The organism is Rhodococcus sp. B7740 (assembly GCF_000954115.1).
In the GTDB taxonomy this organism is placed as follows: domain Bacteria; phylum Actinomycetota; class Actinomycetes; order Mycobacteriales; family Mycobacteriaceae; genus Rhodococcoides.
In genome coordinates, this window is the sequence record NZ_CP010797.1 from 862019 (window position 1) to 919689 (window position 57671).

48 protein-coding genes, 1 tRNA gene and 3 rRNA genes (1 of these 52 cut by a window edge) are annotated in these 57671 nt (G+C 62.8%); 41 read left to right on the forward strand and 11 right to left on the reverse strand.

The genetic code is table 11. The features are described 5' to 3' along the window. Positions 1 to 38: 38 nt before the first annotated feature. Entirely contained in the window at positions 39 to 3056 is a 3018-nt protein-coding gene (locus tag NY08_RS04045) for an AMP-binding protein (protein WP_045199684.1), read from the forward strand. A gap of 101 nt (positions 3057 to 3157) precedes the next feature. Then, positions 3158 to 3364: a Trm112 family protein gene (locus NY08_RS04050; RefSeq protein ID WP_032394286.1), complete on the forward strand. Its 207-nt coding sequence runs from the start codon at positions 3158 to 3160 to the stop codon at positions 3362 to 3364. Between the two features lie 79 nt (positions 3365 to 3443). Here NY08_RS04050 and NY08_RS04055 read toward each other — a convergent pair whose 3' ends face one another. Next, positions 3444 to 4199, reverse strand: a complete 756-nt coding sequence (locus tag NY08_RS04055; protein WP_045195014.1) for an ABC transporter permease — start codon at positions 4197 to 4199, stop codon at positions 3444 to 3446. Next, positions 4196 to 4927 (reverse strand): ABC transporter ATP-binding protein, encoded by a 732-nt coding sequence (locus NY08_RS04060; RefSeq protein ID WP_045195015.1) that lies wholly within the window; start codon positions 4925 to 4927, stop codon positions 4196 to 4198. The genes NY08_RS04055 and NY08_RS04060 overlap by 4 nt, the downstream gene beginning before the upstream one ends. A gap of 79 nt (positions 4928 to 5006) precedes the next feature. Between NY08_RS04060 and NY08_RS04065 the strand changes: the two genes are divergently transcribed. From NY08_RS04065 to NY08_RS04185, 23 genes are all read left to right on the forward strand, one after another. Beyond that, a complete protein-coding gene (locus tag NY08_RS04065) occupies positions 5007 to 5651 on the forward strand; it encodes a DNA-3-methyladenine glycosylase (protein ID WP_045195016.1) in 645 nt (214 codons plus the stop codon). A 38-nt stretch (positions 5652 to 5689) separates the two neighbouring features. Beyond that, entirely contained in the window at positions 5690 to 6964 is a 1275-nt protein-coding gene (gene tyrS, locus NY08_RS04070; RefSeq protein WP_032394282.1) for a tyrosine--tRNA ligase, read from the forward strand. A 584-nt stretch (positions 6965 to 7548) separates the two neighbouring features. Further along, positions 7549 to 9066 (forward strand): 16S ribosomal RNA (locus NY08_RS04075). Between the two features lie 370 nt (positions 9067 to 9436). After that, positions 9437 to 12591 (forward strand): 23S ribosomal RNA (locus tag NY08_RS04080). A gap of 133 nt (positions 12592 to 12724) precedes the next feature. Beyond that, positions 12725 to 12841: ribosomal RNA gene (gene rrf / locus NY08_RS04085) — 5S ribosomal RNA — on the forward strand. Together the 16S, 23S and 5S rRNA genes form the textbook arrangement of a ribosomal RNA operon. A 72-nt stretch (positions 12842 to 12913) precedes the next feature. After that, complete coding sequence (locus tag NY08_RS25440) at positions 12914 to 13795, forward strand: hypothetical protein (protein ID WP_082073684.1); 882 nt, start codon at positions 12914 to 12916, stop codon at positions 13793 to 13795. Continuing rightward, a complete protein-coding gene (locus tag NY08_RS04095; protein ID WP_045195017.1) occupies positions 13792 to 14781 on the forward strand; it encodes an HAD-IIA family hydrolase in 990 nt (329 codons plus the stop codon). Before NY08_RS25440 ends, NY08_RS04095 begins: the two co-directional genes overlap by 4 nt. Positions 14782 to 15102: 321 nt before the next feature. Beyond that, complete coding sequence (locus NY08_RS04105) at positions 15103 to 15924, forward strand: TlyA family RNA methyltransferase (RefSeq protein WP_032398197.1); 822 nt, start codon at positions 15103 to 15105, stop codon at positions 15922 to 15924. After that, on the forward strand, positions 15921 to 16886 hold the full coding sequence (locus NY08_RS04110) for an NAD kinase (protein WP_045195018.1): 966 nt from the start codon (positions 15921 to 15923) through the stop codon (positions 16884 to 16886). Before NY08_RS04105 ends, NY08_RS04110 begins: the two co-directional genes overlap by 4 nt. Before the next feature lie 2 nt (positions 16887 to 16888). Further along, positions 16889 to 18661, forward strand: coding sequence for a DNA repair protein RecN (gene recN / locus NY08_RS04115; protein WP_045199688.1), 1773 nt, complete (start codon positions 16889 to 16891; stop codon positions 18659 to 18661). Between the two features lie 84 nt (positions 18662 to 18745). Then, complete coding sequence (steA, locus tag NY08_RS04120) at positions 18746 to 19930, forward strand: putative cytokinetic ring protein SteA (RefSeq protein ID WP_045199690.1); 1185 nt, start codon at positions 18746 to 18748, stop codon at positions 19928 to 19930. Continuing rightward, a complete protein-coding gene (locus tag NY08_RS04125; RefSeq protein WP_045199692.1) occupies positions 19927 to 20874 on the forward strand; it encodes a copper transporter in 948 nt (315 codons plus the stop codon). Before steA ends, NY08_RS04125 begins: the two co-directional genes overlap by 4 nt. 150 nt (positions 20875 to 21024) lie before the next feature. Continuing rightward, a complete protein-coding gene (locus NY08_RS04130) occupies positions 21025 to 22758 on the forward strand; it encodes a CTP synthase (RefSeq protein ID WP_045195020.1) in 1734 nt (577 codons plus the stop codon). Then, positions 22755 to 23387: an NUDIX domain-containing protein gene (locus NY08_RS04135; RefSeq protein WP_045195022.1), complete on the forward strand. Its 633-nt coding sequence runs from the start codon at positions 22755 to 22757 to the stop codon at positions 23385 to 23387. The genes NY08_RS04130 and NY08_RS04135 overlap by 4 nt, the downstream gene beginning before the upstream one ends. Positions 23388 to 23392: 5 nt before the next feature. Continuing rightward, positions 23393 to 24307 (forward strand): site-specific tyrosine recombinase XerD, encoded by a 915-nt coding sequence (gene xerD / locus NY08_RS04140; protein WP_032398193.1) that lies wholly within the window; start codon positions 23393 to 23395, stop codon positions 24305 to 24307. A 146-nt stretch (positions 24308 to 24453) separates the two neighbouring features. Further along, entirely contained in the window at positions 24454 to 25380 is a 927-nt protein-coding gene (locus tag NY08_RS04145) for a ParA family protein (RefSeq protein WP_371828399.1), read from the forward strand. Further along, a complete protein-coding gene (locus tag NY08_RS04150; RefSeq protein ID WP_032398191.1) occupies positions 25377 to 26213 on the forward strand; it encodes a segregation and condensation protein A in 837 nt (278 codons plus the stop codon). The genes NY08_RS04145 and NY08_RS04150 overlap by 4 nt, the downstream gene beginning before the upstream one ends. After that, on the forward strand, positions 26210 to 26893 hold the full coding sequence (gene scpB, locus NY08_RS04155; protein ID WP_045195024.1) for an SMC-Scp complex subunit ScpB: 684 nt from the start codon (positions 26210 to 26212) through the stop codon (positions 26891 to 26893). Before NY08_RS04150 ends, scpB begins: the two co-directional genes overlap by 4 nt. A 12-nt stretch (positions 26894 to 26905) precedes the next feature. Beyond that, positions 26906 to 28099: a pseudouridine synthase gene (locus tag NY08_RS04160; RefSeq protein ID WP_082073686.1), complete on the forward strand. Its 1194-nt coding sequence runs from the start codon at positions 26906 to 26908 to the stop codon at positions 28097 to 28099. Beyond that, on the forward strand, positions 28099 to 28782 hold the full coding sequence (gene cmk / locus NY08_RS04165; protein WP_032398189.1) for a (d)CMP kinase: 684 nt from the start codon (positions 28099 to 28101) through the stop codon (positions 28780 to 28782). Before NY08_RS04160 ends, cmk begins: the two co-directional genes overlap by 1 nt. Continuing rightward, the gene (gene der, locus NY08_RS04170) at positions 28779 to 30227 is read left to right on the forward strand and encodes a ribosome biogenesis GTPase Der (protein ID WP_032398188.1); all 1449 of its coding nucleotides are present in this window, start codon (positions 28779 to 28781) and stop codon (positions 30225 to 30227) included. Before cmk ends, der begins: the two co-directional genes overlap by 4 nt. 85 nt (positions 30228 to 30312) lie before the next feature. Continuing rightward, positions 30313 to 30386: transfer RNA gene (locus tag NY08_RS04175), tRNA-Pro, on the forward strand. 605 nt (positions 30387 to 30991) lie between these two features. Further along, complete coding sequence (locus NY08_RS04185; protein WP_045195027.1) at positions 30992 to 31414, forward strand: hypothetical protein; 423 nt, start codon at positions 30992 to 30994, stop codon at positions 31412 to 31414. A gap of 50 nt (positions 31415 to 31464) precedes the next feature. Here the strand turns inward: NY08_RS04185 and hydA are convergent, their stop codons facing one another. Genes hydA through NY08_RS04205 form a run of 4 tightly spaced genes read right to left on the reverse strand, consistent with a single transcriptional unit; the run spans position 31465 to position 35350 of the window. Beyond that, complete coding sequence (gene hydA / locus NY08_RS04190) at positions 31465 to 32853, reverse strand: dihydropyrimidinase (protein WP_045199694.1); 1389 nt, start codon at positions 32851 to 32853, stop codon at positions 31465 to 31467. Next, the gene (locus tag NY08_RS04195; protein ID WP_032398172.1) at positions 32850 to 33236 is read right to left on the reverse strand and encodes an allophanate hydrolase-related protein; all 387 of its coding nucleotides are present in this window, start codon (positions 33234 to 33236) and stop codon (positions 32850 to 32852) included. Before NY08_RS04195 ends, hydA begins: the two co-directional genes overlap by 4 nt. Before the next feature lie 13 nt (positions 33237 to 33249). Beyond that, positions 33250 to 34398, reverse strand: a complete 1149-nt coding sequence (locus NY08_RS04200) for an NAD(P)/FAD-dependent oxidoreductase (RefSeq protein ID WP_045195030.1) — start codon at positions 34396 to 34398, stop codon at positions 33250 to 33252. Continuing rightward, positions 34388 to 35350, reverse strand: a complete 963-nt coding sequence (locus NY08_RS04205) for a dihydrodipicolinate synthase family protein (protein WP_045195032.1) — start codon at positions 35348 to 35350, stop codon at positions 34388 to 34390. The genes NY08_RS04200 and NY08_RS04205 overlap by 11 nt, the downstream gene beginning before the upstream one ends. Before the next feature lie 172 nt (positions 35351 to 35522). On the opposite strand from NY08_RS04205, the gene NY08_RS04210 reads away from it, so the two are divergent. The 5 genes from NY08_RS04210 (at position 35523) to NY08_RS04230 (ending at position 41291) form a co-directional block, all read left to right on the forward strand. Next, the gene (locus NY08_RS04210; protein ID WP_045199696.1) at positions 35523 to 36527 is read left to right on the forward strand and encodes a LacI family DNA-binding transcriptional regulator; all 1005 of its coding nucleotides are present in this window, start codon (positions 35523 to 35525) and stop codon (positions 36525 to 36527) included. A gap of 37 nt (positions 36528 to 36564) precedes the next feature. Continuing rightward, complete coding sequence (locus tag NY08_RS04215; protein WP_235387097.1) at positions 36565 to 37593, forward strand: ABC transporter substrate-binding protein; 1029 nt, start codon at positions 36565 to 36567, stop codon at positions 37591 to 37593. A 30-nt stretch (positions 37594 to 37623) separates the two neighbouring features. After that, positions 37624 to 38364, forward strand: a complete 741-nt coding sequence (locus tag NY08_RS04220; RefSeq protein WP_045195034.1) for an amino acid ABC transporter permease — start codon at positions 37624 to 37626, stop codon at positions 38362 to 38364. A 35-nt stretch (positions 38365 to 38399) separates the two neighbouring features. Beyond that, positions 38400 to 39149, forward strand: a complete 750-nt coding sequence (locus NY08_RS04225) for an amino acid ABC transporter ATP-binding protein (protein ID WP_045195036.1) — start codon at positions 38400 to 38402, stop codon at positions 39147 to 39149. Positions 39150 to 39281: 132 nt separating this feature from the next. Then, positions 39282 to 41291, forward strand: a complete 2010-nt coding sequence (locus NY08_RS04230) for a TerD family protein (protein ID WP_045195037.1) — start codon at positions 39282 to 39284, stop codon at positions 41289 to 41291. 40 nt (positions 41292 to 41331) lie between these two features. Here the strand turns inward: NY08_RS04230 and NY08_RS04235 are convergent, their stop codons facing one another. Beyond that, entirely contained in the window at positions 41332 to 42126 is a 795-nt protein-coding gene (locus tag NY08_RS04235) for an IclR family transcriptional regulator (protein WP_045195040.1), read from the reverse strand. A gap of 149 nt (positions 42127 to 42275) precedes the next feature. On the opposite strand from NY08_RS04235, the gene NY08_RS04240 reads away from it, so the two are divergent. The 11 genes from NY08_RS04240 to NY08_RS04290 all read left to right on the forward strand — a co-directional run bounded on the left by NY08_RS04240 (position 42276) and on the right by NY08_RS04290 (position 53143). Then, a complete protein-coding gene (locus NY08_RS04240; protein ID WP_045195042.1) occupies positions 42276 to 42824 on the forward strand; it encodes a hypothetical protein in 549 nt (182 codons plus the stop codon). After that, a complete protein-coding gene (locus NY08_RS04245; protein ID WP_045195044.1) occupies positions 42817 to 44382 on the forward strand; it encodes an FGGY-family carbohydrate kinase in 1566 nt (521 codons plus the stop codon). The genes NY08_RS04240 and NY08_RS04245 overlap by 8 nt, the downstream gene beginning before the upstream one ends. Continuing rightward, positions 44379 to 45296 carry a phosphotriesterase family protein gene (locus tag NY08_RS04250; protein WP_045195046.1) on the forward strand — a complete coding sequence of 306 codons (918 nt, stop codon included), beginning with the start codon at positions 44379 to 44381 and terminating at the stop codon, positions 45294 to 45296. Before NY08_RS04245 ends, NY08_RS04250 begins: the two co-directional genes overlap by 4 nt. Further along, complete coding sequence (locus tag NY08_RS04255) at positions 45296 to 46000, forward strand: HAD family hydrolase (protein ID WP_235387098.1); 705 nt, start codon at positions 45296 to 45298, stop codon at positions 45998 to 46000. The genes NY08_RS04250 and NY08_RS04255 overlap by 1 nt, the downstream gene beginning before the upstream one ends. A 16-nt stretch (positions 46001 to 46016) precedes the next feature. Then, positions 46017 to 47432 (forward strand): MFS transporter, encoded by a 1416-nt coding sequence (locus NY08_RS04260; RefSeq protein WP_052683712.1) that lies wholly within the window; start codon positions 46017 to 46019, stop codon positions 47430 to 47432. Next, positions 47429 to 48892: an MFS transporter gene (locus tag NY08_RS04265; RefSeq protein ID WP_045195048.1), complete on the forward strand. Its 1464-nt coding sequence runs from the start codon at positions 47429 to 47431 to the stop codon at positions 48890 to 48892. The genes NY08_RS04260 and NY08_RS04265 overlap by 4 nt, the downstream gene beginning before the upstream one ends. Continuing rightward, the gene (locus NY08_RS04270) at positions 48889 to 49686 is read left to right on the forward strand and encodes an SDR family NAD(P)-dependent oxidoreductase (protein ID WP_045195049.1); all 798 of its coding nucleotides are present in this window, start codon (positions 48889 to 48891) and stop codon (positions 49684 to 49686) included. The genes NY08_RS04265 and NY08_RS04270 overlap by 4 nt, the downstream gene beginning before the upstream one ends. Continuing rightward, positions 49687 to 50532, forward strand: coding sequence for a transketolase (locus NY08_RS04275; RefSeq protein ID WP_045195051.1), 846 nt, complete (start codon positions 49687 to 49689; stop codon positions 50530 to 50532). Further along, positions 50525 to 51514, forward strand: a complete 990-nt coding sequence (locus tag NY08_RS04280) for a transketolase family protein (RefSeq protein WP_052683713.1) — start codon at positions 50525 to 50527, stop codon at positions 51512 to 51514. The genes NY08_RS04275 and NY08_RS04280 overlap by 8 nt, the downstream gene beginning before the upstream one ends. After that, a complete protein-coding gene (locus NY08_RS04285) occupies positions 51511 to 52605 on the forward strand; it encodes an iron-containing alcohol dehydrogenase (protein ID WP_045195055.1) in 1095 nt (364 codons plus the stop codon). Before NY08_RS04280 ends, NY08_RS04285 begins: the two co-directional genes overlap by 4 nt. A 73-nt stretch (positions 52606 to 52678) precedes the next feature. Then, positions 52679 to 53143 carry an SRPBCC family protein gene (locus NY08_RS04290; RefSeq protein ID WP_037173634.1) on the forward strand — a complete coding sequence of 155 codons (465 nt, stop codon included), beginning with the start codon at positions 52679 to 52681 and terminating at the stop codon, positions 53141 to 53143. Positions 53144 to 53211: 68 nt separating this feature from the next. On the opposite strand, the gene NY08_RS04295 is transcribed toward NY08_RS04290, so the two are convergent. From NY08_RS04295 to NY08_RS04310, 4 genes are all read right to left on the reverse strand, one after another. Continuing rightward, a complete protein-coding gene (locus NY08_RS04295; protein WP_045195058.1) occupies positions 53212 to 54030 on the reverse strand; it encodes an Fpg/Nei family DNA glycosylase in 819 nt (272 codons plus the stop codon). 43 nt (positions 54031 to 54073) lie between these two features. Beyond that, positions 54074 to 54523: a carboxymuconolactone decarboxylase family protein gene (locus NY08_RS04300; protein WP_045195060.1), complete on the reverse strand. Its 450-nt coding sequence runs from the start codon at positions 54521 to 54523 to the stop codon at positions 54074 to 54076. 709 nt (positions 54524 to 55232) lie between these two features. Next, on the reverse strand, positions 55233 to 57296 hold the full coding sequence (locus tag NY08_RS04305; protein ID WP_032398500.1) for an AMP-binding protein: 2064 nt from the start codon (positions 57294 to 57296) through the stop codon (positions 55233 to 55235). Positions 57297 to 57482: 186 nt separating this feature from the next. Beyond that, positions 57483 to 57671 carry the 3' portion of an SLC13 family permease gene (locus tag NY08_RS04310; protein WP_045195063.1) on the reverse strand. 1416 nt of this gene lie beyond the right edge of the window, so only the last 189 of its 1605 coding nucleotides appear in the window; its start codon lies off the right edge, out of view; the stop codon is at positions 57483 to 57485.

Below are 57671 nucleotides of genomic sequence, written 5' to 3' on the forward strand. Positions count from 1 at the left end.
CCGGTCGTTCCGTCGGGGCCGAACGCAGGAGTGTACTTGTGGGACTGAATGCAGACGCCGTACGCGGCCCACTGCGCCGTGCCATTGCCACGGCGCAGAACGGTCTCGAGGTCATCCGTCTCGGTGGGCTCGAGACCGAGGTGGACCCGTCACCGTTTCGGGTGATGGACCGCGAGCCGATGTATCGGCTTCGTCGTTACTTCCCCGACGATGTTCCTGCGGACAGTCCTCCGGTGGTGCTGATTCCTCCGATGATGGTCTCCGCGGACGTCTACGACGTGACGACCGACCAAGGGGCGGCGGGAATCCTGCACGGCATGGGGTTGGATCCGTGGGTCGTCGACTTCGGTTCGCCCGATACCGAGGAAGGCGGATGGGGCCGCACGCTCGCCGATCACGTGGTGGCGATCAGCGAGGTCGTCGACAAGGTGCACGAGCACACCGGTCGCGATGTACACCTGGGTGGCTATTCCCAGGGCGGAATGTTCTGCTACCAGGCGGCCGCCTACCGAGGCGGCCGAAATCTGGCCAGTCTCATCACCTTCGGGGCTCCGGTCGATACACTCGCCGGTTTGCCTCTCGGGATCCCGGCCGGAGTGGCGACGCGAGGTGCGGAGTTCCTGGCCGACCATGTGTTCACCCGGCTCGCCGTGTCGGGGTGGATGGCGCGGACTGGATTCCAATTGCTCGATCCGGCGAAGACCGTGCGGTCGCGCTTGGATTTCCTACGCCAGTTGCACGACCGTGAGGCACTGTTGCCACGCGAGCCGCAGCGACGCTTTCTGGCGATGGACGGGTGGGTGGCCTGGTCCGGCCCGGCCGTTGCCGAGTTGTTGAAGCAGTTCGTCGTGCACAACCGCATGATGACCGGCGGGTTTGTCATCAAGGACAGACTGTTGACTCTGGCAGAACTGACGGTGCCGGTGTTGGCCTTCGTCGGCGAGGTGGACGACATCGGTCAACCGCTCGCCGTCCGCGGCATCCAGCGCGCTGCCCCGCGTGCGCAGGTCTTCGAAACAACCTTGCGCGCAGGCCATTTCGGCTTGGTTGTCGGCAGTACCGCGGCTGCGCAGACGTGGCCGACGACGGGAAACTGGATTCGGTGGCGGGAAGATCTCGGACCCAGGCCCGAGGCGGTCCGCGTCATGGAACGCGAGGATCACGGTGACAGCGACAGCGGAGTGTCGATCACCAATCGACTGATTCATACCGCTGCCTCCATCGCCGAAGTCGGCGTCGGTGTCGGCCGCGGGCTGGCGTCGGCCGCGACGGGGGCGGTGCGCGGTACCCGGGAGATCTCGTCCGAAGCCGTGCGCACGTTGCCGAGGCTCGCCCGCCTGGGGCAGATGCAGCCCCACAGCCGAGTCTCGTTGGGCCGCTTGATCGCCGAACAGGGACGTAAATCTCCGAACGGCGAGTGCTTCCTGTTCGACGATCGAGTGCACACCTACGATGCCGTGAACGTTCGCATCGACAACGTGGTGCGCGGTCTGATCAGCGTCGGCGTGCGGCCCGCGTCGCGCATCGGAGTGCTGATGGAGACCCGCCCCAGCGCGTTGGCTGCCATGGCGGCGCTCTCGCGGATCGGGGCGGTGCCTGTTCTGCTGCAGCCTGGCAGCGACCTGACTGCAGCCTTGCGGACCGTCGACGTCGACACGGTGATCGCGGATCCGGAGAACGTGGCAGCTGCAGTGTCGGTGACACCGAACGTCCTGGTGCTCGGCGGCGGAGACACGCGGACGCTCGACGTCCCGTCCGGATACGAGGTCACAGATCTCGAGGCCATCGATCCCGACACGGTGCGTTTGCCCCAGTGGTACGAGCCGGACCCGGGTCGTGCCCGCGAACTGGCGATGATCCTGTTCACGACGACCGATCACGGTCTCGAACCGCGATACATCACCAACCACCGCTGGGCCTTGTCCGCTTTCGGTACGGCCACCACTGCTGCTCTCGGTCCCGGCGATACTGTGTATTGCCTTGCACCGCTGCATCATTCGGCAGGAATCCTCGTCACGATCGGTGGTGCACTCGCGGGCGGATCGCGGATCGCACTGTCGCGTGGTCTCGAGCCCGAGAGGTTCAGCGAAGAGGTCTACCGCTACGGCGTCACGGTCGTGAGCTACACCTGGACGATGATGCGTCAGATCCTCGACGACGGCCGATTCCCCGTCGACTCCGGTCACCCGGTGCGGCTGTTCATCGGATCCGGCATGCCGGTGGGGCTGTGGCGACGCACTCTAGCAAGATTCAGCCCGGCTCGGGTACTCGAGTTCTACGCCTCCACCGAGAACGACGTGATTCTGGCCAACGTCGCAGGCTCGAAGATCGGATCCAAGGGCCGACCGTTGCCCGGTAGCGCACGGGTTGCATTGGCGGCCTACGACCCGATCACCGGGCGTCTCGAAGAGGACGACGAGGGCTTCGTTCGACAGTGCCGCGACGACGAGATCGGACTACTCCTCGGCCGACCGAGCGGAGACGGCGAAGCGACCAGTCACGTCATGCGGGGAGTGTTCGAACCCGCGGACGCGTGGATCCCCACCGAGAACCTGTTCCGTCGCGATTCCGACGGCGACTACTGGCTCGTCGACCGCAAGGACACCGTCGTGCGATCGGCCTGCGGGCCGGTGTACACCCAACCGATCGTCGACGCGGTGGGTGACCTGGATCAGGTCGATTCGGCTGTGGTGTACGGAGTGCGGGTGACGTCCGATCGGCCACGATCGGTGCGCGTCGAGGCATCGGCCACCGAGGTGGCCGTCTGCGCCATATCGCTGCAACCGGAAGCGGTGATCACCGCTCGTGCGTTGACGGACACTCTCGGCGTGCTGCTGCCGGCGGAGCGCCCGGCGATCGTGCACGTGGTGCCCGAAATTCCGGTGGGTCGCGCGTACCGACCGACCGCGACGGCGTTGAAGCAGGCCGGCATTCCGACGCCGAGTGCGCGTTCGTGGTACTACGACGCCGAGTCGAACAGCTATCGTCGAATGACGAAAGCTGTTGTGGCCGAGCGGTTCGTCGGACGAGAAGCCGCCGCCGAACAATCGTCGTAGCAATGACGTCATAGCAATGACTCAGTGCAGAACGGAACGTGTTCGGTAGCGTAAGCGAGTACACCACTTCCGGTTCGACCGGATCAGAACGAAGGACACCCGTGGCAATCGATTCGACACTGCTTTCCATTCTTGCGTGCCCAGTGGACAAGGGACCGCTGTTGTTGATCGAAGGGGAACTGCTCTACAACCCGCGACTTCGGCGTGCATACCCCATCGAGAACGGAATTCCGGTGTTGCTCGCGGACGACGCCCGCGATGTCGACGACGCCGAGCACGAGTCGATCCTGTCGCGCGCCACGTCCTAGTGCTTTCCGTCGGTCACCCCGCGTTCGTCGACCACTGGGTTCGTCGACCACTGGGTTCGTCGACCACTGGGTTCGTCGACTACGGCGTTCTACGACGCAATGTCGCGGCGGCTCCGATCAGCGCGGCGACGGTGAAAGCCATGACCAAGGCGAGGTCGGTCCACATACGGCCGGTGGCCGCGGGGTACCGGGCTATCTCCTGGAGCGCGTCGACCAGGTAGCTCAGCGGCAGAACATCGCTGATCGCGCTCAGCCAGTTCGGCATCTGGTCTCGTGGCACCAGTAGTCCGCACAGGAACAGCTGCGGAATCACGACGACCGGCATGAACTGAACGGCTTGGAACTCGGTGCGAGCGAACGCGCTGCACAGCAGTCCGATGGCGACGCCGAGCATCGCTCCTAGGACTGCGATCACCAGAACCCATCCGACCGAGCCCTCGATGTCGAGCCCGAGAAATCCGAACGCGACGGTGCACGCGAGCAGCGCTTGACCGACAGCGGCGAGCGAGAAGGCGGACCCGTAGCTTGCAAGCAGGTCCAATTTGGACATCGGCGTCGTCAGCAGGCGCTCGAGCGTTCCGGAGGTGCGTTCACGCTGCATCGAGATCGACGTGATCAGGAACATGACGACGAACGGCAGGATGCCGAGCATCGTGATGGTGATCCGATCGAACAACGCCTGCTGGTTCGGCTGGGTCGGCACGTCTTGGTAGAGGTAGTACAGCAACACCATCAGCAGGGACGGAACGAGCAGCACCATGGCGACCGATCGATGGTCGGCTCTGAGCTGGCGCAGGATGCGGCCGGTGCCGGCTGTATAGATCCGCGCGTTCACGATGTCTGTTCCATGGATCTGACGAGAGACAGGAATGCGCGATCGAGGGTCGTTTCGTTCGTGCGTGCGAGTAGGGCGTCAGGGCTCGATTGGGCCAGCACGGTGCCGTCGCGCATCAGAACGAGACGGCTGCAGTGCTCGGCCTCTTCCATCACGTGGCTCGAGACCAGCACCGTTGTGCCTCGTGCTGCGATATCGGCGAAACGTGACCACAGCTCGGAGCGCAGCACGGGATCCAAGCCGACGGTCGGTTCGTCGAGCACGATCAGCTCGGGTTCGGCAATGAGCGCACTGGCCAGGGATACCCGCCCCAGTTGACCACCCGAGAGTTCGCCCGCCCGTGACGATGCGTGGTCGGCCAGGCCGACCGACTCGATGGCGGACGCCACGTCCGCGCGGCGGCGACCGTACAGCGACCCGAAGTACTGCACGTTCTCGCGAACGGTGAGATCTCGATAGACACTCGGTGCCTGGGTCACGTAGCCGACCGTGCGGCGCAATGGTGCCGAGCCAGCCGGAGATCCGAGGACTGTCACGGTTCCGCTGTCCACGATCTGAGTGCCGACGATCGCGCGCATCAGAGTCGTCTTGCCGCAGCCCGACGGACCGAGAAGTCCCGTGATGGCTCCTCGAGGGATGGTCAGGGACAGACTGCGCAGCACCGTTCGTTTGCCGCGCCGAACCGTCAGCCCTGAGATGTCGACGGCGTGTTCACCGGTGAACGCCATGTCGGCCTCCAGACTCGTCGGATGTTGCAGTAGTAGCCCCGTCGCGCTCGGTGGTCAAGGGCGAAGCATCATGGGAGGGATGAATGCCGTTGAGTTGGAGATCGGGGAGCCCGACGACGCAGCGCGACGCATCCTCGGTGGAACCATCACCGTGGGCGACGTGTCCGTGCGCATCGTCGAAGTCGAGGCCTACGGTGGTCCGCTCGACGGTCCGTGGCCCGATCCGGCCGCGCATTCCTTCCGGGGGCCGACCGCTCGCAACGAGGTGATGTTCGGTCCTGCAGGTCGTCTCTACGTCTACCTGAGTTACGGAATGCATCTCTGTGTGAACGTGAGCTGCGGCCCGGACGGTACGGCCGCTGCTGTGTTGCTTCGTGCGGGTGAGGTGGTGGCGGGCCACCACGTCGTCGAGAGCAGGCGTGCCGGCCGCGGCCCACGATCGGCGCGGGTCGAGGCCGGTTGGGCCCGCGGGCCGGGCAATCTCGGTCGAGCAATGGGCGTCTCGCTGGAAGACAACGGAAAGGACGTGTTCGACGCGTCGTCGCCCGTCACCCTCGACCTTCTCGAACGCCCGCTGCACGAGAAGATAGTTGGATCCGGCCCACGGGTGGGGGTGAGTGCCGCGGCCGATCGTCCGTGGCGCTTCTGGGTGCTCGGGTCACCGTCGGTATCGAGCTACAAACGGAGTCCTCGCGCCGCCGCGCCCGGTGGCTCGGAGGCCTGACCGACGTGTGGATGCGTCCATGCAGGAGAATCGACGTCGTGAGTGAGAACATCATCGACGAAATGACCTGGCGTGGACTGATCGCGCAGTCCACAGATGTGGACGCGCTGAAGAAGGCCACATCCGAGGGCCCGATCACGCTGTACTCCGGCTTCGATCCGACCGGTCCTTCGCTACACGCAGGGCACCTCGTGCCGTTGCTGGCGCTCAAGCGTTTTCAGCGGGCAGGCCACCGTCCGATCGTTCTCGCCGGTGGTGCCACAGGACTCATCGGTGACCCGCGCGATGTGGGGGAGCGGACCATGAATTCCCGCGAGGTCGTCACCGACTGGGCGTCGCGTATCCGTGGCCAGCTTGAGCGGTTCGTCGATATGGACGAGAGCCCGACTGGCGCAGTGGTGGTGAACAACCTGGCCTGGACGGGGGAATTGTCCGCGATCGACTTTCTCCGCGACATCGGCAAGCACTTCTCGATCAACGTGATGCTTGCTCGCGAGACGGTGAAGAACAGGCTCGAGAGCGACGGAATGTCGTACACCGAGTTCAGTTACATGCTGCTGCAGGCGAACGACTACGTGCAGCTTCGCCGCCAGTACGGCTGCAGCCTCCAGATCGGTGGCTCCGATCAGTGGGGAAACATCATCGCCGGGGTGGAACTCAACCGGCGCCAAGACGCCGAGTCGGTCCACGCAATGACGGTTCCGCTGGTCACGTCCGCCGATGGGAAGAAGTTCGGTAAATCCACCGGAGGCGGCAGCCTGTGGCTCGACCCGGAGATGACGAGCCCGTACGCCTGGTACCAGTACTTCGTGAATACCGGTGACGCGGATGTGGTGAAGTACCTGCGCTGGTTCACCTTCCTGTCCAAGGACGAGTTGGCAGAACTCGAGTCGGCGACCACCGAGCGTCCGCACGCGCGCGAAGCGCAGAAGCGCTTGGCCGCAGAGATGACCACGCTTGTCCACGGTGAAGCGGCGACGCGATCGGTCGAACTCGCCAGCCAGGCGCTCTTCGGGCGGGCCGAACTGACGGAACTCGACGAGAAGACGCTCGCCGCTGCGCTACAGGAAGCGTCTGTGGCGGATATCGAAGCGGGTGCGCCGAACACCATCATCGATCTGCTCGTCGCTACCGGGTTGAGCGAAAGCAAGGGCGCTGCCCGACGCGCGGTCAAGGAGGGTGGCGCATCGGTCAACAACGTCAAGATCTCCGACGAGGAGTGGACGCCCGGCGCGGACGATCTCCTGCACGGCCGGTGGTTGGTGGTGCGACGCGGAAAGCGGAACTTCGCCGGAGCCCGAATCCTCGGCTAGATTTTCGATGGCTGCCAGTGGCTGGAGTCACAACCGTGTAATTTGGTTACGACGCCCGCCAGGTGGGTAAGTGACGCCGTGCGACCAGGCTGTTCACGCGAACCATCCGTGAACGACCTGGGGATTTGACGCGTTGTTATCCGGGGCGTAACTTTGTCCAGGTCAGAGCGACACGGACGCCAGCCCAGACCACAAGGCCTGAGCGACGCGGAGTTCGCCTTCGACAAGATGAAGTCGATCGGATCGCAAGATTTCGACCTCTTCACGGATGAGAAGCCAGTTTGACTGTGCTCGATCATCTGATCTAAGCTGGAACGGTTGCCCCGGACACCCACGAGCTTCAGCTCATCGGTGAATGGTGTGTGCGTGTTCTTTGAGAACTCAACAGTGTGTCGATGAATGTCAGTGCCGAATGTTTTTGGCGCTCATGCCTTTTGGGGTGTGGGTGTGACATCTTCTTGCTTCATTCTTCCCGTCTGAGGTGAGAGGGTTTTGTTTGTTTTGCTAGTTGAGTTTTTTTTGCTAGTGATTTGACTCTTTATGTTTATGACTGATTCGCAGTTTCGGCTGTTGATCGAGAGTCTTTTACGGAGAGTTTGATCCTGGCTCAGGACGAACGCTGGCGGCGTGCTTAACACATGCAAGTCGAGCGGTAAGGCCTTTCGGGGTACACGAGCGGCGAACGGGTGAGTAACACGTGGGTGATCTGCCCTGCACTCTGGGATAAGCTTGGGAAACTGGGTCTAATACCGGATATGACCGCATGCCGCATGGTGTGTGGTGGAAAGATTTATCGGTGCAGGATGGGCCCGCGGCCTATCAGCTTGTTGGTGGGGTAATGGCCTACCAAGGCGACGACGGGTAGCCGACCTGAGAGGGTGACCGGCCACACTGGGACTGAGACACGGCCCAGACTCCTACGGGAGGCAGCAGTGGGGAATATTGCACAATGGGCGGAAGCCTGATGCAGCGACGCCGCGTGAGGGATGAAGGCCTTCGGGTTGTAAACCTCTTTCAGCAGGGACGAAGCGTGAGTGACGGTACCTGCAGAAGAAGCACCGGCTAACTACGTGCCAGCAGCCGCGGTAATACGTAGGGTGCGAGCGTTGTCCGGAATTACTGGGCGTAAAGAGTTCGTAGGCGGTTTGTCGCGTCGTTTGTGAAAACCCGGGGCTCAACTTCGGGCTTGCAGGCGATACGGGCAGACTTGAGTGTTTCAGGGGAGACTGGAATTCCTGGTGTAGCGGTGAAATGCGCAGATATCAGGAGGAACACCGGTGGCGAAGGCGGGTCTCTGGGAAACAACTGACGCTGAGGAACGAAAGCGTGGGTAGCAAACAGGATTAGATACCCTGGTAGTCCACGCCGTAAACGGTGGGCGCTAGGTGTGGGTTCCTTCCACGGGATCTGTGCCGTAGCTAACGCATTAAGCGCCCCGCCTGGGGAGTACGGCCGCAAGGCTAAAACTCAAAGGAATTGACGGGGGCCCGCACAAGCGGCGGAGCATGTGGATTAATTCGATGCAACGCGAAGAACCTTACCTGGGTTTGACATACACCGGAAAACCGTAGAGATACGGTCCCCCTTGTGGTCGGTGTACAGGTGGTGCATGGCTGTCGTCAGCTCGTGTCGTGAGATGTTGGGTTAAGTCCCGCAACGAGCGCAACCCTTGTCTTATGTTGCCAGCGCGTTATGGCGGGGACTCGTAAGAGACTGCCGGGGTCAACTCGGAGGAAGGTGGGGACGACGTCAAGTCATCATGCCCCTTATGTCCAGGGCTTCACACATGCTACAATGGCCAGTACAGAGGGCTGCGAGACCGTGAGGTGGAGCGAATCCCTTAAAGCTGGTCTCAGTTCGGATCGGGGTCTGCAACTCGACCCCGTGAAGTCGGAGTCGCTAGTAATCGCAGATCAGCAACGCTGCGGTGAATACGTTCCCGGGCCTTGTACACACCGCCCGTCACGTCATGAAAGTCGGTAACACCCGAAGCCGGTGGCCTAACCCCTTGTGGGAGGGAGCCGTCGAAGGTGGGATCGGCGATTGGGACGAAGTCGTAACAAGGTAGCCGTACCGGAAGGTGCGGCTGGATCACCTCCTTTCTAAGGAGCATTCTCCAGAACATGTACCAGCACACAGGTGCTCGGATGATGGTCTGGCAGAGCCCGTTTCGTTCCCACACGTGGAACGGCGGGAGCTCACGGGTGGAACACTGACAATCAGACATCGCGTATCGGTGGGTCTTCAACGACTCCGCCGGCGATGTCTATATCGATGCACTGTTGGGTCCTGAGAGAACACGCGAAAGCATGTTTCTTTCTAGGCAAGACAAATATGGCTGGGAGTTCGTATCCCTATCGCGGGATGATGGTGGGCCTTTCGGGGTTCGGTGTCGTGTCGGTCTGATGGATGCAGGATGTTCTTCTGGTTGTGTGTTGTTTGAGAATTGCACAGTGGACGCGAGCATCTTTGTTGTAAGTAATGAAGAGCGTACGGTGGATGCCTTGGCACCAGGAGCCGATGAAGGACGTAGGAGGCTGCGATAAGCCTCGGGGAGCTGTCAACCGAGCTGTGATCCGAGGGTGTCCGAATGGGGAAACCCAGCACGAGTGATGTCGTGTTACCTGCACCTGAATATATAGGGTGTGTGGAGGGAACGTGGGGAAGTGAAACATCTCAGTACCCACAGGAAGAGAAAACAATAGTGATTCCGTGAGTAGTGGCGAGCGAAAGCGGATGAGGCCAAACTTTGTGCGTGTGATACCCGGCAGGGGTTGCGTATGGAGGGTTGTGGGGTTTGCATTGTCGATTCTGCCGGATCGGCCGACAGTGAGAAATTGTGGTGTTAGTCGAAGTGGTCTGGAACGGCCTGTCGTAGAGGGTGAGAGTCCCGTAGACGAAAACATTGCAACTGTCGTTGTGGATACCCAAGTAGCAGCGGGCCCGTGAAATCTGCTGTGAATCTGTCGGGACCACCCGATAAGCCTGAATACTCCCTGGTGACCGATAGCGGACTAGTACCGTGAGGGAAAGGTGAAAAGTACCCCGGGAGGGGAGTGAAATAGTACCTGAAACCGTGCGCTTACAATCCGTCAAAGCCGGTGCATGATTCGTCATGGCTGGTGATGGCGTGCCTTTTGAAGAATGAGCCTGCGAGTTAGTGGCATGTCGCGAGGTTAACCCGTGTGGGGTAGCCGTAGCGAAAGCGAGTCCGAATAGGGCGTATCCACCTTGTGTGGTGTAGTGGCGTGTTCTAGACCCGAAGCGGAGTGATCTACCCATGGCCAGGTTGAAGCGACGGTAAGACGTCGTGGAGGACCGAACCCACTTAGGTTGAAAACTGAGGGGATGAGTTGTGGGTAGGGGTGAAAGGCCAATCAAACTCCGTGATAGCTGGTTCTCCCCGAAATGCATTTAGGTGCAGCGTCACGTGTTTCTCACCGGAGGTAGAGCTACTGGATGGTCTAGGGGGCCTACAAGCTTACCGAAATCAGCCAAACTCCGAATGCCGGTGAGTGAGAGCGTGGCAGTGAGACTGCGGGCGATAAGGTTCGTAGTCGAGAGGGAAACAGCCCAGATCGCCAGCTAAGGTCCCTAAGCGTGTACTAAGTGGAAAAGGATGTGGGGTCGCGAAGACAACCAGGAGGTTGGCTTAGAAGCAGCCACCCTTGAAAGAGTGCGTAATAGCTCACTGGTCAAGTGATCCTGCGCCGACAATGTAGCGGGGCTCAAGTACACCACCGAAGCTGCGGCACTCACACAACAGCCCCATGCAGGTCTGCGGATCTGTGTGCAGGTGTGTGGGTGGGTAGGGGAGCGTCGTGCAGCCATGGAAGCATCGGAGTGATCCAGGTGTGGAGGCTGCGCGAGTGAGAATGCAGGCATGAGTAGCGAAAGACGAGTGAGAAACTCGTCCGCCGAATGACCAAGGGTTCCTGGGCCAGGTTAATCCGCCCAGGGTGAGTCGGGACCTAAGACGAGGCCGACAGGCGTAGCCGATGGACAACGGGTTGATATTCCCGTACCCGTGTAACCGCGCCCATGGTGAATCAGTGATACTAACCACCCTGAATCTCGCTTACTTCACGCCTTCGGGTGTGCGGGGGCGGGTGGATGCGTGGGACCTGATCTGGTAGTAGCCAAGCGATGGGGTGACGCAGGAAGGTAGCTGGGCCAGTCAGTGGTTGTACTGGTGTAAGCCTGTAGGGCGAACGGTAGGCAAATCCGCCGTTCACACAGCCTGAGAGGTGATGCGTAGCCGATTGAGGCGAATTCAGTGATCCTATGCTGCCGAGAAAAGCCTCTAGTGAGTTGTTACACGGCCCGTACCCCAAACCGACACAGGTGGTCAGGTAGAGAATACTAAGGCGATCGAGATAACTATGGTTAAGGAACTCGGCAAAATGCCCCCGTAACTTCGGGAGAAGGGGGGCCCCTGCCGGTGATCACTCTTGCAGTGTGAGCTGGTGTGGGCCGCAGAGACCAGTGAGAAGCGACTGTTTACTAAAAACACAGGTCCGTGCGAAGTCGTAAGACGATGTATACGGACTGACGCCTGCCCGGTGCTGGAAGGTTAAGAGGACCGGTTAGCCAGTGATGGCGAAGCTGAGAATTTAAGCCCCAGTAAACGGCGGTGGTAACTATAACCATCCTAAGGTAGCGAAATTCCTTGTCGGGTAAGTTCCGACCTGCACGAATGGCGTAACGACTTCTCAGCTGTCTCAACCATAGACTCGGCGAAATTGCATTACGAGTAAAGATGCTCGTTACGCGCGGCAGGACGAAAAGACCCCGGGACCTTCACTACAGCTTGGTATTGGTGTTCGGTTCGGTTTGTGTAGGATAGGTGGGAGACTGTGAAGCGGTGACGCCAGTTACTGTGGAGTCGTTGTTGAAATACCACTCTGATCGTATTGGATACCTCAACCTCGGACCATGATCTGGTTCAGGGACAGTGCCTGGTGGGTAGTTTAACTGGGGCGGTTGCCTCCTAAAATGTAACGGAGGCGCCCAAAGGTTCCCTCAGCCTGGTTGGCAATCAGGTGTCGAGTGCAAGTGCACAAGGGAGCTTGACTGTGAGACTGACAAGTCGAGCAGGGACGAAAGTCGGGACTAGTGATCCGGCACCGGCAAGTGGAAGCGGTGTCGCTCAACGGATAAAAGGTACCCCGGGGATAACAGGCTGATCTTCCCCAAGAGTCCATATCGACGGGATGGTTTGGCACCTCGATGTCGGCTCGTCGCATCCTGGGGCTGGAGTAGGTCCCAAGGGTTGGGCTGTTCGCCCATTAAAGCGGCACGCGAGCTGGGTTTAGAACGTCGTGAGACAGTTCGGTCTCTATCCGCCGCGCGCGTAAGAAACTTGAGGAAGGCTGTCCCTAGTACGAGAGGACCGGGACGGACGAACCTCTGGTGTGCCAGTTGTTCCACCAGGAGCACCGCTGGTTGGCTACGTTCGGAAGGGATAACCGCTGAAAGCATCTAAGCGGGAAGCCTGTTCCAAGATGAGGTTTCTCACCCCCTCGAGGGGGTAAGGCCCCCGGCAGACCACCGGGTTGATAGGCCAGAACTGGAAGCCCAGTAATGGGTGCAGGTGACTGGTACTAATAGGCCGAGGACTTACCACAAAGAAGCTACGCGTCCACTGTGCAATATCTGAAACAACACACGTTTCAGCACAACAATTGAATGAACCCAGTACGTCACCGATCCAGATCCGGTGGCACCGCTGATGTTCCGTGTGTAACTGTTTCGCAGAGTTACGGCGGCCATAGCGGAGGGGAAACGCCCGGTCCCATTCCGAACCCGGAAGCTAAGCCCTCCAGCGCCGATGGTACTGCACTCGACAGGGTGTGGGAGAGTAGGACACCGCCGAACACCCGTTGTAAGAAGGGGACCCACCTGGTGGGTCCCCTTTTTGCGTTTGTACCGAAATCCGAAAGGACGCCCGTGTCGGAAGACAACAACGATCGTCGCCCCTCCCGAGGGGACGGCGGCAACCGCCCGAGCGAGTCCCGAGACCGCAACCCCCGCGCTCAGGACCGCCGCGGAGACCCGCGTCGCTCGGACGGTCCTCCTCGCAGGCGCGGCGGTGAAGGTGGATTCTCCGGAGATCGGCGCGGAAACAGCGCATCGTCGGACCGTCGACCGCCGCGTCCGGATGAACCGGATCTACCCGACGAGGTCGAAGCCGGGCAGCTCGAGCCGGCAGTGCGCCGAGACCTGTTGAGCTTGGACAAGAACAATGCCACTGCTGTGGCCCGTCACCTCGTGATGACCAGCAGACTGCTCGACGACGATCCGCAGTTGGCGCTACTGCACGCGCGCGCTGCTCGTCAGCGTGCCGGTCGTATCGCTGTAGTCCGTGAGACCGCAGGAATCGCGGCGTACCACGCTGGTGAGTGGGCCGAAGCGTTGTCCGAGCTTCGCGCTGCCCGACGCATGGCAGGCGGGCCGGGTCTGATCGCTGTGATGGCCGACTGCGAGCGCGGACTGGGACGTCCCGAGCGCGCTATCGAACTCGGTCGCAGCGACGAGGCGCGTGAGCTGACCGGTGAGGAAGCGTCGGAGCTTCGAATCGTCGTGGCAGGTGCGCGGATGGACCTGAACCAGTACGACCAGGCCGTCGTCACGCTACAGACCTCGGACCTCGACGCGTCGCGATCCGGAACCGCTGCCGCGCGCCTGTTCTACGTCTACGCCGATGCGCTGGTTGCGGCAGGTCGCGTCGATGAAGGTGTGAAATGGTTCCTCAACGCTGCTGCGGCCGATGTCGATGGTGAGACCGACGCCGAAGAGCGGGTCGAGGAGCTGTCCGGAGGCAGTCAGTGACGTTGCTACGCGACGCCCACGACGTTCTGCTGCTCGACCTGGACGGCACCGTCTACGCCGGCAAGGATCCCATTCCCGGTGCAGTCGAAGCATTGTCGGGTGGGGCCGAGAAGCAGTACTTCGTCACCAATAATGCCAGTCGTGCTCCCGAGGACGTCGCCGAACATCTAGGTAGTCTCGGCTTCGCTACCTCAGCAGAGTTCGTCGTCACCAGTTCCGAGGCGGCCGCTCGGGTACTCGCGGGCAAGGTGGACCCGGGTTCACGGGTGCTAGTCGTCGGCACCGACGCATTGGCGAACGAGATCACCAAGGTCGGTCTGGAGCCGGTCAGGTCTGCCGACGACGATCCCGTGGCCGTGGTGCAGGGGCACTCCGTCGATACAGACTGGAAGATGCTTGCCGAGGCTGTCCTCGCCATCCGTGCGGGTGCGCTGTGGGTGGCTACGAACATCGACGCCACCTTGCCGACCGAGCGAGGACTCGTGTTGGGGAACGGCTCGATGGTCGCGGCGGTTCGCAACGCCACCGATATCGAGCCCATCGTGGCAGGCAAGCCGGCCGCCCCGATCATGCACGACGCCATCGAGCGCAGCGGAGCACGCGCGGCCCTGGTCGTCGGAGACAGGCTCGACACCGACATCGCTGGTGCGAACGAAATCGGTCTGCCGTCGCTGCTGGTGTTGACCGGCGTCAGTACCGCTGCAGAGTTGCTGCATGCGCCTCGGCATCTGCGCCCCACTCACATCGGCCTCGATCTCGGAGTCCTGAACAAGGACGAAGTGGCGTCGAGCGTCGGCAGCAAGACCGGTTGGACGGTCGCCATCGACGACGAGGTGCTCTCGGTGCAGTACGGCGGGGACGGTACGCCCGATGCGTTCGAGGGTGCGCTTGCCACACTGCACGTCGCCTGGTCCGGCTCGGCCTTCTCGGACATTCGCTTCGAGGGGGATGGACTCGGCGATCTGCGTTCGCTGCTCGGGTGCTGATACCGCATTCGACAGCAGTGTTCCGAGAGCGGCGGCGATCGGGCGTACGTCGGACCCATCCGATAGCGTGAGAGGCGATGAGCGCGTCTATTCCACTACCAGGACAGCACCGGCCGAGCGGTGCAGGCGATGAGTCGTCTGCAGATCCGGACACTGTTCGCACCGAAGTAACCTCGCTGCTGAATCAACTCACGATCGAGTCGACTTCCCACGAGGAATCCGAGGCTGTGGATTCCGACGCCCTTGCGCGCGACGCGAGTCTGCTCGACCGCGCGCACGAGGTACTCGTGCGCGCCCTGACCACCGTCGACAAGACCTGACGTGGCTCGTCGCGCACGGGTCGACGCCGAGCTGGTTCGTCGTGGACTCGCCCGATCTCGCGAGCACGCTTCGGAGCTGATAGAAGCGGGCCGGGTGAAGATCGCCGGGACCGTGGCCTCCAAGCCCGCGACCGCGGTGGAACCGGGCACACCGCTGCTGGTGGCCGAAGAAGACAACGAGGTCTCGTGGGCCTCCCGCGGCGCGCACAAATTGCTCGGCGCCCTCGACGCATTCGAGCCGCTCGGGCTGACCGTCGAGCGTGCACGTTGTCTGGACGCCGGTGCATCCACCGGTGGCTTCACCGACGTGCTTCTCAGTCGAGGTGTGCGTGAAGTGGTCGCCGTCGACGTGGGATACGGGCAGCTGGTGTGGCGTCTGCAATCCGACGACCGCGTTCATGTCATCGACCGCACCAACGTTCGGTCGATCGATGCGGAGACGATCGGTGGACCGGTGGACGTGATCGTCGCAGACCTGTCGTTCATCTCGCTCAAGCTCGTTCTTCCCGCATTCGTTGCCTGCTCGAAGTCGGGTACCGACATGGTGTTGATGGTCAAGCCACAGTTCGAGGTCGGCAAGGATCGAGTGGGTTCCGGAGGTGTGGTGCGCGATCCTGCACTGCGCGCCGAGGCCGTCGAGGACGTGGCGAAGGCGGCCGTCGCCTCGAATCTCACGGTGCAAGCTGTGGCGGCAAGCCCACTGCCGGGGCCGTCGGGCAATGTCGAGTACTTTTTGTGGCTGAGGGCAGGTGTGGGCGAGGACTCGCCACGCGCCGACATCACGGAACTCGTCCGGCTCGCGATCGAGGAAGGACCACAGTGACTCCGTCCCAGTCAGCACCGGAACGGGAGTCGACTCGAGAGATTCTTCTCGTCGCCCATCCAGGTCGACCGGACATCGCCGAAACCGCGCGTCGGGTGGGCAAGGTCTTCGATGAAGCGGGCATCTGCCTCCGTGTGCTCGTCGACGAGGTCGAGCCATCGAAGATCGAAGCCTCCGATACGGAGGAACACGACCATGTGTTCGTCGCAGACATGAAGCTCAACGTCGTCGAGTTCGGACCGGACGCAGCCGCCGGCTGCGAGATGGTCCTCGTGCTCGGAGGTGACGGGACCTTCCTGCGCGCAGCCGAGCTCGCGCAAGCGGCCTCGATACCGGTGCTCGGCATCAACCTCGGGCACGTCGGGTTCCTGGCCGAGGCCGAGGCCGACCACCTCGAAGGTGCCCTCGCCCGCGTCATCGCCGGGGATTACCGCATCGAACAACGCATGACGTTGGACATTGCGATTCGCGTGGGCGATCAGGTGGTCGATCGGGGCTGGGCACTGAACGAAGCGAGCATCGAGAACGGGTCGCGGCTCGGGGTGCTCGAGGTCGTGCTCGAAGTCGATGGGCGCCCGGTGTCCGCATTCGGGTGCGACGGCGTTCTGATCTCGACGCCGACGGGCTCGACGGCCTACGCGTTCTCGGCCGGTGGGCCTGTGGTCTGGCCGGAACTCGAAGCGATATTGGTCATTCCGAGCAACGCGCACGCTTTGTTCGCGCGGCCGCTCGTCACCAGCCCCGAGTCGATCATCGCGGTCGAGATCGATGCGGGCGGACACGCAGGATTCGTATTCTGCGATGGCAGGCGCACACTGAGCCTGCCGGCAGGTGCTCGCGTCGAGGTGGTGCGGGGAGCGTCACCGATCAAATGGGTTCGACTCGATTCGGCACCGTTCGCCGATCGCATGGTCAAGAAATTCGAACTGCCCGTTACCGGGTGGCGGGGGAGAGCGAGGTAGGAATGCTCGAAGAGATTCGGATCGACAGCCTCGGAGTCATTTCCGGTGCCAGCGCACAGTTTCACGAGGGGCTGACCGTACTCACCGGCGAGACCGGTGCGGGTAAGACCATGGTGGTCACCAGTCTGCACCTGTTGTCGGGTGCCCGCGCCGACGCAGGCCGGGTTCGGCTCGGCGCACAGCGTGCTGTCGTGGAGGGGCGATTCAGTACCGACACCGCGTCGGAGCAGGTGATCGACGACGTCGACAAGGTGCTCGAGTCCTCGGGAGGTCAACGCGACGAGGACAATTCGATCATCGCCGTGCGTACCGTCAACTCGGACGGTCGCTCGCGTGCGCACCTCGGTGGGCGCAGCGTGCCCGCATCGGTGCTGTCGAACTTCACCGACTCGCTGCTGACCGTGCACGGTCAGAACGACCAGCTGCGGCTGCTGCGTCCCGATCAGCAACTCGGCGCGCTGGACAGATTCGCCGGGGACGCGGTGGCGTCCCTGGTGTCGAAGTACCGCACCGCGCGCAAGACGTGGCTCGACGCGCGCAACGAGCTGATCGACCGCACCGAACGCAGCCGCGAGCTGGCGCAGGAAGCCGATCGGCTGCAGTTCGGCCTGCAGGAGATCGACTCTCTGGCACCGGAGCCGGGTGAAGATCGCTCCGTGGCCGAGGATGTGCGTCGGCTGGGGGACCTCGATTCGCTGCGTGAGACCGCGGAAGGTGCCTCGGCAGCACTCGTCGGGAGTACCGAGGAGGCGTCGGACACGGCGTCCGCGCTGTACCTGCTGGGCGAGGCTCGCTCTCGCCTCGAACATGCCGAGGACGCAGCACTGACCGAGCTGTTGCCGCGACTGAACGACGCGATGGCGATCGTGGGCGACATCGGGGCAGACCTCACCTCGTACTTGACGGATCTGCCGTCCGATCCGGGTGCCCTCGACACGATCCTGAACCGGCAGGCCGAGCTGAAGTCGTTGACGCGCAAGTACGCCGCCGATGTCGACGGCGTCATCGCCTGGGCGGAAGACGCCCGCGAGCGACTCTCGCACATCGACACCTCGGCCGATGCGCTCGCCGAGTTGAGCGCCAAGGTCGACGCAGCTGCGATCGACGTCGCGGCGGCTGCGTCGAAGCTCAGTGCGGCTCGAGCGAAGGCCGCCGTGAAGCTCTCGAAGGCGGTCAGCGTCGAGCTGGCGGGCCTGGCGATGGGAAAAGCCAAGCTGCAGATCGATGTTCGCGCACTTCCCGCCGGACCGTCCGACACTGCCCCGATCGTCGTCGACGGCACCGAATTGCATGCGGGCAGCAACGGCGTCGACGAGGTCGAGTTTCGTCTGTCCGCGCACGACGGTGCCCAGGCGCTTCCGATCAGCAAGAGTGCATCGGGCGGTGAGCTCTCGCGGGTGATGTTGGCACTGGAAGTGGTGCTGGCGGGCTCGGACAAGGGTGCGACGATGGTCTTCGACGAGGTCGATGCCGGAGTCGGTGGTCGCGCGGCCGTCGAGGTCGGGCGCCGACTCGGCCGGTTGGCTCGCACACACCAGGTCATCGTGGTCACCCACTTGCCGCAGGTCGCTGCGTTCGCCGATACCCACCTGGTGGTCGACAAGACCGACGCCAAGAAGGGCGCGGCGAACAGCGGCGTCAGAACGTTGTCGTCGTCGTCGGAGCGGGTCGTCGAGCTCGCGAGAATGCTCGCGGGGTTGGACGACACGGAGACCGGACGTGCGCATGCCGAGGAGCTGCTGGCCACGGCAAACGCCGATCGAGCCGCGTTGTAACTTTTGGTGCTGATGTGATCAGTGTGGTAGTTGTTTCGGCGCGCCTCCGTCGCCGGGCGTGTCGATCGGGTCATCATGGTCCTCATGAAGATGCCGGCTCTGCTGTCACGTAGTCAGGATTCGCTGCCCGGAATCACCGGTATCGCGCGAGTCGATCGCAACACGGCCAAGCTCCTCAAACGGGTCGGCCCGGGCGACATCGTCGTGCTCGACGAGCTCGACCTCGATCGCCTGACCGCAGATGCGCTCGTCGAGGCGGGGGTGCTCGCGGTCGTCAACGCGTCGCCGTCGATCTCCGGGCGTTACCCCAACCTCGGTCCCGAGGTCATCGTCGCCAACGGAATCACCTTGATCGACTCGGCCGGCACCGAGATCTTCAAGAAGATCAAGGACGGCACCAAGATCCGTCTCAACGACGGCGGTGTCTATACCGGCGATCGGCGTCTCGCCAAGGGTGACGAGCAGAGCGAAGCCGAGATCTCCGACAAGATGATCGAGGCCAAGACGGGCCTGGTCGACCATCTCGAAGCGTTCTCGGGCAACACGATCGAGTTCATCCGAACCGAGAGTCCGTTGCTCATCGACGGAGTCGGCGTGCCGGACATCGACATCGATCTCGAGGGCCGTCACGTGGTCATCGTCGCAGACGGACCCGGTCACGCCGAGGATCTGAAGAATCTCAAGCCGTTCATCAAGGAGTACTCGCCCGTCATCATCGGCGTCGGTGCGGGTGCCGACACCGCGATGAAGGCGGGTCATCGCCCCGACCTCATCGTCGGCGATCCCGAGGACGTCACTGCGCAGACGCTCAAATGCGGTGCAGAGGTTGTGCTTCCGGCGGATTCGGACGGACACGCGCAGGGTCTCGAGCGCATTCAGGATCTCGGTATCGGTGCCATGACGTTCCCGGCCACCGGTGCCGCTGCCGACCTCGCGCTGTTGTTGGCCGATCATCACGGGGCCTCGCTCATCGTGTCGGTGGGTAGCCCGGCCAGCCTGGACGAGTTCTTCGATCGTGGTCGACGCAACACCAATCCGGCCGCATTCATGACGCGTCTGAAGGTCGGCGCCAAGTTGGTCGACGCCAAAGCTGTTGCGACGCTGTACCGCAGCCGTGTGTCCGGCGGTGCGATCGCGCTGTTGATTCTGGCGGCGCTCGTTGCCGTGATCGTGGCGTTGGCCGTGTCCAACATCGGCGGTGAAGCGTTGGATTGGGCAATCGATCTGTGGAACCGGTTCGCTCTGTGGTTCCAGGGGTTGCTTTCGTGATTTCGCTTCGCCAACATGCCATTTCGCTGGCAGCGGTCTTCGTGGCCCTGGCCATCGGCATCGTGCTCGGTTCGGGTCTGCTCTCGAGCGGTCTGGTGTCGGGCCTTCGAGACGACAAGACCGGCCTCGAAACTCAGGTGGACGATCTGGAGGCGACCAACAATCGCCTGGGTGAGCAGCTCAACTCGGCCGACGGCTTCGACGCTGCGGTTTCGGGCCGAGTGTTGCGGGATACGTTGGTCGATCGCAGCGTCGTGGTGATCACCACCCCGGACGCCGACCCCGGGGACGTGGACGGAGTCACGCGGTCGATCGGAGCATCGGGCGCCACCGTCACCGGTCGGGTGTCGCTGACCGATTCGTTCGTCTCCGCTGCGAACGGCGACGATCTTCGGACGCGACTGACCAACGTCATTCCGGCCGGCGTGCAGTTGCGCACCGGCGCGGTGGACCAGGGCAGTCTCGCGGGGGACCTGCTGGGTTCGGTGTTGCTGCTGAACGCCGAGACCGCCCAGCCGCAGTCGACTCCCGAGGAGCTCTCGCTGGCACTGGAGACGCTGCGCAGCGGCGGGTTCATCGCGTACGACAACGGTGCCGTCGCACCCGCTCAGTTGGCTGTGGTCGTCACCGGTTCCGGTACCTCGGACGTGGAGGACGGCAATCGCGGGGCCATCGTCGCCCGCTTCGCGGGAGCCCTCGATTCACGTGGTGCAGGCGCGGTACTGGCCGGTCGCTCCGGTGCGGCCGAGGGCAACGGTTCCATCGCTGTCGTGCGAGCCGATTCGGCGCTGTCGTCCGCTCTCAGCACGGTCGACAACATCGACCGTGAAGCAGGACGGATCACCACCGTTCTCGCCTTGGCGGAGCAGCTGGACGGCGCGTCCGGCCGTTACGGCACCGGAGCCAATGCCAACGCCGTGACCGTCGGAGCGCCGGCGAGCTGATCGTCGTACGAACGCGCGTGTCGTTGGCGGTGAGGTAGGTACTGGTGTTACCGTGAAGTCCCGTGGGTAGCAGGCCCAATTTCCACGCTTTACCTCTCTTATCAGCCCCCTGATAGGAGCAAGCCCTGCAGACTCGTCACGGGAGCCTCATTGTCACGCCTTCAGTCGCGTTCCGACACCAAGCACATTTTCGTCAGCGGGGGCGTCGCGTCCTCGCTCGGAAAAGGCCTGACGGCATCGAGCCTCGGCCAGCTACTGACCGCACGCGGACTGCGCGTGACCATGCAGAAGCTCGATCCTTACCTCAACGTCGATCCCGGCACGATGAACCCGTTCCAGCACGGCGAGGTCTTCGTCACCGAAGACGGCTCCGAGACGGACCTCGACGTCGGACACTACGAGCGGTTCCTCGACCGTGATCTGTCCGGTTTCGCCAATGTCACTACCGGCCAGGTCTACTCGACGGTCATCGCCAAGGAACGCCGCGGTGAGTATCTGGGCGACACCGTTCAGGTCATCCCGCACATCACCGACGAGATCAAGCGTCGCATTCTCGCGATGAACGGCCCCGACCTACAGGGTCACCAGCCGGACGTCGTGATCACCGAAATCGGCGGCACCGTCGGCGATATCGAGTCGCAGCCGTTCCTCGAAGCCGCGCGTCAGGTGCGCCACGACGTCGGCCGAAACAATGTGTTCTTTCTGCACGTGTCGCTGGTTCCGTTCCTGGCTCCGTCCGGTGAACTCAAGACCAAACCAACCCAGCACTCCGTCGCGGCGCTGCGCAGCATCGGTATTCAGCCCGACGCATTGATCCTGCGTTGCGATCGCGACGTACCGCCAGGATTGAAGAACAAGATCGCGCTGATGTGCGACGTCGACGTCGACGGCTGCATCTCCACGCCCGACGCGCCGTCGATCTACGACATTCCCAAGGTGCTGCACAAGGAAGGCCTCGACGCGTACGTCGTTCGTCAGCTCGGTCTGCCGTTCCGTGATGTGGACTGGACGATCTGGGGTGGACTGCTCGAGCGTGTTCACCAGCCGCGTGAGACCGTGCGCGTCGGTCTGGTCGGCAAGTACGTGGACCTGCCCGACGCGTACCTGTCGGTCACCGAGGCGCTGCGTGCAGGCGGATTCGCTCATCGCGCGAAGGTCGAGATCAAGTGGGTCCCATCCGACGAGTGCTCGACGCCCGCCGGGGCGCAGGCCGCGTTGGGCGATGTCGATGCCGTGCTCATTCCCGGTGGCTTCGGTATCCGCGGTATCGAGGGCAAGCTCGGGGCCATCGAGTTCGCACGTACGCGCAAGATTCCGTTGCTGGGGTTGTGCCTCGGGTTGCAGTGTGTCGTCATCGAGGCGGCTCGTTCGGTCGGTCTTACGGACGCCAACTCCGCCGAGTTCGACCCGGAGACCAAGGATCCGGTGATCTCCACGATGGCCGATCAGGAAGATGCCGTCGCCGGTGACGCCGATCTGGGCGGCACGATGCGTCTCGGCGCCTACCCGGCAACCCTGCAGAAGGGTTCGGTCGTGGCGGCGTCGTACGGCACCGAAAGCGTTTCCGAGCGTCACCGTCATCGCTACGAGGTCAACAACGACTACCGGGATCGAATTGCCAAGAGCGGCTTGGTGTTCAGCGGTACTTCTCCGGACGGCCACCTGGTCGAGTTCGTCGAGCTGCCTGCCTCCGTGCACCCGTTCTTCGTGGCCACTCAGGCGCATCCGGAGCTCAAGAGCCGGCCCACCCGTCCGCATCCACTGTTCGCGTCGTTGATCAATGCCGCGCTGAAATACAAGGCCGCAGAGCGTCTGCCGGTCGACGTGCACGGAGATACGGGTCAGACGGAGGAATCGGACGTCGCCGCCGAGACCGTCGGATGAGCGAGCCTCGGCACGAGTTCACCACCCTCGATTCGTCGGTGCCGTACTCCGGCGCAATTCTCGCGCTCAGGCTCGACCAGGTGGCGATGCCGAACGGTCGTCAGGCCGAACGCGAGGTGATCGAGCATCACGGCGCGGTCGGGATCCTGGCCGTCGACGACCGGGATCGTGTGGTGATGATCGAGCAGTACCGGCATCCCGTAGGTCGTCGATTGTGGGAGTTGCCCGCCGGTCTGCTGGACGAGCCGGGGGAGCAGCCGGTGATTGCGGCTCAGCGTGAGCTCGCCGAGGAGACCGGGCTCGCCGCGCAGACGTGGTCGGTTCTGGTCGATGTGCTTGCCTCGCCCGGGTTCACCGACGAGGCCGTGCGGATCTTCCTCGCGCAGGGCCTGACCGAGGTCGATCGGCCCGAGGCACACGACGAGGAAGCCGACATCGAGCTCTCCTACGTTCCGGTGGACGAGGCCGTCCGTCGTGCGCTGTCGGGCGAGATCGTCAACGCATCCGCCGTCGCGGGCGTTCTCGCGTTCGCCGCGGCGCGCGCTACCGGTACCGAACTGCGCTCGGCCGATGCGCCGTGGGCGGATCTGCCGACCGCCTTCGAGAAGCGAAAGAGTTCGCGAAAGTAGCCACCGTGATCGGCCAGCAGATTCAGACGTACCTCGACCATCTGGTGGTCGAGCGCGGGTCGGCACCGAACACGGTGTCGTCCTACCGTCGCGATCTGGTGCGGTACGAGCGGTTCCTCAGCGGCTACGGCATCACCGATCTGGCGAAGGTCGCCGAGAACGACATCACCGAGTTCGTGCTCTATCTACGGCGCGGTGACGACGAATTCCCGGCACTCGCAGCGAGTTCGGCGGCCCGGACGTTGATCGCGGTGCGCGGTCTGCACAGGTTTGCGCTCGCGGAGGGGATGGTCGAGCGCAACGTCGCGAGCGAGGTCAAGCCGCCGCAGCCGGCCAAGCGGTTGCCGAAGTCGCTGCCCGTCGATCAGGTGGTTGCACTGCTCGAGTCGGCGTCGATCGCAGGTCCCGATGCCCCACGCGGACTGCGGGATCGGGCCCTGCTGGAACTGCTCTATTCCACCGGGGCTCGTATATCCGAGGCAGTCGGGCTCGACGTCGACGACATCGACACCGAGGCTCGCTCGGTGCTGCTGCGCGGCAAAGGCGGCAAGCACCGCATCGTGCCGGTCGGGCGACCCGCTGTCGAGGCCGTCGACGCCTACCTGGTGCGCGGCCGGCCGGGGCTGGTCTCCCGCTCGAATCCTGCCCTGTTCCTCAACGTTCGGGGCGGCAGGTTGTCTCGACAGAGTGCGTGGCAGGTGTTGCAGGATTCGGCCGTGCGGGCCGGGATCACCGCGGGGGTATCACCGCACGTCCTTCGGCATTCGTTCGCCACTCACCTGCTGGACGGCGGCGCCGACGTCCGCGTCGTGCAGGAGCTGTTGGGGCATGCGTCGGTGACGACGACGCAGATCTACACCCTCGTCACCGTCAATACTCTGCGCGAAGTGTGGGCAGGAGCGCATCCACGGGCCCGGTAGCACGAGGCCGGCTGTCGTGCGTCAGCGTGTCCGGTGACGATGCGCGAGCGTCAAGCGGTAGCGTTTGCGTGAACTACTCGAAGACGAACGGGACAGGGGAGCGCTGGAACGTGTCGACACCGCAGCCGCCAGCGGCGGAGTCAGGCTTGAATCATCCGCATCTCGACGGTGCCCTGTTCCAGACGCGTCAACCGGAATCCAGTCGGGAGACTCACGACATCATTCCCGCGCCGAACGAGCTCGGGCCCACCGGTCGCAAGACCAGGGCCGTCCCCGATCCGCAACCGCTGGCCAGTCACGGCCCGGCCAAGATCATCGCGATGTGTAACCAGAAAGGTGGCGTCGGCAAGACGACGTCGACCATCAATCTCGGTGCCTCGTTGGCCGGCTACGGCCGCCGCGTGCTGCTCGTGGATCTCGACCCGCAGGGCGCACTGTCTGCGGGATTGGGCGTCGCACATCACGAGCTCGATCTGACGGTCTACAACCTCCTCGTCGAAGCGAAGGTCTCCGCCGACGACATCATCATGCGCACTCGCGTCGAGAACCTCGATCTGATGCCCAGCAACATCGATCTCTCCGCAGCCGAGATTCAGTTGGTCACCGAGGTCGGCCGGGAGCAGACACTCGGGCGGGTGCTGCATCCGATTCTCGATCGCTACGACTACGTCCTCATCGATTGCCAGCCGTCGCTCGGTCTGTTGACGGTCAACGCGCTCACGTGTGCCGACGAAGTGCTGATCCCCATGGAGTGCGAGTACTTCAGTCTGCGCGGACTGGCGTTGTTGAACGACACCGTCGAGAAGGTGCGCGATCGGCTCAACCCGAGGCTCACGTTGGCCGGCATCGTGGTGACGATGTTCGACGCCCGCACATTGCACTCGCGTGAGGTGATGACGCGAGTGGTCGAGGTGTTCGGCGACGTCGTCTACGACACGGTGATCACTCGTACGGTTCGGTTCCCGGAAACCAGTGTGGCCGGTGAGCCGATCACCACGTGGGCTCCGAAATCCGGCGGCGCACAGGCGTACCGCGCCCTCGCGCGCGAGGTGATCTACCGGTCGGGTCCGTGACCGTCGACGCTGCCGACGAGGCCCCGATCGAGGTTCCGGCCGACGCGGATCCGTCGAAATTCCGGGTGCGGTTGCTCAACTTCGAGGGTCCGTTCGATCTGCTGCTGTCGTTGATCAGTCAGCATCGAATGGACGTCACCGAAGTGGCGTTGCACACCGTCACCGACGATTTCATCTCGTTCACCAAGTCGCTCGGTGCCGATGTCGGCCTCGACCAGACGACGGAATTCCTCGTCGTCGCCGCGACGCTGCTCGACCTCAAGGCAGCACGGTTGCTGCCCTCGGGCGATGTGGAGGACGCCGAGGATCTTGCGCTGCTCGAAGTTCGAGATCTACTGTTCGCCCGGCTACTTCAATACCGGGCCTACAAGCAGGTCGCTCTGCTGTTCGGTGAACTGGAAGCTGCTGCGCTGCGACGTTATCCGCGATCGGTGTCGGTGGAGGACAGGTACGCCGATCTGATTCCCGAGGTGCTGCTCGGCGTCGACCCGGCCACATTCGCCGACATCGCCGCTGCGGCATTTCGACCCAAACCGATTCCGCAGGTGGGGCTCGATCACATCCATCAGCACGCGGTCTCGATCCCGGAGCAGGCGGCGTGGCTGCTCGACAATCTGCAGGGCCGAGGCCTCAACGAGTGGGCATCGTTCTCGGAGTTGGTGCAGGACTGCGAGGTGCAGGTCGAAATAATCGCGCGATTCCTGGCGTTGCTGGAGCTGTTCCGCCAACAGGTGATCGCGTTCGAACAGCCCGAGCCGCTCGGCGATCTCCGAGTGAGTTGGACCGGTAAGGACGAAGGACCCATCGTGGTCACGGAAGAGGACTACGCATGAGTGTCGACCCGGAGCTCGAGCTCGAGGACGGCGAGAATTCCGAGGAGCTCGACGACGCCACCCTCGCCTCGGCTCTGGAAGCTGTGTTGCTGATCGTCGATACCCCTGCCTCGGACGAGCAACTCGCCTCGGCGGTGGGTGCGTCGGTAGCGCGCGTGCGCGCAACCCTGAACGAGATGGCTGCCGCACTGACCGAACGAACCAGCGGAATAGACCTCCGTTACGCCGGTGACGGATGGCGTTTCTACACCCGAACCGCCTATGCGCCGTACGTCGAGCGGCTGCTTCTGGACGGGGCTCGGTCCAAGCTCACACGCGCGGCATTGGAAACCCTGGCCGTGATCGCATATCGTCAACCGTTGACCCGCGCACGAGTCAGCGCCGTACGTGGAGTCAACGTCGATGGAGTGATGCGTACGTTGCTCGCCCGTGGACTGATCTCCGAAGCAGGAACGGACCCGGAGACGAACGGCACGATGTACTGCACCACCGAGTTGTTCCTCGAACGGCTCGGGCTCGCATCGCTCGGTGATCTACCCGAACTGGCACCGCTGTTGCCGGGTGTGGACCTGATCGACGAGATCAGTGACAGCATGGACACCGACCCGAGAACGACCCGCTCCACCAAGAACCGCGGATCGAAACCCGATCCGGCAGCCGAGCTCGACTCGGACGACTGATAGGTAAGACAAGTGAACAAGCCCGCTCGCCGTGATGGCACACCGGACCGTAACAAGAGACAAGACCCACGCAGGAAGCCGACCGCAGGTAGGTCGGACACTCCGCGTGACGCGCGCCGCGGAGATCGCACCCGCGACGCGGCGCCCCGTGACGGCGCTCCCCGTACCGGAGCCCCTCGCGCTGGCGCCCCTCGTACCGGGGGACCCCGTGCTGGTGCACCCCGCACCGGAGCTCCTCGTGCAGGTGCCCGGCCGGCCCCGCGCAAGGGCGTCGAGCAGGAATCCTTCGATTACAAGCCTGTCGAGACCGGCATCAACGACCGCAGCAACGACGCCGTTCCTCGCAAGAAGCCCTCGCGTCCCAAGCCGCCGAAGCCGCAGAAGAAGCAGGTTCCGTCGACCACGATCAGCAACGCCAAACCGGCGAAGCATCAGCACACCGATTCCTCACCGCGCAAGCACGTACCCGCCGGTGAAGGCGTTCGGTTGCAGAAGGTGCTCGCGCAGGCAGGCGTCGCATCGCGTCGTGCCGCCGAGGAACTGATCGCCGACGGCCGCGTCGAGGTCGACGGACGCATCGTCACCGAACAGGGCATCCGCATCGATCCCAACATCGCTGTGGTCCGCGTCGACGGCACTCGCGTGGTCGTGAAGGAAGAGCTCGTTCACCTCGCGATGAACAAGCCGCGTGGATGGCAGTGCACCATGTCCGACGATCTGGGACGCCCGTGCGTCGGCGACATCGTCTCCGAGCGCGTACAGGCGGGGCAGCGACTGTTCCACGTCGGACGCCTCGATGCCGACACCGAGGGGCTGTTGCTCTTCACCAACGACGGTGATCTTGCTCACCGTCTGATGCACCCGTCGTTCGAGGTCTCCAAGACCTACCTCGCGACGCTGTTCGGCACCATTCCCCGCACTCTGGGCAAGCAGCTGCGTGAAGGCGTGACCCTCGACGACGGCCCGGTGAAGGTCGACGGCTTCCAGCTGCTCGACATCTCGGACGGCAAGTCTCTCGTCAAGGTGACGCTCCACGAGGGCCGCAAGCACATCGTGCGTCGGTTGTTCGACAAGGTCGGCTTCCCCGTCGGACGTCTCGTGCGTACCGATGTCGGCAACATCGTGCTCGGCGATCAGCGTCCAGGAACACTGCGTGTCCTCGGACGCGGCGAGATCGGCAAGCTCTACGAATCCGTGGGCCTGTGATGAGCGCGCTCGTCGTGGCGATGGACGGGCCTTCGGGCACCGGCAAATCGTCGGTATCGCGCAGGCTCGCATCGGCACTCGAAGCAAGCTACCTCGACACCGGTGCGATGTACCGCGTGGCGACGGTGTGGGTGCTGCGCTCGGGCGTCGAGCCCACCGATGCAGACGCTGTCGCGAAAGCTGTTGCAGCACTTCCCCTCGAGATCGGCAAGGACCCGCTGTCCGAGACCGTTTTGCTCGACGGTGAAGACGTCAGCGGCGAAATCCGCGGCGATGCGGTCACCAAGGCCGTCTCTGCCGTGTCCGCAGTGCCTGCGGTGCGCGAGCTCTTGGTGCAGATGCAGCGCGACCTTGCGAGTTCGTCGACGCGAATCGTGGTAGAGGGACGCGACATCGGCACCGTCGTTCTTCCCGACGCCGACGTGAAGGTGTTCCTGACTGCCTCACCGGAAGCGCGGGCACAGCGTCGCAACAAACAGAACATCGAACAGGGTCGCGACGACGACTACGAATCCGTGCTCGCGGACGTGCAACGCCGCGATCACGCAGATTCGACGAGAGCAGTGTCACCGCTTCGTCCCGCCGAGGATTCGGTGATCGTCGATACCAGCGAGCTGGATCTCGACGGCGTGATCGAGCGTTTGCTGCTCGTGGTGAACGACAGAAGTGGAGCAGTCCAGTGAGTGAAGAATTCTTCTCCGGCGCAGCGGAAACCGCGGGCGACGGAACATGGAGTGACGAGGGCGAGTGGGAGTACGTCGACCTCAACGAAGGTGAAGACGGCGAAGATGCCGTAGCCGTACCGACTCTCGCCGTGGTGGGCCGACCGAACGTCGGTAAGTCGACGCTCGTCAACCGCATCATCGGACGACGCGAAGCAGTGGTCGAAGACGTCCCAGGCGTCACCCGCGACCGGGTGTCGTACGAGGCGAACTGGAGTGGTCGACGCTTCCTGGTGCAGGACACCGGCGGTTGGGAACCCGACGCGAAGGGTCTGCAGCAATCCGTTGCGCGCCAGGCCGAGTTGGCGATGAACACCGCCGACGCGATCCTGTTGGTCGTCGACGCGCGAGTCGGTTCGACGACGACGGACGAGGCAGTGGCGCGAGTACTGCGTCGCTCGAAGACTCCGGTTCTGTTGGTGGCCAACAAGGTCGACGACGGCCGCACCGAGTCCGAGGTTGCCGCGCTGTGGTCACTGGGTCTGGGGGAGCCGCTGTCGGTCTCGGCCACCCACGGGCGCGGTACCGGTGATCTGCTCGATCGCGTGCTCGAGGCCTTGCCCGAGACGCCGCGTGAGGGAATTCCCGGTGGGGGACCCAGGCGTGTCGCTCTGGTCGGTAAGCCGAACGTTGGCAAGTCCTCGTTGATCAACAAGCTGTCGGGCGACGAGCGCTCGGTGGTGCACGATGTTGCCGGCACCACCGTCGATCCTGTCGACTCGTTGGTCGAATTGGGCGGCAAGACTTGGCGATTCGTCGATACCGCAGGACTGCGTAAGCGCGTCAGCCATGCCAGCGGTGCCGAGTTCTACGCGTCGCTGCGCACCAAGTCCGCCATCGAGGCCGCCGAGGTCGCGATTCTGCTTCTCGATGCCTCACAGGTGATCTCGGAGCAGGACATGCGTGTGCTGAGCATGGTCTCCGATGCCGGCCGCGCGTTGGTGTTGGCGTTCAACAAGTGGGATCTGGTGGACGACGATCGTCGTCAGCAGCTCGAGAAGGAGATCGATCGTGATCTCGCTCGGGTGCCGTGGGCGCAGCGTGTGAACATCTCGGCACAGACCGGCCGTGCGGTACAGAAGCTCGTACCTGCGCTCGAGACGGCTCTGGAGTCATGGGACAAGCGAGTGCCCACCGGACGCCTCAACACGTGGCTCAAGGAAGTCGTGGCGGCCACACCGCCGCCGATGCGTGGCGGACGTCTGCCGCGCATCATGTTCGCGACGCAGGCCAGCACGCGGCCGCCGACGTTCGTGCTGTTCACCACAGGGTTCCTCGAGGCCGGCTATCGCCGATTCATCGAGCGGCGTCTGCGTGAGGAGTTCAACTTCGACGGCAGCCCCGTGCGTGTATCGGTGCGTATCCGGGAGAAGCGGGAACGGCCGGGCAAGGGCAACAACCGCTGACGTAGTCCGGTACCGCCCCTGAGCAGGCGATTTCCTCTCAGGGGTAGGGCTGGGGTAATCTCAGCAAGCGCCTTTCGAGGCGCGGCGGGCTGTGGCGCAGCTTGGTAGCGCACTTGACTGGGGGTCAAGTGGTCGCAGGTTCAAATCCTGTCAGCCCGACATAGATAGATGCAGGCCAGAGGCGGTTTCGGAGAATTCCGGAGCCGTCTTTTTTGTGTGCGTGCCGCGGGGGTGTCACCAGCCTGTCCGGGTTATCGTCTCGAATTCGTGGGGTATGAACTTGCCGAGGCATGGCGACGCGCGAACTCCGAAAAATTCTGGTGTCGGTGCTCTGTGCGATTCTCCACGGCATGGCGATCTGCATGGCGTGTGAACTGGAAATGCTCGAGTCGGTGGGTTGCACATGGCGGCCTAGTCGAATACCCAATGGACGGAGAAAGTGCCACGACTGCTCTGCGCCGCCGGGAGCACTTCATCACCCAGGCTGTGACGGTGAGCGGTGCCGATGTGGCCAAATGCTCTCGTGCGGCAGCGGATGCGCAGTCGACGAATGCGAGCGTGAAGACGGGCACGACTACATCGGTGGAAGTTGCAGGTGGTGCGGGCAACCGTTCGGGGATCTCCGCCTCGTCAGCGGTCCATGACATCGCCGGTAGGCATCTGGACTGTGCGCTTGCTCAGGTTGAGCCCGAGCTGTACAGGCGCCGACATCCTGCGGTCGGGTGTTGGTCCGAGGGATCACTGATCTAGGGCATCATGGGTCCATGAGCGATCTCGAGTACCTCGCCACTTTGCTTTCCGCGCTCGATGGAGAGATCGCGCGAATCTCTGCCGCCGAATCGGGCTCCGACGAACAGGCATCGGCCATCGACGACGCGGCCGATGCCGTCTTCCGGTTGCGCGAGAAGGTCAAGGCCGGGTACCCCGGCAAGAAGGCCTATTACATCGCGGCGTCGACCGATCCGAATGGGATCAGGGTCGAGGGAATTTCGGCGCTACCCAGCAAACGCGCCCACGAATTGGTTCGAGACGGTGGTTGGATGCATGCGGATTCCAGTACCGTCCTCGAAGCTCTCGATGACGACCGGCTCAGTCGGTACCACGCCATCGCGGGACGCGGTGTTGCGCAGACATTTCGAGACTCACGCGAATATTTGGCAGCGGCAACGGGACTTGCCGACAAGTAGACCTATCGGATCGTCCGTGGACGAAGAGCGAGATCGCTCGTGTACGAGGATCACATACTGAATGCCCCGCTGAAGTCGAGGGGTGAGGCCTCGAGGTGTCGACCGCGGGGAGTGGCGTCGATGAGTTCGCCGTCGTGGACAACAATCTCGCCGCCCACGATCACGGTGACCGGCTTTCCTCGAAGTCGGTGTCCCTCGTACGGGGTGTAGTCGGTCGCCATGTGGAGTGATTCGGTGGTCACCGTCCATTCCAGTTCGGGGTCCCAGATCGCGATGTCGGCGTCGGACCCCGGCATCAGTGAGCCCTTGCGTGGATAGAGGCCATTGGTGCGCGCTGGATTCGCCGAGGTCAACTCCACGAATCTGCTGGCCGTCAGACCCAATCCGTCCACGTAGTGCGAGTAGATCACCGGGAGACGCGTCTCGACTCCGGGGAGTCCGTTGGGCATATGCCGCACGTCGTGGCTGTGCACCTGCTTCTGTGCGGTGTCGTAGCAGCAATGGTCGGAACCGATGGTGGTGACGTGCCCGGTGAACAGGTGACGCCCGAGTTCCTCGACCACCTCGGCCGAGCGCAGCGGTGGGCAGCAGACGAATCCTTCCGGTTGCTCACCCTCGTAGGCCGAGTCGTCGAGGATCAGATGGTGGGCGACCGATTCGGTGAAGGCAACAAGTCCTCGTTTGCGAGCGTCCGCGACCAGTTCGACGGCAGCCGGAGTGGACTGATGCACGAAGTAGACCGGTGCACTCTGTGATTCGGCGATCGCGAGAATGGCTGCGACCGAGGCGGTCTCGGCGAGCTCCGGCCGCGTTTGCGACATGTGTGCGGCATCGACACCGTCCGATGCCGCCGCGAGGTTCTGCGCATCGGTGACGATCGCGTCGGATTCGCAGTGGATGATGACCATTCCGCCGAGGTCGCGAGTGGTCTGCATCGTGTTGAGGATGGTGTGTTCGTTGGCCATCGTCTCACCGGCATAGGTGGTGAACATCTTGACAGTTCGGATGCCGGCGTCGGCCAGCGTCTTCAGTTGGTCGGCCGTAGTGTCGGTCCACTCGACGACGCAGGCGTGCAGAGCCGAATCGCACAGTCCGCTCGACGCTTTCGCGCGCTGTACCTCGGCGGCGTCCAGCGGCTGTTGACCTGGACGGGGGATAGCGAAGTCGATGATCGTGGTGGTGCCGCCGAACACGGCCGCCGTCGTGCACTCCAAATACGAATCGAGCGAGGTGAATTCGCCGGAGGTGAACCCGACGTGGCAGTGAGGATCGACTCCACCCGGCATCACCAGTTTCCCGGTTGCATCGATGACCTCTGCTGCCGCGTCGACCTCGCTCCCTGGGGTGAGCACCGCAACGACTCTGCCGTCGTCGATGAACAGGTCTGCCGGAGCGGCCCAGTGGGATTCGACGACCATCCCACCGCGCACGACCTTCATCGTGTGCTCGCGAGGTAGGCCAGCCATCCGCCGCGGTCACTGATGTCGGTGACACCGGCGGCCGTCAGATGGCTCTCGCGCATTCGCATCGACAGGGAGCCCGAGCCATCCGCCAACTCGATGACCCCGAGTTCGAGTTCCTTCGGTTCCCGGGGTAGGAGCTCGTCGCGCAATACGTCGTACTCGACCTCGTAGAGCTCGCCCGGTACCACGTATCCATCGGTTGTCACCGGGTGCAAACCGGGAAATTCGTTACGCACGGAGAAGAATCGGTATTTCGGTGCGGTATCGATTTTCCCCACGAATCGCGCCTTGTGCAACGCGTCGTTCAGGGTGCCGCCGGACATCGCCTGTCCGTTGACGAACATCGTGACCAGTGCCATTCAAAGCCTTCTTTCAGTGAGCTTGGATTCGGACGAGTCGGTTCGGAGAGAACGCTGTTACGTCTAGTTCTGGTTTCCTACCGTGGACCAGCTCGGTGAGGATGTGTCCCCAGAGCGGTGCGAAGGTGAAGGAGTAGGTGCCGCCTGCCACGAATAGTCCCGGGGCGCCGGCGAGTTCGCCGATGACCGGCATTTCGTCGGGCGTGGTGACCACGGGCCCGGTCCATGTATCGAGGAGCGCATTGTGGCTCAGCGCAGGCAGAAGCCGTCGAACCTGCTCCAGGTTTCCCGTGGTGCTGTCGGATCTGCTCGGGGCCGGCTCGCTGTCGTGGAACGCACCTGCAGGCCAGCCGCCGCCGAGGACGAGGCGTCCCGATCGATTCTGCTTGATCGACATTCCTTCCCCGACGTGCTGTACGAGCACTTCGAGCGTCCGGGGCGCGGCTTTCAGCGCGTGCATTTGCAACGACGTCGGGACGAGTTCGAGCGATATCCCCGCCATCGCGGCGATCGGTGCCATCCACGGACCTGCAACGTCTATCACCACAGGTGCAATCCACGTCCGACCATTGGTGTCGACGGTCCAGACGTCACCGTCGTGGGTCAGTCCGATCACCGGTGTCGACGGGTGTACAGACGCTCCCTCGGCCGCGACCTGTCGCAACAGGGCAGGGGCTGCGAGGTCGGGTTCGGCGAATCCGTCCCACGGGCACCAGGTTGCGGCCTGAATGCTCGGGCCGAGCAGAGGTAGCGCCTGCCGCGCTTCGTCACCGCTCAGTACCTCCGTCGGAATCCCCGCATCGCGTTCCCATCGGTGCTTCGTGATGAGGGCGTGGACCTGCTCTTCGGTCTCGGCCACCATGAAGCCGCCGCACCGGTTCAGCCCGAGACCAGGCACGGTCTCGTCCAGCGTGTTCCACAATGTGCTCGTCGACTTCTGCAACGGAAGTAGCTGTTCGACGTCGACGGCTCGGCCCTGCCCAGGCCTGCGGGTGTGAATCGTCTGGATGTGCAGGTTGCCCGCGGTCGTACCCGAGCCGGCGGTGTTGGGCAGGGTGCGATCGAGTACAGCGACGCGGGATCCCGCGCGGGTGAGGGCGAGAGCCGTTGCTGCGCCGACGATTCCGGCTCCGATGACAACGACGTCGACTTCAGTTCGCATGCACAGCTCCTAAGGTCGCGTAGGCATCGTCGATACTCGATTCGACGATGACCGATTGCAGCGAGGCAAGCGTGTCGGCGTCGGTGACCGGAAGCAGTGGTTCTCGCACAGTGCCTCCTGGTTGACCGAGAAGGTTCATCACGGCCTTCAACTGAGGGATGGGGGAGGCGTAGACGCCGCTGTAGTCCGAGGCGATGAGGCGGCCGGAGAACGCGCGATAACGATCGACCCACATGCGCGCGGTGTCGGCGTCCCGTGCAGCGACGGCCTCGTAGAACGGCACCGCGAAGGGCGCGCCCACCCCACCTCCGTCGATGTTGCCGTCCCCGCCCAGCTCGAGCAGCGTGGCAAGGCCGCGTCGATGCAGAAAACTCCCGAATACACGGACGCGGTCTGACACGGCCTCGACGGTGTCGAGCATGGCGAGCCAATCACCGGTGCTGTCTTTGATCGCGACGACGTTGTCCAGGTCGGCCAGTCGAGAGAACAAGTCGGGTGAGGTTCCCATGTCGACCGCAACGCCCCGTGGCCAGTTGTAGGCCATGAACGGCAATGATGTTGCGGTGCTGACGCTTCGGTAGTACTGGAATGTCTCTTCCGCCGAGGTGTGTACGTAGGGCGGAGGCGTCGCCAGTATGCCGTCCGCGCCGACGGAAGCAGCGTGCTTCGCGAGCGCGGAGGACTGCGCAGCTGTGTACGCGCTGACACCGATCACGACAGGAAAGCGGCCTGCGACTGCATCGATCGATGCTTCCGCGACGGTCTTTCGTTCGTGGTCGCTCTGGCTGAACCATTCGCCTGTGCTGCCGTTCACGAGTACACCGTGAACACCCGTCTGCGCGTAGAGATTCATCAAGTCGAAAATTGCCTCGGTATCGACGGCACCCGACTGCGTGAACGGTGTGGGAGCAGCGGGCCAGTAGCCGGACCACGCGACATCATCGCGATTCATGGGAGTGCCTTTCGGGCTCGGGACGATCGACGACGCGTCGTACCCGCATTTATGGGATCGATTGCATAGACTGCCTTCGGGGTGGTCGAGTCGTCAAGCCGGAAACGTGCTTGTAACGCGACCACGGTCGAATATGTCTGTCCTAGGCGTGAAGCAAGAGAACGGAGAACCGATGGCGGTCACCTTGATCGACGTTGCGAGCGCTGCTGGGGTTTCGCGCAGCACGGCATCACGCGCGTTGAGTGGATCGTCGCTGATCTCGGCGGAGACACGGGCAGCGGTGGAGGATGCGGCCCGGGTTCTCGGGTATCGGCCGAACAGGGCCGCGAGCGCGCTGCGCTCCAACCGGTCGCATTTGATCGGTCTGGTCATGAACAACCTGCTCAACGCGACCTTTCACACTGTCGCCGAGGTCGTCCAAAAGAGGGCAGCAGCCAGTGGATTTCAGGTACTGCTCTGCATCACCGATGCCGATCCGGCGCGCGAGGACGACGTACTGGCCATGCTGGGCGAGCACGGCGTCGACGGAACCATCGTGATCGGCAGCGGTCGAAGTGCTGCGGCGTCGAATGCGCTTCTGGAGCAGGGCCGAGCGGTGGTCAACCTGATCCGTTCGGTGAAGGGGAGCTCTGCGTCGACGGTGCTGGCAGATGACGTAACGGGTGGGCGCGACGCGACAGCGCACCTGATCGAGCTCGGGCACAGTCGTATCGGGTATGTCGGTGGAAACGAGGATGCGACGTCCGGACGTGAGCGCTACGAGGGCTATCGACTGGCGCTGGCCGACGCAGGTATTCCGGTCGACGAGACGATCGTCCGGAAAGGCCCGTTCACCACGGAGTTCGGCGCCGAAGCGATCAATTCGTTACTGGATGCACCCCAGGCGATGACTGCTCTCTACGCGGCCAACCACGAGGCTGTCTTCGGCATCCTGCCCACGCTCGTCGGCAGAGGAGTGTCGGTGCCGGACGAGTTGTCGCTGATCTGCCACGAGGACATGCCGTGGCTCGCGATGTGGCAGCCGGCAATCACAGTCGTCGACAACGGTGCCGCTCAGTTGGCGAATGTGGCAATGGACCTGCTGTTCCAGCAGATCAAGGATTCGCTCGAACCCGATGGGCGCACGTATCGAATCGGTGCTCGTCTGGTGGAGCGGTCGTCGTGTGCCGCACTGTGATCGGTGAGCGCGATCACCTGCGAACGGTTAACAGTTGATGTACCGCGTGTCGGCAGTGTTAACCGCGTTGACGCCTCCGAATTCGTCTGCGACGCTTGATGCAATCGATCCCAAAAGATCGATTCTTCTCGAACAACTCCCTCATCGTCGCTGCCGCCCCGTCCTCGAACGTGTAGTGCTGCAGTCGATATGGAAAGGCTCGCTCAATGCGAAGTTAACAGGAATCGCCGCTATCGCTGTCGTGGTGGCCGGCCTCACTGCCTGTAGTTCCTCGGACGATTCCGTAGCCGCGCCGACGGACTGCACACCCACGCTCGGTGCTTCGGACCTTGCCGAAGAAGGCGTACTGACGATGGCCACCAACGCGACTCTTCCGCCCATGCAGTACGTCGATCCGAACGGCGACTTGATCGGCATGCGTGTCGACCTCGGTAAGGAGATCGCCAAGCGCCTGTGTTTGACGCCGAAGTTCGTCAACATCGAGTTCGAGGCACAGATTCCCGGTGTGCAGGCCGGCCGTTGGGACATGATCGACACCGGAATGTTCTACACGCCTGCACGTGCCGATACGATCGATCTAGTTCCGTACGAGGTGCAGGCAGTCTCGATCTCGGTGCCGTCGGGCAACCCCGAATCGATCTCCAGCGTGGACGACCTGGCGGGCAAGACCATCGGGGTCGAAGCGCCCGGATACGAATTCGACACGCTGACCGCCATGGCCGAGCAGTTTGCGGCCGAAGGAAAGCCGGCACTGACAGTGCAGACATTCAAAACCAATGCCGATGCCTATCAAGCGCTTTCGGCAGGCCAGCTCGACGGCACGTCCATCGTCGAGTCGGTCACGTCGTTCTACCAGGAAGACGGACGATTCGAGACAGCCGTCGGTGGAATCAACGAGGCACCTCTGGCCATGGGATTCGCCAAGGACAGCAAATCCTCTGCAGAGGTTGCGCGTGTGCTGTCGGAGATGAGGAGCGACGGATATCTGCCCGAACTGTTCGAGCAGTACGACGTCACCGGATACGACGGCGATATTGCCGTGAGCACCGGCCCTCTCGAAAGCTGATCCGACCAACGTAAGTCGAAAGGCACCCACATGTGGTCCTGGGACGCATTCTTCTCCATCCTGACGAGCACCCAGCTGCTCGAGGGCGCGTGGGTCACGATCTGGCTCACCATAGTCAGCATGATCCTCGGACTCGCTCTCGCAGTGGTGGTCGCCTCCGCGCGATCATCCAAGCTCGCACCCCTGCGGATAGTCGCCGGGTTCTACGTGTGGCTGATGCGCGGCACGCCTCTACTGGTGCAGTTGGTGATCATCTATACCGGACTTCCTCAGGTCGGCATCAAATTGGGCGTGATCGAGGCGGCACTCGTGGGCCTGGTTCTCAACGAAGCCGCATACCTGTCGGAAATAGTCCGTTCCGGATTGCTCTCGGTTCCGACCGGACAGACCGAAGCGGCACGAGCCCTCGGCATGTCGCCCACGAAGGTCTTCCGCGTGGTGGTTCTCCCACAGGCGCTGCGGGTGATGATTCCTCCACTCGGCAACAGCTTCAACGGGTTGCTCAAGACCACAACTCTGGTGTCGGTCATCTCCGTACAGGAATTGCTGAGGCGGACCCAGTTCCTGGTGCAGGTGAATTTCCGAGTGCTGGAAGGGCTCTGCGCCGCAGCGTTGTACTTCCTGGTGCTGACGACTCTGTGGGGGTTGATTCAGAAGATGATCGAAGTCCGGGTAGGGCGTGGATACGACCGCAATTACCGTCGTAAGGGCGGTCCGTCGAGTCCGAAGCTCGACGACAGCGCAATGAAAGCCGAGGCCGTGAACCGATGACCAGTGCGACGTCTACTACCAGGAAGGCCACGACGATGGTCGAGGTCAGGAAGATGACCAAGGCCTACAACGATCTCGTCGTCCTCGACGACATCGATTTCACGGTGGAGAAAGGGGAAGTGGTCCTGCTGCTCGGGCCGTCGGGAAGTGGAAAGAGCACCTTGCTGCGCACGCTCAACTGTCTCGAGACCATTGAATCCGGGACCGTCCGAGTGTGCGGCGAGATGATGGGCTACTCAGAAGGGGTCAAGCGAACGCCGCTGTCGGAGGCGCAGATCGCCAAGCAGCGGCACCACACAGGAATGGTGTTCCAGAGCTTCAACCTGTTTCCCATGATGACGGCGCTGGACAACGTCGCATCGGGCCCACGTCATGTCCTCGGCACGCAGAAAAACAAGGCGCGCAGGCAAGCTCAGGAACTACTCGACCTCGTCGGCCTTGCAGACAAGGGAGGGAACTATCCGTCACAACTGTCCGGTGGTCAGCAGCAACGCGTGGCGATCGCACGAGCGTTGGCAATGAAGCCCGAAGTGATGTTGTTCGACGAGCCCACCTCTGCCCTCGATCCCGAGATGGTCAACGAGGTGCTCGACGTCATGCTTCGACTCCGAGACGAGGGTATGACGATGGTGGTGGTGAGCCACGAAATGGGCTTCGCGAAAGCGGCCGCAGACCGAGTCGTTTTCATGAGCGACGGGAAGATCGTGGAGGAAGCACCTCCGCGCGAGTTCTTCGACAATCCAAAAAACGCTCGTACACAACAGTTCTTGAGTCGTATCCTCTGACCGGCCCAAGCGGGGCCAACCATGCGTGCCGTAGGCCGAATGAATGAATGTCGGGCGTCTTCGACTCACACCGTCACGCTGTGAATAGGGTGAGCAGTCGGAGTCCGATTTGTCCGACAGGAGCGTGTCAGCGTGAGTTCACCCATTCTCGTCAAGGGTCAGAACATTTCTCTGCCGGACGACGTGACCGAACTGGATGTCATCGTGTCCTGGGTAGACCCGGAGCGAGATCTCGATGCGTCTGCATTGCTGGTGAATTCGAGCGGGCACGTTCGGTCCGATGCAGACTTCGTCTTCTACAACCAGCCGGAGTCCGCGGACGCGACCGTACGCTACCGCGGGAGCAGTAGCACCGACGAAGGCAAACAGGAACGAGTGTCGATCCATCTCGATTCTCTCGCAGCCGAAGTCGAGAAGGTGGTCATCGCGGGTAGCTCCGACGATGTTCCATTGGGTGAATTCGGGAAACTGTCGATGCAGGTGCGGGATCAAGCAGGTTCGGTGCTCGGGGAGTTCCTCACTGCCGATGCGTCGTCGGAACGAGCATTGGTGTTCGGGGAGGTGTACCGACGGAACGGCGTGTGGAAACTACGCGCGGTCGGTCATGGCTGGGAATCCGGATTGGGTGGTTTGGCCCAGGACTTCGGCGTCGACGTCGACGACGGCGAGCCCGAAGCTTCGGCGAATGAAGTTGTCGTGGTCGAGGTCGCCGACTCGCACGTGCTGGCCGTCGATACGACCGGTGAGATCGTCGACGTCTCGGTTGTCGATGTCGAACCGCCGAAACGCGGCGTTCGCACCAAGAAGCCCGTTGCCAAGAAGGTCGCGCCGCCTCAGTTCACCCTGGCCGGGGGAGAGGGGTGGCAGACGGCTCGCCTGTTCTCCGTGTCCGGTGTCGGATCCGGTGAGGAGCAGGAGAAGAGGGCCACCTCGGCGCTGATCGCGACGATGCAGGCGGTTCGTCCGTTCGCTCGCGCAATCTGCGCACATGCCGGAGCGCCGTCCGGTCCCTTCGAGGGATACCTCGAAGTGCATTTCGTCAAGGGCGAGGGCAAGGTCATCCCCGACGGTGTGTTTCGAGTATCGCGCGCGGGCCAAGTGTGGACAGCGTTGCTGGAAGTGAAAACCGGCACCGGCAAGCTACAGAAAGAGCAGCTCGAGAATTACCTCGATGTCGCAAAACGACATAAATACGAGACCGTTCTGAGTTTGTCCAACGACATTCCGGCCTCCGCCGGTGAGCTCCCGGTCCAGGTGAACAAGACCAAGCTGAACAAGGTCTCCCTGCGGCATATCTCCTGGTCCGAGGTCATTCACGAGGCTCGAATGTTGTTGTCGCACGGCGACCTTGCGGATCCACTGCAAGCATGGATTCTGAGCGAATTCGTCCGGTATCTGACGCACCCGAAGTCAGGCGCGACGGAGTTCGTCGACATGGGTCGCCACTGGGTTGCAGTTCGCGACTCGGTCACCGCAGGAACGCTTCGCTCCGGCGATGTGAAGGCCTTGTCGGTGGCGAATACATGGGCGTCGCTGTCCAGGCACCTGGCCTTGCGGATGACTGCCGATCTCGGCGTTCCGGTGAAGCATCACCTCCCGAGGAAGTTCAGCGGAGATCCCCAGGCGCGCAACGAGTACATCGTCGAGCAACTCGTTGCCTCCGGTTGTCTCTCGGCCACATTGCGCATTCCTGATGCCGCCGGAGATGTCACTGTCGAAGCGGACCTGCGTACCAACAAGATTCAGTGCAGCACCGCTATCGACGCGCCGACCGACGGGACCGCGCTCCGACGAGCATCATGGCTGCTCAAGCAATTGAAGAACGCTCCTGCCGACATCCTGGTCGAAGCCGTGTTCGCAGACCCAGGCGAAATATCCTGCGAGAACTTGGCGACAGTGCGCTCGGACACCAAATCGTTGACCGCAGGCCGGATCAGCGAACTGCAGTACTTCACGCTGACGTCACCGACCAAGATGGGTAGCAAGCGCTCGGGATCGGCGGCCAGCTTCATCGGTAGCGTGACCGACGGTCTCGACGCCTTCTATCGGGATGTGGTGCAGCCTTTGAAGCCATGGGTCCCTTCGGCACCGGAATCGGTCTCGATCGAGAATTCAGGCGACTCGGCTGTGACCTCGTATTGAGCTCGGTCCAGGACTGCAGATGGAGATGCGCGGAGCCACTTCACGGCTTTCCCCGGAATCCGAGTCGATATGAAATACGCTGCGCGCCATCGATCAATGCCGCTGCCAGCTCGTCTTGGCGTGGTTGGGTGAAGTTCGCCAGAAAGCCTCCGAAACTCAATGCCGCTACAGGCCGGCCTGTGCGGTCGAAGATGCATGCGCCGAGGGCTGCGACGCCCGGGGTGACGTCCTCGAGGCTGATGGCATACCCACGAGCACGCGTCTCGGCCAACACCTGACGGAGGTGTTCTTCGGGGACGGGCTTTCCCGACGGCGTGGCAAGCGGTCCAGTCGCAAGTACGCGTGAGAGGAATGTGTCTTCGAGTTCGGCCAACAAGGCCAACGGCGCACCGCCGATGAACAACGGTAGCGATCGCCCGACCGACAGTGACATGACGCGTACCGGACGGCTGCTCTCGATCAGATCGAGACATACGGCTCGGGCACCGTCCGGCACCACGAGGTAGACGTTCTCGTCGTACTGTGCGGCCAGATCGGACATGACGTGACTGGCCTCGGTCCGAAGGTCGAAGCTGCCGAGCACGCTCGATGCCAGCTCGAATACGCGCAAGGTCATCTTGTAGCCACCGGATGCGGTTCGTTCGATCCAACCGGTGAGCTCGAGAGTGTCGAGGATGCGATACGTCGTCGTGCGTGTGTACCCGCACCGTTCGACGAGATCCTGAATGGACAGCTCAGGCGACTCGCGATCGAACGATTCCAAGATCCTCGTCGCCTTGACCACCGACGCGATGTGGTTTTTCGGGTCGATTTCGAGTTCTGTCGGTGCAGGCATGAATTCCCCCAGTGTGACCGTTGACACTTCGATGACCTTGTGAGACCGTACTTTCGGATTCCGGACAGACTATCCGGAATCCGGACAGTTTCGCAAGTGTTCGGTGATGGGACCGCCCAACCGGTGGTCGACGCTCATTGAGGAGCCTGATGACGGCCGCTGCAAGTCACCCCGTCGATTTCGACGGATCGGATCAACCCCGCTCGAAGGTGGACGTGACCGATGGTTGGCACATTCACCTCGGTGCCAGTACCCGGTTCGATCGAGTTGTTCGTGCGTCGATCCGATCCTCGACGACTGGGTCGGGCCTGAAGGAGTTCGATTCCTTCGTTCGGCGTTTCGCTCCTTCCACCTACGACGGCGCGCGGATACGCGCCGTGATTGCAACCCACCTGGCAGGTAACTCGCCGATCGCATACCGAGCCGCATCGACGACCGATGCGGGAATCCTTGTCGGTGCGTCGTACAAGACCACCATCGACGAAATTCTCGGAGCAGTGTGGGAAGGGTGCCTATCGGCAGTCGTCGACGACGCCGCGCGTGCGGGCGTCACCGATCCGGTGCATCTGGTGTGCGAGCATCCCACCGCCGACTCGGTTGCAATGGTCCTCACTCACGGTGTCGCTGCGAGAGCGAGTTTCGCCGCCTCGATGCGCACAGCTATCGACGGCCTTCATCAGGTGGTGTCCGATGTCTGACTCTCCGCCGCCCACTGTGCTCGTCGGTGTCGACAAGGGCACCAGTTCGATCAAGGCCATCGCGGTGGATGCGTTCACGGGAATGGTGCTGGCGGAATCCGGGTGTCCGACGCCGTCTGTCCGCACCGGTAGCGACCGTCACGAGGAAGACTGTGACAAGACCTGGGAAACTACTGCCCGAACCATTGCCGAAGTAGTGGACCGACTGCCCGCCGATACGCGTTTTCTGGCGGTAGGGGTGACCGGGCACATGGGTGGACTATGGGCGCTCGATGATGGAGGGACCCCGGTCGGAAACGCCATTTGTTGGCCTGACGCGCGAGCAGCTGACGTTCTCGACGACGTGATCGACCGAGACTCCGAGGGAACGTTGTACTCGCTCGGCGGAAACGCGATGATCCCGGGCATGCCCTACCCGCTGCTTGCTTGGTTGAAAATGCATGAGCCGCAGAGGTACTCGCGCATCTCGACCGTGTTCATGGCGAAGGACTACGTGAATTATCGACTCACCGGTGTGATCGCCACCGAGGAGTCCGATCTGTCCTTCTGGCCGTGCGACCTGGCAGCGCGATCGACATCCGGTTACATATTCGAAGCGTTCGGTATTCCGGAGGCCGAAAAATTCGTTCCCTCCGTACTGTCGAGCTCTTCGGTCATGGGCCGTGTCACGCCCGAAGCATCCGCGATGACTGGACTTCCGGTGGGGACGGTTGTCGCTGCCGGTTGCGGCGACGCGACGGCGAATATGATCGGCGTCGGCGCGCAGGGGGACGGCCAAGCCACCACGACGCTCGGCACCAGCCTGATGAACGGCACGTCGAGCGCGCAACCGCTGTTCGACCCGCCCGGAGTGGGTTTCAGCTTCCTGATGCCCGAAGGTCGCTGGCAGCGTCAGATCACCAACTCCGGTGGCGGAACACTCTGCCTGGATTGGGTCGTGGAGACTTTCTGCAGCGACTTGGCGGACGAGATCAAACGCGGTGAGAGCTCGTTCGGAGCTGTTGTCGCGGACGCCGCCGCACGCACAGAGCCCGGGAACGACGGGTTGATCTTCCACCCCTATCTCAACACTGCCGGAGCCACAGCACCGTTCGTCAACGTGCAGGCGCGAGGTAGCTTCGTCGGATTCGGTATGGACACCACAGTGGACAACCTGATCCGTGGCGTACTGGAAGGAACCGCTCTCTCCATCCGTCACTGCTACGAGGCGATGCCGACCGACATCACCGAAATTCGACTCACCGGAGGCGGAGCGCGCAGCGCCGCCTGGTGTCAGATCATCTCCGACGTCTTGCAGAAGCAGATGACAGTGCCCGATGTCTCCGAGTCAGGTGCACTCGGAGCCGCCATGCTGGGCGGGGTAGCGGTCGGACACTATCGCGATATTGCCCACGCCACAGCGACACTCGTGCGGGACGGCGCTGTGTACAGCCCCGACCCGGACACCGCCTCCACCTACGACGACATGTTTCGTACCTATCGAGCTCTGCTCGGGCCGCTCGAGCCCGTCTGGGCCGCGCAATTCACTTTCGCCCATTCACAACAGGAGACTTCATGATCGTCAGAACCGTTCTGGGAGATATCGATCCGGCGGAACTCGGACAGACCTTGTGTCACGAGCACCTGTTCACGAACCCGCCGGCGTGGGCCACGCACGAGGACTCGGACATGGTGTTGCACAACGTGGACAACGCGGTGAGCGAACTCGACGACTTCATGGCGGTCGGCGGCGGTGCCGTGATCGAGATGACCACGGCGGACTACGGGCGAAACGCAGAGAAGCTGCTGGCCGCCGCCAGCCGTACCGCTGTCCATGTGGTGTCCGCGTCGGGCTATCAGAAGGGTATCTACTACCCGGATTCCGTAGAGACCGAGAGTGTCGACGAGTTGGCGCAGAGGTTCGTCGAGGACGTCACCGTCGGGATCGACGGAACCACGGCACGTGCCGGCGTCATCAAGTACGGGACCTGCCGAACCGACCGCATTCGGGACGACGAGGAGAAGGTCCAAAAAGCAACGGCGCAAGCCCATCTCGCAACCGGTGCGCCGATCTCCACGCACTGCCAGGCGGGAACGCTCGGCACTGTCCAGGTGGCCGGTTTCGAGGATCACGGCGTCGATCCGAATCGAGTGCTGATCGGGCACGTCGACCGGAATCTCGATTACGACTACATCCGTACGCTCGCCGGGACCGGGGTATGGCTCGGCTTCGATCACTGGACCAAGCCGAAGTACCCATCGGACGACATACGAATCTCGTTCGTGGAGAAACTGTTCGACGAGGGATTCACCAAGATCATGGTGTCCGGTGACCTCGGTCGTCCCAGCTATCAGCCGAGCTACGGGGGAACCCCCGGCTTTGCCGGGTTGACCACGCAGGTGCAGGGGCGGATGAACGACAAACTGATCCACCAGCTCTTCGTCGTCAATCCATCGCAGTTTTTCGCGTTCGAACCGGTCGGGAGCCGATAGTGGCCGCCGATACGCAGGGTGACAGCGGAATCCTGTTCGACTTCGACGGCACGCTGGTCGACTCGGGCGCTGCGATAGTCGCTGCTTACCGCAGCACGTTCGAGGAGCAGTTGGGGGTCTCGCTGCCCGCCGAGTTGGAGGACCCGCACGTACTGATGGCCCCGCGCCCGATGGAGGTGTTCGCAACGTGGTCGGATGGTGATCCGGAGGAGCTCGTTGCTGCATATGGTGCCCACTACATCGGTGGGGCGTACCGGCACGTGAGACCGTACGAAGGAACTCTAGATTTGTTCTCCGAATTAGCAACCAGCGGAACGAAATTCGGTATAGTTACCAACAAGTCGCGGCAACGATTGCTACTCGATCTCGAGTGGGTGGGAATCGACCCGGCTTCGCTCAGCTGCATCGTCACAGCCGATGATTCGATACAACGCAAACCGGATCCGACCCCGATCCACCTCGGAGTCGAACGGTCGGGTATCGACCCGACCGGTTCCTGGTACGTCGGCGACGGTCCGCAGGACATTCTTGCCGGGAGAGCCGCCGGCCTGCGCACTGCGGGCGCGAACTACGGCTACTACGGCCCCCACATGCTTTCGGAATACGCGCCTGATCTCTCGCTGGAGGCTCCTCTCGACGCCCTCGGCCTCCTCTCGACACCCCACCCCCCAACATCTAGTCGGACACAACCGATGAGGTTGTGACAGAACGGAATCCGATATGCGATCTCTGACGATCAATTCGGTTCGAGACATCAACGATCTGATCGACCTCGAAGACATTCGAACCCGCCGCCACAAATTACTCCTCGTTCTGGGGCTCGGCGGTATTGCATTCGAAGCCTTCTATCTCGCGGTCCTCAGCGCCGGCACCAGCCCCATGACCGAACAGCTCGGCCTCAGTGCCAACGAAGTGGGTCTGGTCAGTTCCTACGGGTACATCGCCACACTTATTGCCGCATTGACATGCGGTTTCCTTGCCGACCGCCTCGGTCGCGTCAAGCTCATGGTTCTGGCTAAGATCGTCGCGGTCGTGGCCTTGATCATCATGGCCACCGCACCCAACTTCTGGATCCTCGTTCTGGGTCGCTGCCTGGCAGGCGCCGCGTACGGTATCGACCTCGGCGTTGCCATGGCGTACCTGGCGGAGTTCCTACCCAAGCTGCGTCGTCACCTGCTCAACTTCTGGCAGGCGCAGTGGTACATCTCCAGCTCGTTCGCACTCCTCGTCGTCCTCGGTCTGTACAACCTCGACCTCGGTCTGGACATCTGGCGCTGGGCGCTCGGTGCAGCGGCCGTGTTCGCGGTCATCGTCACTGTCGGCCAGATGCTGTTCATGCCCGAGAGTCCACGGTGGCTCGCAGAGAAGAACGATCTGGCGCGGTTGAAGAAGTCTCTCGAGCAGGTGTACGAGATCGAACCGATATTCCCCGCCTCGGGGATCCTGGCCGTCGATGCGGACCGTCCGGACACGGCCAAATGGTCCGACCTGTTCAACTCGACCTATCGCCGTCGTACCATCCTGGCCAACGGTGTCACCGCCATGCAGGCATTGCAGTACTACGCCGTCGCCTACTACCTTCCGGTGATCGCTCTGACATTGTTCGGAAAGGGTTTCGGTGAGGCCATCTTCGGCTCACTGGTGTTCAATCTGTTCGGCATCGTGGGTGGCGTGGCGTCCATCTGGGTCGCTCGCAAGCTCGGAGCGCACGGCGCGGCGATGTACGGGTTCTTGGCCGTCGCCGCCATGATCCTGATCCTCGGTGTCTTCTTCGACTCGCTCCCTACGGCATTGATGTTCCTCGTGCCTGCCCTGTTCATCTTCTTCCACTCTGCCGGTCCCGGTGTTTCGGGTCTGACAATGGCCGCCATGGCGTACCCCAGCGATCTTCGAGGCCGCGGTGGCCAGATCGCCACGGTGTCGCAGAGTCTGGGCGGGATAGTCGGCCTCTACGCCTTCCCCAACATGGTCGAGGCGTACGGACTGGCGACCACCATCACGATCTTCGCCATCGTTCCTCTCATCGGCGTCGGTGTGTGCAAGGCGATAATGTGGGAGCCGTTCGACGAGGGTGAGGCTGTGGCCCTCGAAGCCGAAGCCAAGATCGGCAAGCCACTCGAAGGTCAGTCCGCATGAGCGCGCAGTCGACCGTCAAGTCCCACGCGAAACCGACCATCAGCTCGCCAGAGGACGTCGAGCGCATCATCGACGAAGGTGGCGTCAAAGGCCGGATGCATTGGATCATCCTGGGTCTCGCTCTGGCGGGGTTGGGCTTCGAAGCCTTCTACACCGGGGCGCTCAGTGGCGGCATGAGTGCTATCAGCGAGCAGCTCGGTCTGGGTGGCAACGATGTCGGTACGCTCAGCGCAATCGGTTACAGCGCAAGTGTTCTGGCAGCCCTGACGTGCGCGAAGTTGGGCGATCGCATCGGTCGAGTTCGTTTCCTCGTCATTGCGAAGGCACTCGCCGTCGTCGGTGCGCTGACGATGATGTCGGCTCAGTCGTACGGCATGTTGCTCAGTGGCAGGCTAATCGGCGGAATCGCGTACGGTATCGACCTCGGTATCGCTCTCGCGTACCTCGCCGAGCTCCTACCGAAGAACAAGCGAAGTTGGCTGAGCTTCTCGCAAGCCCAGTGGTACACGTCGACCAGCTTGGCCTTGCTCGTGACGCTCGCAGCCTACGAACTCGGCGCGGGCCTCGACGTCTGGCGATGGAGTCTCGGTGTCGCCGGTGCTATCGCGTTCGTGCTTCTTCTCGCCCGCATCTGGTTCATGCCGGAGAGTCCGAAATGGCTTGCGGCGCGGGGTGATCTCCCCGGCGCGGCACGGTCACTGACTCGGATCCTCGGCCGTGAGGTGACCGTCGATCGGTCGCGGATGGCCGAAGTCGTTCCGGCTCCGGCGATCAAGGTGAAGTGGTCGGCGTTGTGGGCCAGGGAATATCGACAGCGCACCGTCCTGGCGAATATCGTGGGATTCACCGAGGCGTTGCAGTACTTCGCCATCGGTTTCTACCTGCCCATCATCTCGATGGATCTGTTCGGCTCGGGGTTCGCGATGGCAATCACGGGGTCGATCGTGTTCAACCTGTTCGGCATCGTCGGTGGAGTTCTCGCGGTGTACTTCGCTCGCCGCTTCGGTGTTCGGATCAGTTCGGCCTGGGGATTCGCCGGTGTGGCACTGGCGATCTTCGTGCTCGCGACGTGGTCCGACATGCCGATCCTGGCCGGATTCCTGGTTCCGTCCTTCTTCATCTTCTGTCACGCAGCCGCTCCGGGCACCGCCGGGCTGACTATGGGACCGCTGGCGTACCGAAGTGAACTGCGCGCTCGCGGCTCGCAATTGGTCACTATCTCACGCAGCGCAGCCGGTGTCGTCGGACTGTTCTGCTTCCCGGTGATGCGCGAAGCCTTCGGTACACCGACAACGCTGCTGATCCTGATGGCTGCACCGTTGGTCGGACTTCTCGCGTGCCTGATCATCAAATGGGAGCCGTTGAGCGACAAGTCGGACCGCGAACTCCACGACATCGGCGTTCGACAGGCCCACGATCGATCGCTTCTGATCGACACCGAAGATGGAGCCACTAGGTGACACGCGTAGCCCTGATCACCGGGGGAGCGCAAGGACTGGGTCTGGCGACCGCACATCGATTGGGAGAGGACGGCTTCCACGTGGTCGTCGCCGACATCGTCGCCGACCGCGCACAGGCAGCCGTCGATCGGTTGACCGCGGACGGGATCGGAGCAACCGCCGCAGCTGTCGATGTCACGGACGACGCCTCGGTGGAGGCCTGCTTCGACGTAGTCGACTCCGTGGCAGGAGGCCTCGACGTTTTGGTCAACAATGCCGGCATCATCTCGCGTGCGAACGCCGAGGACATCGAATCGGACCGCTGGGAACGCGAGCTGTCGGTCCACCTGGGCGGCGCGATGAGATGCAGTAGAGCGGCGTACCCGCGATTGCTTTCGTCGTCGGCACCGGCGATCGTCAACCTGGCGTCTGTCGGATCGACATTCGGCTTGCCACACCGATTGGCCTACACGACGGCGAAGGCGGGAGTGGTCGGAATGACCCGCACCCTGGCTGCCGAGTGGGGCAAGAAAGGCATCAGGGTCAATGCCGTCGCGCCCGGTTACATGGACACCGGAATGATGCAGTCCGGAATCGCGGGAGGCACCCTCGACCGTGACCGGCTCTTGATGCGAACGCCGTTGATGCGCTTCGGATATCCGGAAGAAGTCGCGTCGGCCATTTCGTTCCTGGTTTCCAAGGACGCGTCGTTCGTCACCGGAGTTCTACTCAAGGTCGACGGCGGTATCACCATCGACGGAACCTTCCACCCCGACGACAGCTACAAGACACAGGACAAGAGCGAGGTTCACTGAATGACTGTCATCAACACCAGCCCCGATCGCGCTACCACGTCGGACGAGTTGCGCGACAAAAGCTTTGCTCTGCGCCGACGCATGATGAACATGGCCGCGGACAAGGGCGAAGGGTACATCGCTCAAGGCCTCGGCATCGCCGACGTCCTTGCCGTCGTCTACTTCCGCCAGCTGCGTTTCGATCCGACCGATCCGGAATGGATCGACCGAGACCGATTCGTACTGTCGACGGGTCACTACTCCGTGGCGTTGTACGCCGCGCTGGCCGAACTCGGCATTCTCTCGGACGAGGAGATCGCGACCTATGGCCTCAACGGTAGCGACCTACCGATGAGCACCTTCGACGAGACTCCAGGTGTCGAGATCACCGGTGGGTCGCTCGGTCACGGACTCGGCCAAGGCGTCGGGATGGCACTTGGCCTTCGGTTGGACGAGCGCGAACCGAAGGTGATCGTGGAGCTGTCCGACGGTGAACTGCAAGAAGGATCCACATGGGAAGCGGCAATGTCCGCCGCCAGCTTCGGGTGTGCCAACCTCACCGCGGTGGTCGACTGCAACGGTATTCAGGCAGACGGTCCCATGGTGCTCGACATGGAACCGATCGCCGACAAGTGGTCGTCCTTCGGGTGGGCGGTAGCCGAGGTGAACGGCAACGATGTCGACGCATTGTGTGCCGCATTCGATCAGCTCGACCAAGTGACGGACAAACCCAAAGTGATCATCGCTCGCACCACACCCGGTCACGGAGTGCCGACGCTCGTCGCTCGCGAACGAGCCCACTTCGTGCGCGTCGAACCGGGTGAATGGGCCTCGCTCATCCAAGAATTGGAGAACAATCGTGTCTGATCTACTGAACCGGGCCGGCGGTATGGGCGAGATCGCCGACGTCCAAGGGCCGTACGAAACAGCGCCGTTCGGCAACGAATTGGTCGAACTGGCCAAGGCCGACTCGTCGATCGTCGGCCTCAGCGCGGACATGTCCAAGTACTCCGACATCGTGCCGTTCATGAACGCCTACCCCGAGCGATACTTCAACGCCGGAGTCGCCGAACAGAGTGCCGTCATGATGGCAGCCGGATTGGCGAAGGTGGGCAAGACTGCATTCTGCGCCACCTACGCTGCATTCCTGTCGCGACGAGCGCTGGACTTCATCGCGATCGCCTGCGCGCACAGCAGAGCGAACGTCAAGATCGTCGCCGGCTCGCCAGGTCTGGTCAATCCGTACGGCGCGACTCACCAGTCGTTGGAGGATCTCGTGGTGATGCGCAGCGTTCCGGATCTGACGGTCATCGACCCGTGCGATGCCGTCGAACTCCGGCACGCGGTGCGTGCTGCGGCGGAGACACCGGGGACGTTCTACATCCGCAACCTGCGCGGCAAGGTACCCATCGTGTTCGACGAGACCGACTTCGAATTCGTCGTCGGTAAAGCACGGCTGGTCCGTGAAGGTAGCGATGTCGCTGTCATCAGCACGGGATTCATGACCGAACGGGCGATGAAGGCGGCGGACACCGCGCGCGATCTGGGGATCTCGGCCGCGGTCCTGCACGTACCGACCATCAAGCCACTGGACGAGCAAGCGATCATCGACGTCGCGTCGTCGGTCGGGCGCGTCGTCGTCGTGGAGAACGGCTTGCGCTCAGGCGGATTGGGCACAGCGGTCACGGAGCTGGTGCACGATCGCGGGATTGCGGTACCGGTCACCAGGATCGGCCTACACGACCGATTTCACCCCTGCGGATCCCAGTCGTACAACGAGAAGATGTTCGGCCTGGACCAAAGCGCGATTACCGACACATTGGTGACGGGGAATTGGGCATTTCGGTGACTGGCGACTATCGGCAATTCGGCGCGCCCCGTCAGTACATCCAGGGACCGGGGGTGATCAAGCGTCTCGCCGAATTCACCGTCGCGCATGGCCGTCGTCCACTGCTCGTGGTGGACGAGTTCGTTCTGGACAAGCTGGGATCCGTTCTCACGGACTCGTTCGAGGCGGCAGAAGTCGACTTCGGGGTCCTACCGTGCTCGGGTGACGTCACTCGCGCGAACATCGCAGAGCATGTCGCGTCGGTCCGCGATCGGTCTCGCGACGTCGTCGTCGGTGTCGGCGGCGGCAAGGCACTCGACCTTGCTAAGGGTGTGGCCATCGATCTGGATGCCGCGATGATCACGTGCCCGACCATTGCCTCGAACGACGGCCCCACCGCTCGAGTTCTGGCCATCTACAACGATGACCACGTGTTGTGCGAGGTCGGCCATCTGGACTTCAACCCGAGTTGTGTTGTCGTCGACACCGAATTGATCTCGCAGGCACCGGTGGAGTTCTTGATTTCCGGTATCGGCGATGCGCTGGCCAAGAAGTTCGAGGCCGCGGGATGTCGTCTCGGCACAGGAACGACGATGCAGGGAACCCGACCGCTCGACATCGGCGGCATCGTCGCAAACGGATGTTTCGACGTGTTGACTCGGCAGTCGGTCGAGGCTGTGAAGGCCGTCGAGAACGGTGAACTGAACTCGGCCGTCGAAGTCGTCGTGGAGGCGGTGGTGCTGATGTCCGGGATCGGCTACGAGAACGGCGGACTGTCGATCGCCCACTGCATGACCCGGGGCCTGATGGCCGGGCGCGGGACGCGATCGGCGCTGCACGGCTACCACGTTGCTTACGGTTTGCTCGTTCAGCTCGTGCTCGAATCCCATCGGGCGGAGATCGTGGTCGAGGTTGCGGATCTGCTCCGTGCGCTGGGGCTTCCGAGATCACTGGCGGATATGGGAATGCACGGTGCCACGTCCGAGGAGATTCGCGCACTTGCTGTTGCAGCGCTCACCGCACCTCATGTGCAAAATACGGCGGCCATAGTTACCGAGAAAACACTGGTGGATGCGATCGATCAGGTCGAGTCGATGAACCTCGGTGGATGACTGGCAGGGACCTCCGATCGAAGAATCCGTCCAACCACGATTGAAGGTGAAGAGTTCTGGGCAACCGGTAGGTATGACAGACAATGCCAAAGTCACAGTCGAACGCACCATCGAGGCACCCGTCGACGCAGTATTCGACGTCCTGTCCAATCCCGAGCGGCATCAGGCGCTCGATGGATCAGGCTTCGTACGCAGCGTGGACCACGCCGATCGGATTCAGAAGGTCGGCGAAAAGTTCACGATGAACATGCAGGGCGATCACATGGGCGGCGAGTACCAGACCGATAACGTGGTGAGCGGCTACATCAAGGACAAGCTGCTCGCCTGGAAGACAGCACCCGCCGGCAACGAGCCTCCCGGCTGGGAGTGGTTGTGGGAGTTGGAGTCGCAGGGTCCCAACGAGACCTTGGTGCGCCATACCTATGACTGGTCCAAGGTCACGGACAAGAAGCTGCTGGAGCAGATCAAGTTTCCGTTGGTCACAGAGGATCAGCTGAACGACACTCTCGCTCGCCTCGCAGTGGAAGCGACGTCCTGATGGTCTGAGATAGACATCGATCGACGATGAAGGCCGGCCCCTCGGGGCCGGCCTTCTGTATGCCCCGCTCAGGACTGCTCGCGTGAGCACCACCAAGTGGTACGTCCGCCGACTGTCCCGCGAGTCATGGGCGCGCCACACCGAGGACATGCCGCATCTGCTTTACGAAACGGAATGATCTCGCCGGTGTGCACGCCACCATTCTTGATCGCCGATCTGATCGCGCGACGCAGAATCACCCGCAGCTCGTCGAGCTCGTCCGTCGTCAGCGTCTTGGCCCGTCTGGACGGCGATTGCTCGCTCTGCCACAGCACCTCGTCGGCCAGTAGATTGCCGACGCCTGCAATGGCGGACTGATCGAGTAGTCGGGCTTTGAGAGGTGCACCACTGGAGCCGATTCGGTGACGGAAGTCGTCGCGGGTGATCTCCGCGGCATCCGGGCCGAGAGCGTCGATATCGGGTTCGAGTCGAACCCGGCCGAGGCGGCGTTTGTCGAAGAGTCGAAGCTGTCCACCGTCGTCGAACGTTATGGAGAAGCGCGTCCACTCGGGCTTGTCGGTCGGGCGCTCACCGACATGAGGGTCGCCACCCCCGTACTGCGACGTGCGTTCACCGTCGGGAGCGGTGACGATGACGCGTCCACCCATCCCCAGGTGGATGCCCAGGGTCGGACCGCCCGAGCCGTCGGCCGTGACGGTTTCGCACCACATGGCCTTGCCTCGTCGACGCGCCTCGGTGAGTTTCCCGCCCTTCAGTGCCCGGGCGATATCGCCTGGCATGTGCGGTCGGCACTCGAACGTGTCGGTGTCGTCGATGTCGACGATGACGCGATCGAGGGCTTTTTCGACGACCTGTCGGGCGTTTTCCACTTCGGGTAGTTCCGGCATGGATCCGGTGTACCCGATTCGCGGGCGCTATGCGCGGGTGCCGTCATCGGTCTTTCGACTCGTTCGTGTCCCCTTCGGGCACCAGCGGTCCCAGTTCGGCGTCGAGGACCTTCTGCACGACGCGCATCGCCGCCAGCGCAGCGGGCGCACCGCAGTACCCAGCCGTGTGGACGACGGTTTCGGTGATCTCGGTTCGGGTGAGGCCGTTGCGCAGCGCCCCTCGTACGTGGCCTGCGAGTTCCTCATGGGCACGCAGCGCGATGAGGATTCCGAGGTTGAGCAGGCTTCGGCTGCGGTGGTCGAGGCCGGGCCGCGTCCACACCCCGCCCCACACGGTGTCGGTGACGAAGTCTTGCAGTGCAGCGGAGTCGGTGTTCGCGGCATGGGCAAACGCCTTCGCGACGTACTCGTCTCCCATTACATTTCGGCGGACCTCGAGTCCGTCCTCGAATCGCGGGCCCATGCTCCGATTCGTGGCTTCGTCGTCGATCATGGTGTTTCCTCTCCCTCGTGCGCGGTGTCGACAGATCATGGCAGGGGGCTGGTGGGGGAATTGCCGGCGGAGGCGAACTCGGCCACGGTCTGTCAGCGCAGAGAGGCCGGCCCACCGCTACGGTCGTCGCGCGAAGGCTGTGTGTCGTCGGAGACATGCTCTGCGCGAGTCGCTTCGAGAAACAGCTCGAGAAACGAAGAATGCGCGCCACGTTCCTGCGCCGTTCTTCCCTCTCGGGGGTCTTTCGATGCCTTCGACATAGCGATTCGCGTTCCTCCCGTGTCAGCGAACAACAATCTCAGATTCTGAATAGTCAAGCAACTGAGACAGTGAGTACAATGCGCGGCACGAAGTGAACGATCGAGGAAAAAGTTGCGATCGAGCAACTCATAACGGTATGGATCAGTGGCGAGGATGCCCGGAAGCTGCACCGCATCGGCAGCGGGGCTGTTCGGTTCGGCGTGACAGACACCCGGGGTCTGGCCGTCGGTAATCCGGAACCGTCGGTTTCCGCCTCGTCAGCGTGCTGGCGATCGACTGTCTGCCGGTAGGCGCGATGAGAACCTTGTTGTCGACACGAGTCGCCGACACAGCCCGAATTTCGGTCACGGCGTCGGTTGTGACGCAGGTCCGGTCGCGATCCAGCTCGCGGCTGTCGACATCGAGAGCGACCGAGCGTGCATCGCCGGCCGTGCCTTCGAACGGAACGTCACATCCCAGCGGCGGTGGGCGGCTCGATCAGCATTCTCTTGATCACCTTGCCGGTCGCGGTTCGGGGCAGTTCGTCGAGGAACGTGATGTCGCGGGGAACGCAGAAGCGGCTCAAACGATTTCGAATGTAGGCGCGCACCATGTCCGCATCGAGGCCGGCCGACCCACGGCCGACGACGAATGCGGCCAAACGCTGCCCGTATTCGGGGTCGGGCACACCGACGACCGCGACCTCGCCGACCTGCGGCAGATTGGCGATGGCATCCTCGACGGGGCCCGGAAAGACGTTCTCGCCTCCGGAGATGATCATCTCGTCGTCCCTGCCGCAGACGAACAACCGTCCGTTGCAGTCGATGTACCCGAGATCGCCGGTATCCATCAGGGCAGCTCCGCGCGCGGACGCCGTCGACGGCGGCGCGGCGTTGGTGTACCCGTCGAACAGCATGTCGTTGCCGACGAATATTCGGCCGAGGGTCCCCATTGGAACAGCAGTACCGTCCGCGTCGAGCACCGCCACAGTCGTACCAAGGGGAGGCCGTCCGGCGGTCGCCGGCGCAGCGCGAAGGTCTTCGGGAGTCGCGATCGTGGCCCACGAGACCTCGGTGGACCCGTAGAAGTTGTAGAGGACGTCACCGAAGACGTCCATGAAGCGGCTGACGGTCGATCCTGTCAATGCCGATCCACTGCACGCGACGACCCGGAGGCTCGAGGTGTCGTAACGTGAGCGCACCTCGTCGGGCAGGTCGAGTATCCGCTGCAGCATGATCGGAACCGCGATCAACGAAGTACATCTGTGCGCCTCGATCGCCCGCAGGCAGTCCTCTGGATCGAATCGGTCCAGGAGGACCACAGTGGCACGCAGGGGAGTACTGATCTGCAATGCCGCCAGCCCCCAGCTGTGGAACATCGGTGCCGCGATCAACATCCTCTCGTTCATCCGAAGGGGCATGCGAGACAGCATGGCTGCCACGGTTCCGAAGCCCTTCGGCGTGGGACGAACCGCCCCCTTCGGTGAGCCGCTGGTACCGGAGGTCAACACGACAACCGACCCGGGGCGGTCCGGCCTGGTGAACGTGGCGGACGGGGCTGCGACGAAATGCTCGAGGGTGCGTCGACGCGGAACGGCGGTATGGGAAGACAGACTCACCCGAGTCACGTGGTCGGGCAGATAGCGCACCATCGAATCGAACTCGTCGTCGACGAACAGCATTCGGAGCTGGTGGCGGGCGGCGATCGTCTCGATCTGTCGGGCAGCGAGACCGGTGTTGAGAAGCACCACCTCGACTCCGAGCATGCCGCACGCGACGGTGCACTCGATCATCGCCGAATGATTTCGAGCCAGAATCCCGACGGTGCTTCCGGGACTGATTCCGGACGCGTCGAGACCCGCTGCGATGCGGTGCGATCGGTGGTGGATCTCCGCGAAAGTACGGGTTCCTCGGTCGTCTATCAAGGCGATCTCGTTCGGCGACTTCGCTGCAGCGGCCGCGAAACCACCGCCAAGGGTGAAACCCCATTTGGCCAGCGAGTTCAGCTGTCGGTACGCGCGGTCGGGACGTGCAGCACGAATGACACCGGTTCCCACCATCGTCTTCATGATCGCCAGCGGTAGCGACCGCGAATCGCCGGTGTTGGTCACGATCGACGTCGAAGTGCCGGAGAGAGAGTTCTCGAGACGGCGAAGACCACCCATCACCCAATCGACCACTGCGCGGTTGTTCTCGGGCTGGGGTGAGTAGGACCCGCCGAGCCCCGCTCTGAAGACGGTGACATCGATCTTGGTCTCACCGGCCGCGCGCGCAGTCAGGGTGAATCTGACGAATCCGCCGGACTCGACATGCTCGATGGTGATGATCGGCCGGTTGCGTCTGTCCACCACCAGGTCGAGGGCGTGCTCGACACCATTGACTCCGCACAGGTAGCCGGCCGTGGACTCACGGAGTGTGCAGTGGTCGAGCCCTGGGAAGTAGCGTGGAAACAACTCGACCGCGCTCAGGACACCGCATACCTGCTCGATGTCGTGCTCGAAGACCATGTTGCAGTCGATGACGTCCGAGACCATGTTCCACCCCCGTGCCTTGCCGAGTCGACGGCAACGCCGACGCAGCACCGACCAGGGGATGGCGGCGCGCACCTGGAACGGGTCATCCGCCTGGATGAAGTCGTCATCGTAAACCCGGTGCACGGTTGTGCGGGCGAAATCGGCCGAAGTCGATCTCGAATCGTTCGACTTCTTCTGTACAGAGCGTCAGAACTGAATGCCGAGCGACCACGCGAACACCGTGTACGCGGCGATAGTGATCAGTGAGATGGCGATCAGATTGAGCCAGAAACCGCCTCGCATCATCTGGCCGATCGTGATGTAGCCACTGGCGTAGGACACCGCGTTCGGCGGAGTCGCCACGGGCAACATGAACGCGCAGGTGGCCGCGAGCGC

Bases quoted from the DNA above. Each gene is read 5' to 3' on its own strand.
- NY08_RS04060 (WP_045195015.1), bottom strand. From the start codon at position 4,927: ATGGCGTTCACCGGTGAACACGCCGTCGACATCTCAGGGCTGACGGTT.
- NY08_RS04065 (WP_045195016.1), top strand. From the start codon at position 5,007: ATGAATGCCGTTGAGTTGGAGATCGGGGAGCCCGACGACGCAGCGCGA.
- recN (WP_045199688.1), top strand. From the start codon at position 16,889: ATGCTCGAAGAGATTCGGATCGACAGCCTCGGAGTCATTTCCGGTGCC.
- steA (WP_045199690.1), top strand. From the start codon at position 18,746: ATGAAGATGCCGGCTCTGCTGTCACGTAGTCAGGATTCGCTGCCCGGA.
- NY08_RS04135 (WP_045195022.1), top strand. From the start codon at position 22,755: ATGAGCGAGCCTCGGCACGAGTTCACCACCCTCGATTCGTCGGTGCCG.
- scpB (WP_045195024.1), top strand. From the start codon at position 26,210: ATGAGTGTCGACCCGGAGCTCGAGCTCGAGGACGGCGAGAATTCCGAG.
- cmk (WP_032398189.1), top strand. From the start codon at position 28,099: ATGAGCGCGCTCGTCGTGGCGATGGACGGGCCTTCGGGCACCGGCAAA.
- NY08_RS04185 (WP_045195027.1), top strand. From the start codon at position 30,992: ATGAGCGATCTCGAGTACCTCGCCACTTTGCTTTCCGCGCTCGATGGA.
- hydA (WP_045199694.1), bottom strand. From the start codon at position 32,853: ATGAAGGTCGTGCGCGGTGGGATGGTCGTCGAATCCCACTGGGCCGCT.
- NY08_RS04195 (WP_032398172.1), bottom strand. From the start codon at position 33,236: ATGGCACTGGTCACGATGTTCGTCAACGGACAGGCGATGTCCGGCGGC.
- NY08_RS04200 (WP_045195030.1), bottom strand. From the start codon at position 34,398: ATGCGAACTGAAGTCGACGTCGTTGTCATCGGAGCCGGAATCGTCGGC.
- NY08_RS04205 (WP_045195032.1), bottom strand. From the start codon at position 35,350: ATGAATCGCGATGATGTCGCGTGGTCCGGCTACTGGCCCGCTGCTCCC.
- NY08_RS04210 (WP_045199696.1), top strand. From the start codon at position 35,523: ATGGCGGTCACCTTGATCGACGTTGCGAGCGCTGCTGGGGTTTCGCGC.
- NY08_RS04215 (WP_235387097.1), top strand. From the start codon at position 36,565: ATGTACCGCGTGTCGGCAGTGTTAACCGCGTTGACGCCTCCGAATTCG.
- NY08_RS04220 (WP_045195034.1), top strand. From the start codon at position 37,624: ATGTGGTCCTGGGACGCATTCTTCTCCATCCTGACGAGCACCCAGCTG.
- NY08_RS04225 (WP_045195036.1), top strand. From the start codon at position 38,400: ATGGTCGAGGTCAGGAAGATGACCAAGGCCTACAACGATCTCGTCGTC.
- NY08_RS04235 (WP_045195040.1), bottom strand. From the start codon at position 42,126: ATGCCTGCACCGACAGAACTCGAAATCGACCCGAAAAACCACATCGCG.
- NY08_RS04240 (WP_045195042.1), top strand. From the start codon at position 42,276: ATGACGGCCGCTGCAAGTCACCCCGTCGATTTCGACGGATCGGATCAA.
- NY08_RS04245 (WP_045195044.1), top strand. From the start codon at position 42,817: ATGTCTGACTCTCCGCCGCCCACTGTGCTCGTCGGTGTCGACAAGGGC.
- NY08_RS04250 (WP_045195046.1), top strand. From the start codon at position 44,379: ATGATCGTCAGAACCGTTCTGGGAGATATCGATCCGGCGGAACTCGGA.
- NY08_RS04260 (WP_052683712.1), top strand. From the start codon at position 46,017: ATGCGATCTCTGACGATCAATTCGGTTCGAGACATCAACGATCTGATC.
- NY08_RS04265 (WP_045195048.1), top strand. From the start codon at position 47,429: ATGAGCGCGCAGTCGACCGTCAAGTCCCACGCGAAACCGACCATCAGC.
- NY08_RS04275 (WP_045195051.1), top strand. From the start codon at position 49,687: ATGACTGTCATCAACACCAGCCCCGATCGCGCTACCACGTCGGACGAG.
- NY08_RS04290 (WP_037173634.1), top strand. From the start codon at position 52,679: ATGACAGACAATGCCAAAGTCACAGTCGAACGCACCATCGAGGCACCC.
- NY08_RS04295 (WP_045195058.1), bottom strand. From the start codon at position 54,030: ATGCCGGAACTACCCGAAGTGGAAAACGCCCGACAGGTCGTCGAAAAA.
- NY08_RS04300 (WP_045195060.1), bottom strand. From the start codon at position 54,523: ATGATCGACGACGAAGCCACGAATCGGAGCATGGGCCCGCGATTCGAG.
- NY08_RS04305 (WP_032398500.1), bottom strand. From the start codon at position 57,296: ATGGTCTCGGACGTCATCGACTGCAACATGGTCTTCGAGCACGACATC.